The sequence below is a fragment of the Hyphomicrobium sp. genome (genome assembly GCF_009026145.1).
In the GTDB taxonomy this organism is placed as follows: Bacteria; Pseudomonadota; Alphaproteobacteria; order Rhizobiales; family Hyphomicrobiaceae; genus Hyphomicrobium_A.
Map to the genome: position 1 here is coordinate 229416 of NZ_WBUE01000002.1, position 54306 is coordinate 283721.

Below are 54306 nucleotides of genomic sequence, written 5' to 3' on the forward strand. Positions count from 1 at the left end.
GCGCACGGGCGACGTAAGTTCTTCGAGTTGGCCGAGCTAAAGAAGGCACCGATCGCCATCGAAGCCGTGAGGCGCATCGATGCTCTGTTCGCCATCGAGCGCGAGATCAACGGCAAACCGCCGGACGAGCGGCTGGCGGTGCGCCGCGAGCGATCGAAACCCTTGGTCGACGACCTCGAGCAATGGCTGAGAGAGGCGCGCAAGAGGCTTTCCTCCAAGAACCCACTGGCCAAGGCCATGGACTACACCCTGAAGCGTTGGGACGCCTTCACGCGCTTCCTGGACGACGGCCGCATCTGCATGAGCAACAACGCCGCGGAGCGGGCTGTGCGCGGCATCGCCGTTGGCCGGCGCAACTGGACCTTTTGCGGCTCGGATGCCGGAGGCCGTCGCGCCGCCGTCATGTACACGCTGATCGAGACCTGCAAGCTCAACGGCGTCGACCCGCGCGCCTGGCTCGCCGACGTCTTGGCTCGCATCGCCACCCACCCCGTGAGCCGCATCGGCGAGCTTATGCCGTGGGCTTGGACGGCGACGCACGCCCATCAGGCTCAAGCCGCCTGATCAGGCCGCTATACTCCCGGGCCTTGGCCGGATGCGTACGTCGCAGCTGGTGAGGACTATGCTCATCGCGCGCAAGAAATTCGTCGACCACATGCTGTCGATTGAGCTCACCATCCGAGGCTTGCTCAAGGTGCATGGGCTCAAGTTCGGCGCCCCGCATCGCAGCACGTTTGCGGCGAAAGTCGAGAAGCTTCTCGCCGACGCCCCCGAGCTGAGCGCGGCGATCGAGCCGTTGCTCGAAGCACGCAACGTCATGCGCAAGCAAAAGGTGATCCTCGACCGGCGACTGCATCAGATGGCGCGCAAGGACGAAGTCTGCAAGCGACTGATGACCGTACCCGGGATCGGGCCGATCATCAGCCTAGCCTACAAGGCGACCATCGACGACCCGAGCCGGTTCCAATCATCCAAGGCGGTCGCAGCGCATATCGGTCTGAGGCCGCGCATCTATCAATCGGTCGAGCTCGATCGATCGGGCAACATCAGTAAGTGCGGAGATAAGTTTTTGCGACACGCACTGTACGAAGCCGCCAACTCACACCTGCGCATCAGCCGGAAGCGCTCTGTTTTGAAAGCGTGGGGACTAAAGCTCGCCAAGCGGGTGGGCAACAAGAAGGCTCTCGTCGCGGTGGCGCGCAAGCTCGCGATCACAATGCACCGCATGTGGGTCACCGGCTCGGATTTTCAACATGGAGGGCCCGAGATCGAGGCCGCCGCGTAAGAATGTCCTCGTAGCGTACCCCGCTTTGCCGAGGACGTGGGTTAGGTCAGTCCGCTTTGATCCCTGTGCGACTTGAGAAATCTCAATCTCGGCACGTGCCGCCAGCTTGGACGACCTAAGCCTCGCCGAACCCCATCATGGAGCAGCGTCTGACTGACTCCGAACAGAAGCGCGGGCCAGGCAGAGCAAGAGTGCTATCGAGGTAAGTTGCGTTTCGCGCGGTATCTCTGCGCGAGGTGTTGGTCAGTCCGGTTCCGTCCCTGTGAAGGTCATGCGGCCTGTTACGCGCAGCCAGCTTGGACGACCGCCACAACGCGACGGTCGTTGGAGGTGACCCTGTGCTCGACACAGGCTCCCGCGGCAACGACCGTAACCCGGATGGGCCGAGACGCCGACTCTGCACGGCGGCTCGGTCGCGCGCCAACTTGGCGCGCGATAGGCCGTGACCTGACCGCAAGGGAGGGGACCGCCAAAGCTACCAATGTCAAGAAACAAGACTTGGGGCACCGATGCGTCCAAGTCGGACAAAGGGCTGGACCGAGAGAGAATGCAGTTACTCCAGACCACTGAGATAGGTTGCGACGGCTGAAATTTGTTGTGCGGTCAAGCTGTGAGCAATCGGTTGCATGATGGCGGAGGTGTCTGGATGTGCGGGATCCTGCCCCCGCTCTTTGTCCCAATTCGACAATACCTTTATGAGGTAAGGATAGACCTGACCTGCCAAACGAGGAAATGCCCCATTACCTTTGGCTTCCGGACCATGACAACTCGCGCAGGGAGGAACATTTGCCTCGGGAATTCCTTCTTCAAAGATCTTCTTTCCGGCTGGAACCAGATCCTTTGGCGCACCTCCTAGGGGTTTAGGATTGAGCCCATTAAAGTGCTCGGCCAAGGCCGAAAGCATCGCCGGATTGAGACTGTGGGCCACTTTGAACATGAACTTGTCCGTGCGCCGACGCTCGATAAAAGCCTTTAGCTGGTTCTCAAAGTACTCGGTCTGTTGTCCCGCGAGGCGCGGTATCGGTGAAGATCCCCGATACCCCTCGCCCGATGGCTGATGACAGGAGGTGCAATATTGGATCTTGGCCTGAAGCCCTCGCGGAGAACCTGTATTCTCGGCCGCCCGCACTAAGCCAGCGCAAGCCATGGTCAGGACCGCCGCAGACAACGCGAGTTGTAACCCTAAGCCCCTCATGACCAATCTCCGGTCGACATTGATGGCAATTCTACCCGTCTCGCGGATCACCTGGAATTCGAGAGTTGCGCAGCGTCTGACTTGCTTCGGCCCCAGTGAAGTGAGCACGTCAAGCGTGTAGCTCATCCTCGCGCCCAATCGAGAGTGACCTATGGAGTTGATACGCAAACCTCACCTCACTCGGCCGCGAGCCGGACGGTCTCGCCCTTCGCCAGCGGGCAAGCTTCCCACAGCTCACTCAGCGCATGGACAAGGTGGTCCATCTGCGCGTTCGTGTGCACCGGCGACGGGGTCAGCCGGATGCGCTCGGTGCCCCGCGGGACGGTCGGATAGTTAATCGGTTGCACGTAGATGGCATAACGGTCGAGCAGAGCATCGGTCACCGCCTTGCAGTGCACCGGATCGCCGACCGTCACCGGCACGATGTGGCTCGGGTTGCCGACGAGCGGCAGCCCGGCTTCCGACAGCCGGCGCTTCAAGGTCTGTGCGCGCTCGTGCAGCCGCGCCCGCTCGATGACACTCGTCTCCAGATGGCGGATGCTGGCGAGGGCGCCGGCGGCAAGCGCAGGCGCCAGCGAAGTGGTGAAGATGAAGCCCGACGCATAGGAGCGGATGGCGTCGCAGCAATCGCGGCTCGCGGCGATATAGCCGCCCATCACGCCGAACCCTTTGGCGAGCGTGCCATTGATGATGTCGACCCGGTCCATCACGCCATCACGCTCGGCGATGCCGCCGCCGCGCGGGCCGTAGAGGCCGACGGCGTGCACCTCATCGAGATAGGTGAGCGCGCCGTACTTCTCGGCGAGATCGCAGATCGGCGTGACGGGTGCGAAGTGGCCGTCCATCGAGTAGACGCTCTCGAACGCGATCAGCTTGGGCGTCGCGCGGTCATACTCCTTGAGCTTGGCCTCGAGGTCGGCAAGGTCGTTGTGGCGGAAGATGCGCTTTGGACCACCGCCGTGGCGTATGCCGGCGATCATGGAGGCGTGGTTCTTCTCGTCCGAGAAGATCACCAATCCGGGGAGGAGCTGCGTCAGCGTCGACAGCGTGGCGTCGTTGGCGACGTAAGCGGAGGTGAAAAGGAGCGCCGCCTCCTTGCCGTGCAGGTCGGCGAGCTCGGCCTCGAGCTCGACGTGATAGTGGCCGGTGCCGGAGATGTTGCGGGTGCCGCCGGAGCCGGCGCCAACGGAGTCGATCGCCTCGTGCATCGCAGCGATGACGGCAGGGTGCTGGCCCATACCGAGGTAGTCGTTGGAGCACCAGACGGTGATGGGGTGGTGCTGCTGGTCAGCCTTGAAGTGCTCGGCGGCAGGAAATGCGCCCCGGCGGCGCTTCAGGTCGGCGAAGATGCGGTAGCGGCCTTCGCGGTGGACCGCCTCCAGCGCGTCCCTGAATTTCTTTGCGTACTCCATCGAGCGTCCTTCGCTCCCCGCCACATCGCAACCATAGTTTTCGCAAGCAGGGCAAAGGCTCAGATGCACCCGACCGCACTTCCGCAGAACCGGGGTCACTTGACAAAACTCAGATACGAGGCGAGCGCCTCGATTTCGTCGTCAGAAAGTTTGCTCGCGATGCCCGGCATTGGGACCGCGGCTGCCGCGTGATAGCCCTCGCCCCATTGAGCGAGCTTCCTTCGCGAGTAGTAGTACGATTGGCCGGCCAAGCGAGGAATGGCTCTGATCCCCTCGGCATTGGGGCCGTGGCAGGCAACACAGGAGGGAATATTGGCGGCTACATTTCCGCCGCGATAAAGGGCCTCTCCGGCAGGCGCGAGACGGCTGTCGCCATCGCTTGCCGGCTCGGGACAAAGCGTCGAGTAATAGGCGGCCAAAGCGAGCGCCTCTCGTGCGTCCAGATTGACCGCGGCGGGCCACATATACTGCTGGGAAAAGGGGTTGTCGCGACCATGGACTTTGAAGCTCCAAAGCTGGCTCTCGATGTACTGACTCCTTTGCCCGGCCAGCTTGGGTGCGGTCGCGTAACCTTGCCCCGAGGGCCCATGGCACCACGCGCAGTTGCTGTCGGCGAGGGCCTTGCCGAAACGCAAAGTCTCCTCCTCAGCTGCCGATACACCCGCGGCGGAGCCCAGGAGGGAAAGGAGTGCTATCGTTGACTTCATCAGTTTCATGATCGGACCAAAACGGATGGGCCTAGTTCAGAGTGCTGAGATAGGCCGCCACGGCCTCCATTTCTGACCTGCTCAAGCTCTGTGCAATGGGCTGCATCACCTTTGAATGAGCTGCTCCGCCCCGCTCTCTATCCCAATTCGCCAGCGCCTCGATCGTGTAGGCATAGAGCTGGCCTGCCAGCCGCGGATTCGGGCCTTGCCCTTCGGCCTCTGGGCCGTGACAGACGGAGCAGGCAGGGACATTGGCATCGGGAATGCCTTCCTCGTAGATTTGCTTGCCCCGCTCCGCCAGCCGGCCGGGAGCCCTGCCATAGGGCCTTGGATTGAGGTCGGCGAAACGGTCGGCCAGCGCCGATCGCATCGCCGGGCCGATGCCGTGCACCCGAGACATGATCATGCCGGTATGACTTTGCCGGGTTCCTTCAAGGAACGCCCGCAACTGGTTCTCGATGTACTCCGGCGTTTGTCCCGCCAGCCGCGGCATGACATAAAATCCGCGATAACCCCGTCCCGACGACCCGTGGCAATCGGTGCAATATTCGAGCTTGGCCCTCAGCCCGCGCATGTAGTGGGCGGCGCCGGCGTCCGCGCGAACCACGCCTGGGCAGACAAGGCCCAGGAAAGCTAGAGGGAGCAGGACCGCAAACACGATGTGCTGCCGCGCCATGCCTTTTGCGCTAGGCCTTGCGGCCGCATCGCTCTGACGTCTTGGTCGCGTTGGCATGTTGCGAACCTAAAAGGCCGTCCACGAATAGAGCAGGACGGTGTTGTCGTCCCTGGCGTTGCGCCCCATGCCATCGTAGTTGGTACTCGCCCCGTTCAGCTTGTCGTAGTGCCAGTACTGCGCACCAAAGCGCGTATTGAGCCAAGGCCAGAAGCTGGGACCCCCATGGCTCCAGGGGGAGTAGCCGATGTCGATAACTTCCCCGCTTGTATTCGGCGAGCCGTTAGCCGTCTCGAAGTAGCTGAAAGGCATACCATCGGCGTCGAAACCTAAGTCCGTACTGCCGGTTGTGTTGAAGTATCCGAGCGTCACCGACCACCTGGCGTCATATGAATACGTTAGTGAGGCATTGAACTGTGCGAGGTGGTTCTTCAGATTTGCCGCCATTCCGTTGAAGACGCTCCCGTACAGTTTTTGCCATTCATAGATGTAGCTCACCCGTGCGGTGAAGAAATGCAGGTCACTGAGATACTGGAACTGCGCGTCCCACCCCACATCCGTGATCTGGTCGGCGGGAGACACCATCATGACGTCAGGGATGACATTGGCAGTGATGCCGAAGGTGCCGAGCATGAGCGAGTAAACGTCCCAGGTCTTCTCGACCGCCAGGCGCCAATAGGGGGCCGCCCCGTCGAAGGCGAACATGGGCGGACCTTCGCCGAGCGCCTGCAGCAGGTCTTTGTCGAGCGTGTTGTAAGCGCTCACGGCGGCGTAAAACATGTTGTTGGCGAAGACATAGCCCCCAGCTCCGGCCACCATGGCGTCCAGCATGTCAATCAACGGAGCTGGGGTTTCGGGAGCGAATGCGCTGGTGACTGAGCCCATTCCGGGAATGCGCCAGGCGGGTGTCGTATTCCACGGGTCCTCGAGCGTCGGGTTGTTGTTGACGTCAAGGCCGTAGATCAGGTCGATGCCGCCGACCTGGGTTCTATTGGCATAGCGAATATCTGCCATCTCCAGGGCAAAAACCTCCTCGGCTCGATCGTATGCCGCTTGAATCATCGCACCGAGCTGGCAGTAGATCTGGCCGTCGTAACCAACAATCCAGTCCTGCACCATCACATTGTTGTTGGTTTTCAAGCCGTTTGGCTCACCGTCCCGGTTCGTTGGCAACTCCGCCAGATCTTTTTGCGTGTGCGTGTAGGTCGGCACCAGCATGACCGAGATCGGGATCTGGGGCGTCGGGTCAGCCGCCACGCTGTCGCGGCACCGGGTGCCGCCGGCCGTATAGCCATTGAGCTTGAACTGCCGACCGTAGGGCGTCAGCTGCGGAAAGGCTCCATTATGGCAGGTCGCGCACGGTTGGCCGGTTTGGCGGGCAAAGCTCGGCACGGCCCAGGCTGGTCCTGCCCTCAGCGAAAGCCCTGCCGCCAGGGCCAAGGCACAAGCGGTCGCGCCGCCGAAGACGTATAGCGGGGAAAGATCAGTGCCGATGCCGCGATCTCCCCTACGCGTCATCCAAATGGTCCCCTCGAGCCCTACTCCCCTTCGCGAGAAGGCAATGCGTCAAACTAGCACGTGGTCTCAGCGGCCGTCCATTTGTGACTGAAATTTGTGCCGTTTCGGAATGGAGTTGTTGCGCAATCGCCACTCAAAGATACGTGTAAGGATGCTCGAGCCGGCAAACCTAAAAGCGAGCAGAGCCCAGGGCGCTCGCAATCAAGCTTGCCAGAATCTCTCAGGCGAGAGATGCGGTGAGGATCTCATCGCCACTGGGGCTCAGTTCTGTGCTGAGCCGAGGGTTTGAAGCGGTCAAGCCAATCAGTCGCCCGGTAATTAGATCAGTCCCCTGAAGCGGTCGCTATTCCATGCCGCTGTCGTGAGGCAAAAACTGATCATGAGCATAGGCCACAGCGCAGCGCCTGAAGAACTTGGCGTTGAGACAGAACTCCGGCAGCGCCTCGGGATGCTCTAGCCAGCTCCGACATTCTCTTTCATGACGACAGAAAATGCACTTGCTGCGGGCTGCGTACCAAGCCAGGCCGCCATCGACACGCTCGGCCATCTTCCAGTTCACGGCCATGCGGTCCATCATGCGCATCATCAGCTCCGGTGCCGGAGAGTTCTGATCAAGCAGGGACAACTGATCGCCAACGCTCATCATCTTCCCCTCCTGATTGTCTTCTGTGCCAGGACAGGTCTTCCATCGGATTTGGAACCTTCTATTTGAAGGATCTCCCTGTCGGCATAGCGCGCATTGATCTAGATCAGGCTCTGCCGCGGCTTATTAGCGCGAAAGCTCGTCCCGGGAACCTCCTGCTTGCACCTGAGCCAAGCTCTCGGGGCAGGCCGAATCCCGAGCGGTCAAGGCTTCACCGAGAATGCTTGCGGGGGCGTCACGCTCCCCTTCTTCGCCATCGAGATGCCCCTAGCCGCCGCTCGCGCGAACTCAAAGGGCGCCGTAGCGCACCCTTGTTGGTTGGCGACCGGGGTAGACAACGATACCCTGAGGTCGGCATCGCTGCTCCAGCTGTTCCGAAAATTCCATGATTTCTGAGCGGTCCATTGGCTCCTCCGCGATCACAGATCGGCCAATGAACCAGAGGCTTGTCAGGGCCGTGTGTCAGCGTGTCGAATTTTGTGTCGTGGACCCGAGCGCCTCTCGCGAACGTCGATAATCCTCTTGATCTCCTTGATCGGCGTTGCTCGCTTTGTACAGGTGCTCCATCCTCTCCAGTGCCAACGGCAAGCCCGCCTTTCGGCGGCGGACAGAAGGTCACAAAGAATATTTTCTTCTGCTGAACTCAGTCGTATCCTTCCACCGATGCTTTGGAGCTGCAGGAGAACTGCTATGCGCAAAATCGTCGTGTCCATTGCAGCCGTTGCTTGTCTAGCGAACGCGGCTAGTGCTCAAGATCGAGCCGAGGGTGAAAAGGTTTTTGCCACGTGCAAGGCATGCCACCAGATCGGTGAGGGCGCAAAAAACGCTATCGGGCCACAGCTTAATGGTATCGTCGGTCGAAAAGCGGGTTCGGTACCCGGATATAATTACTCGGACGCCAACAAGAACTCGGACATCATGTGGGATCAGTCCAGTTTGGCGGAGTACCTCAAGGATCCGAAGGCCAAAGTGCCGGGCACGAAGATGGTCTTCGCCGGCATCAAGGATGAGCAGAAAGTTCAGGATCTGATCGCGTTCTTAAGGCAGTTCGACGCCGCGGGAAAGAAGGCGCAATAAGGAACTCGAATGTGTACACATGGCAGGAACAACCGTGCAGAGCCACCCCGTAACGCCCTATCACTCGAGCTCATCGGCTCGATCGCCGCTTGAGGCCGATATGGCATTCACGCACGCGCGTGGGTGCTGAAGTATGCGCAAAAGGTCGTGTCCCGGATGTTGTAAGAGCGCCGGCCATGGCCCAAGCTCAAGGGCTCGGGCTCGTCCGCCAAATCTTTTTGCGTGTGCGTGTAGGTTGGCACCAGCATTGCCGAGTTCGGGATCTGTGGGGGCGGGGTCAGCCAGCAGCGGAGAGGCGGAAACGTTCGTCACCACGTGCTGCCGCTCATCCGATATTATCAATTCGACGGGCGCGAGGGCATGTACACCACCTTGCTCATGTCGACGGGACTGACCTTCGGTGTACCATCTCGGCACTGTTTGGACTGACGAACGGCATCATCGATCAGCAGCAGTACACGATCCTCGTCGCCGCCGTCATCGGTAGCGCCGTGGTGCCGACCCTCATCGCCCAGCAGTGGTTCATGCCGCAGCTGACGCCCGCCGAAGAAGGAGCACGCGCCGGGGAGCGGTCGGATGTTTAGGAAGATCCTCATCGCCAACGACGGTTCGGAAGGCGCCGGTCGGGCTCTTTCGGCCGCCATCAATCTCGCCAAGGAGCACGAAGCCGGGCTCCACATGATCTCGGTCGAAGAGATGCCGCGCTTTCCCGTGTCGGTCGACGAGGTGGTCGAGGAGCGGCTCGACGCCAATCATCGCTACGAACCGGTGATCGCGCGTGCGCAGGCGCAGGCGCAAGCGCAAGGCATCAAACTCAAGACCCATGTCGTTCCCGGTCACGCCGTACCGACCATTGTGGATTTCGTCGAGCGCCACGGTTTTGATATGCTGGTCGTCGGCTATATGGGCCACTCGGCACTTTATAATCGCCTTATCGCAGTACGACGGACCGCCTCGTCGAACATGCACCCTGTCATGTCCTAGTGGTGAAATAACGCCGCTGTCGTGCGCGGCGTGTCCTTTGAAGGCATTCCATGGGGGGTAGCTATGCAGATTCCCCGCGACGCGATGCTGCTGAGGATCTTTATCGGCGAGGACGACAAGGCGGGCCGGCTGCCCCTCTATGAAGCGATCGTGCTCAAGGCGCGCTAGATGCATCTGGCCGGCGCCACCATCTTGCGCGGCCCGTTAGGCTTCGGGCGGTCAAGCCGCCTGCACACAACGAAGATCCTGCGCCTTTCGGAAGACCTGCCCATCGTGGTGGAAATCGTCGATACCGAGGAGAAGATCGAAGGCTTCCTGCCGGAGCTCGACAAGCTGATGGGCAGCGGCTTGATCACGCTCGAGAAGGTCAAGGTGCTGCGCTACGGCGATGCTCCCGCGCATCCCTGATAGCGCACACCGAAGCAAGCGAACAGCGGACATATGGCGCAGGAGCGCGAGGGCCGCGACGACATTCCACTGCGTCTTGCGGCGACGCTCCGGGGCTGATCATGGGCCGGACATTTCTGATGCTGACGCAGAACCTGTAAGAACCATGCGCAGACCGTCACGCGCCAGCGTCATCAATGACATCGAGCGCATCCTCAAGAGCGGTGATCGCCTCGGCAAATACCGATGGGAAACGAACGGCGTTGAATGCACTCTCGACCGCCACACCTACTATGGCGCGTTGTACAGCTTCGACGTTGAGGTGTTGCGCGTGCGCGCGACCGCGCGACCAAAATGGCAGCTCTATCTCATCCCCGAATTCTGGCGCAATGAGGCTGGCGAGGCTGTGCGCATCAACAGCACATTCAATAACAGTTCTAGTTGCGCCTGCGATTTCTGATCGACATTTTTCAATGCACATCAACTGCGCCGAGGAACCCACTCCAGTTCGCGTCCAGCCGACACACTACTCGTTTGCTCCTCTGCGCCTTCCTTGGTCTCTACATCGACAATAAACTTGGCAGTAATCGTTACAGCCTGATACATCGCGCGCGCCAAGCTTTCGGGCGTGATCCACTCCGTTGTCTCTTGCCCCAGCGCCAGTCGCATCGCCTGGTCCATGGTCCAAGAGCTGACGTGTTGGCGATCGTCATTCGTGGCGCGTATGAGACGGATCTCATTGTGCCCTGACGTAAAGTCCCATCCGGGCAGCGGTTCGGCATCGAGACGTTGCGCCAGAGCCTGCAGTACCGCACGTTCAACCCGGCGTACCTCCTCGTTCCTTCGCGCACGTTCCGCAGCCAACGCTTCTCCAAGAGTCAGCATGGCTTCCTCCTCGGATGTAGCGAGATTTTTCCCGACCATCGCGTGTGCGGGCGGGAGCGCTCGGCGAGGTCGCGCTCGAGCAGGCGCCTCAACGCACGCTCGATGTCCGGCTTCGGGCCGGCGGGCGCGCGGTCCAGTTCGGTCTTGAGATGCTTACCAATCACGAAAGTGCATCCCTTTGTCGATCGGTTGGCATGCCGCTTCAAAACTAGCTTGGGAGTGTTCGTTGCGGACAGCCCGCCAAAAGTCGGAACGGCGCGTGTGGGCACCGCTATCGCCACGAGCGATCTGCCGGGAACCGATGGAGACACCCGGACGGCGGCAGCGGGGTACACCGTCGGCCGGGTGCCCAGGGCCAATCCGCCACCCCCCTCTGGCGGACAACGGCCTGCCGGCAGATTATCAAGGGTGCGGGCCTAAGCTGCGCGGAAGCTGCACGATGCCCAACGCGTGGCGGTGGGAGAAGGGCTGCTTCAGCGTGGAACAACCGGTTGTCAGGCGGCGCGCGTGGCTCCGAGCGAGGCTTGGCGCCGTCAGGAAGGGCGCCAAGTCGGACGCGCGTTCAAAGTCTGAGCCGATCACATGAGGAGTGCGGCGACTGCCGCGCCAAGCCCACAGAACAACAAGATCACGGCAAAAACCCAAGCAACGTTGAGCGCTGAGCGCTTCACATCCGTTGCGTTCATGCGAATCCTCGCAGGAATATCGCTAGCGCCTAAGCGCGGCTGGGCCTGCTACCCCGCGGCAGCAACGTACCGGATGCCCGGAAAACCGCGAACTCACGTTGCTTTGCGCCTTGTTAAACATCGGTCGTTCAAATTTGACCGCCCACGCATTCGACGATCTTCACCCCTCCCAATGCTGCGAAGTGCGACCGCTCGCGAGATCGAAACGCACCTGCGTGAGCTGCTGCGCAGCGAGCCCGTCTACGCCCGCCTGATCACGCTGCAGGTCGTGCCCTCGGACTGCATCGTCGGGGCTTGGCTCGCCAAAGTCGAGGTGAGGGATGTGACTGAGGATGACCGGCGCGTCATCGAGGCGGCTGTCACCCATCTGCGCAGATCCATTCCTTGTCTGCAGCGGCCACACAGCGATGCCTGACATACCGCCAGCAGTGGGAGTGGGCATGTGCGATATTCAGGGACCTTGCGAGCGAAGGTCTAGCTCATTGCGTCCCCGCTCCATCCCTCGCCGTGGGCCAGCAGCCGCACAGCTCTTCGGCGCAGCTCATCGGGATCGTCTAGCCGCTGGCCGAGAAGCATCACGATCCCAGCGAGCTTCGAGCGGAGGCGCTCGGCGTGGTGATCCGATGTTGCCCTCGATCGGGTTTCGACCCAGGCGTCCTCGAAGACCTGAGTGAGAGATGCCGTCATCTCGGGCGCGTAGCCGGCGTCTGCAATCATCCGGCGGACTTTGATGGGGCGAGCTATGAAGTCTGGTTCACCATGCGATCAACGCGGATCCAGAAACACGGCCAATGGCGGGTTAATCGCGGCGAACATGGTACCGGGCGGGCGGCTCTTAAGGCAGGGCTGACCCCGCTGCAGGCAAAGATCAGATCAGCCCCGGGTGCGCCCACCGGGAGCGGTGCCCGTCTCCTTGGCGCGCCGATCATCAGTGTACACGCAAATCGTCGGGCCGTCAGCTTAAGGAGTTGTCGGCGTAAATGTCAGAGCGCCACGACCAGCCAAAGCAGGCCAGCAAGAGTTACGGCGATGACGCCACCGATGAACGCGATCGTCATTGTGTCCATGGCTTCCCTTCCACTGAAGCCGGTCGACGGCCGCGCCGGGTTGTCGGCGTCGGCGAGATTGCACACCGGGCACGGGATGCCGGCGCCGCACTCGCAGCCCCGCGGCTTAGTGCGATCCCACGGACAATAGGGATGGTTCTCGCACACCCAGCCGACGTCGAAGCAGTTCCCGCATTTGGGTATGGGCGTGAAAGCCATGTTCACTCCGTTGCCCCGCCGATGCGCGGCTCGCCCAGCCGCCGATGAAGCCAAGATCGCGGGATGGCCACGGACGAAAAAGCCCGGACAGCGTGTGCGCACTATCCGGGCCGAAGAGGGAACCTCTGTCATGACGAACAGAGATTCGCACCGGCAAGAATATCAGCACGCAGACAAATGCAGGAGAAGGGGCGCGAAAAATTGGTGGCCGTGTGTCACCGTGGTATCAGCGCCATTAATAGACGTGATCACCGACGAGTAGACAATCAGGGCCCCCGCATTGATTTGGATCAATGCATCGTGCGCGTCACTTCAGCCCAGGTGACGGCGACGGGATCTCAGGGTGGCCGCGGTTGCCGATCTTCGACAACAACATCGCTTTCGAGCCCGACGAGACGGCGGTGATCTGGGGCCATGCCCCTCCCTCGCAGCGCTTCCGGCTGTGCGTCACCGAGACATTCCGTGCGATGGGCGAGCAACGTACCCGCCTTCGATGGCGGCAGGGGCTTCTTGCACACGTGCTGCCCAGCCTATTGCTTAGCCCAATAGCCGCGTTCGGGAACCGGTATGTTTGCCCGTCGGCAGGCCTTCGCAAGGCCATTCCCCGAGATCCCATAGCGAGCAGCGAGCTTGATCATCGGTTCGGACCAGACGAGCTCGTACAGCTCCTCTCGGGTAAAGCTGGTGCTACTCATCGCCGGGCGCCTGCTTGCTTGTCGTATCGCCCCTCAAAGCTGCAAGCCTGCTGGCCCGGCAGCTATCGCTTATGCTGAGACGCAGAAGGCACGCGACTGAGACACGGCTGAGACATGACCCAAGATCGCCACAATTGGGAGGTGCCATCAAAAGGTGAGACTGAGACACCAGTGAGACACGGGCCCTTTGGGCGACTGAGACACGGGGTGGCTAAGTCTCTGAGATGAATGGTCGGAGCGGGGAGATTTGAACTCCCGACCCCCAGTCCCCCAGACTGGTGCGCTAACCAGGCTGCGCTACGCTCCGAGGCGCCCCTTTTGCCAAGCGGCGCCATGCGGGTCAACGGCAAAGCCCACGCGACGTCAACTGATGAGCTTTTCGAGGCCCTTGGCGCTCGCCGGCAGCCACGCTACATCGGACGTCGGCGGCGCCCCGGCGAACACCGCGGCGGCATAGATATCCTGGCCGAGTTGCAGATCGCGAACGCTGGGCGCCTCGCCGCCCACAAACGCGGCCGCGACCGCAGCGCGATCGCCGGTGCCGGCCTCCTGGCTCGCCACGGCCTTGCCCGTGCCGAATATCCCGAGGCGCGTCAACAGGCGCCCGATGCCGCCGCCGTCGGCCTTGGCGTAGGCCTCGAGCCGCACCCATGCCTGCAGGAAGCGTGCGTCTTCCGCAGCCGGCAGCGGCGGTGCGGCAAGGGCTGCTCCCGCCGCCTCGATGCGCGCGCGCCGCTCCTCGCCGACATGCACCGTGCGCGAACGCTCGATATCGACCCCGATGCTGCCCTGGCGCGCCATGCCGATCAGCGCTAGCCCACGCGTGTGCGACAGGCTGAAGGCGAGCGGGGCAGCCTCGAGATGTGGTTTGCCGCGCTCGGAACGCGTAAACGAAACGCCGCGCCATTCAGGACCCGCGGCGCGCTCGATCAGCAGGCGCAGCGCGATATGGGTCGCCAGCCACTCGTGGCGCGCCGCTGCGTCGGAAAAGGCCGATCCTCGCGCTCGGTCGCCCGGGCACAGCCGCGGGACGCGCTGCTCGATGGCGTGCAGCGCCGGCGCCGCGGCGCGCAGATCCACACACCATAGCTCGGGTATCGCCAGCGTCGGCAAGCCGCTCACGCGCGGGCGGAGCGGCGCGCCTTGGCCGGAGCGCGACGCGCGGCGGCCTCCGGCGGCTTGCCGAGCAGGATGCCGCGGCAGGCCTCGAGCTCGGCTATGGCAGCGAGCAGGCGTTCGCGCACTTCACCCCGCGTCGGCCCACCCGCAGTCGCCGGCTGCCTTCCGGCGCGCGTGTTGCGCTTCCCTACGGGCGCCGGCGCCGCGGCAGCCGGAACCGCGGCGGCAGCGGTTTCCGCGCCGATGCGCTTCACCGTGTCGACACCCTGATCGCGCAGAATCTTCTGCACGCCCTTGATGGTGTAGCCTTCAGCATGCAGCAGGTGGCAGATGCCGCGCAGCAGCGCCATGTCCTCGGGCCGGTAATAGCGCCGTCCGCCGCCTCGCTTCATCGGCCGAATCTGCGGAAATCGGCCTTCCCAGAAGCGCAGGACGTGCTTGGGGACCTCGAGCTCTTCGGCAACTTCGCTAATGGTGCGAAAGGCCTCGGCCGTCTTGGTCAATTACGCCTCCACCGGCTGCGCCACCACGCCGCCGCCGGACGCCGTTCACTCGGCTGCCTTGCGGCGGATGAGGCCCTGGTTGATGCGCTCTTTCATAATGTTGCTGGGGCGAAAGACCAAGACCCGGCGCGGCGTGATCGGCACTTCGTCCCCGGTTTTGGGATTGCGCCCCATGCGCTCGCCCTTCTGGCGGATGCCGAAGGAGCCGAACGAGGAGAGCTTCACCGGCTCGCCTCGCGCCAAGCTGGCAGAGATTTCCCCCAGCACCAGTTCGACCAGATCCTGGCTCTCATTGCGCGGCAATCCGACCTTGCGCACCACCGCCTCGGCAAGGTCCGCACGCGTTAACGTCTTGCCTCCCATGGCATTTTGCCTCCCGCTCTCTCACCTTTTTAGAGATGCTACCGGGGGGCGAGCCGATCGTCAATCGCGAGAGCATTTCAACTAGCTGAAATCAAAGAAAGAAACTTGGCACGTTGTAGAAAGTTCCTCACCACACGTCACCAGCGGGCGAGCACCGCACCCCAGGTGAAGCCGCCGCCCATCGCTTCCATGAGCACCAGCGAGCCCTCCTTAACACGATGCTGTTCAAAGGCATGGTTAAGCGCCAGCGGGATGGACGCCGCCGAGGTGTTGCCGTGCTTGTCGAGCGTGACGACAATCTTTTCCGCTGGCACGCCGAGCTTCTTCAAGACGCCATCGAGGATGCGCTGGTTGGCTTGGTGCGGCACGTAGAGGTCGATCTCGTCGGGTGCATAGCCGGTCATGACGAGCGTCTCCTCAATGATGCCGGTGATCTTCTGCACGGCGTGGCGAAACACCTCGCGCCCGTTCATACGCAGATGGCCGACGGTCTTCGTCGAGCCCGGACCGCCATCGACATAGAGCAGGTCCTCGAAGCGGCCGTCCGAGCGAATGCGGGTGGCAAGAATGCCGCGATCCTCGCGCGTGCCGTGTTGCGGCTGTGCCTCGAGCACGACCGCTCCCGCGCCATCGCCGAACAGCACGCACGTGGTGCGGTCCTCCCAGTCCAGAATGCGCGAGAAGGTCTCCGCGCCGACGACGACGGCGCGCTTGAATTGCCCGGTCTTGAGGAAGTTGTCGGCGATGGTGAGGGCGTAAACAAAGCCCGAGCATACCGCCTGCACGTCGAATGCGGCCCCCTTGGTGACGCCAAGGCTCTGCTGGATCCTCACCGCGGTGGCAGGGAATGTGCGATCGGGCGTCGCCGTCGCGCACACCACAAGATCGATGTCAACGGGATCGATACCGGCGCGCACTAGCGCCTGATGGGCGGCAGCGGTGCCGAGATCCGACGTGAGCTCGTCATCGTCGGCGATGTGGCGCTCGCGGATGCCGGTGCGCTCGACGATCCACTCGTCGCTGGTGTCGACGATCTTCGTCAAATCGGCGTTGGTCATGACGCGCTTCGGAAGATGGGCACCGACGCCGCGGAAGACTGAACGGATGACTGCCACTGAGCTGCCTTGCTTCTTGTAGTTGAACCAGCCTCAACGGAAATCGGGCAGCAGAAAAAGGCCGATGCCCTACCGTGATGGCCCGCAGCGTCAGCCCGCGGCGGCTGCCTCGAGCTTGTGATGGAACGCTGTCAGGTCGGCGGCGAGCCGCGGAATGAGCCGGCTCTGGGCCATCTCGTACGCGAGATCGACGGCACTGGCAAAGCCCACGGCGTCCGTGCCTCCGTGACTCTTGACCGCTATGCCATTGAGGCCAAGGAACGTGCCGCCGTTGGCACGCCTTGGATCCATCTTCTCCTTGAGGACGCGAAAGCCGCCAGAAGCCAGAAAAGCCCCGAGCCTCGACATTAAAGTGCGCTGCATGGCGGCGCGCAGGTATTCGCTGATCTGCTTGGCTGTGCCTTCCGCCGTCTTCAATGCGATGTTGCCGGCGAAGCCCTCGACCACGACCACGTCGACGATGCCCTGCCCGATCTGGTCGCCCTCGATGAAACCACGATAGTCGAGCGGCAGCTCAGTGCTCTTTAACCATGCGTGTGCTTGCCGCACTTCCTCGACGCCTTTGATCTCCTCGACACCGACGTTCAAGAGCCCAACGGTGGGCCGCTCGATATGGAACAGCGCCCGCGCCATGGCGGCGCCCATCAGCGCGAAGTCGCACAACTCGCGGGCCGAAGCGCCGATATTGGCGCCGACGTCGAGCACGATACATTCGGCTCTGACGGTCGGCCAAAGGGCGGCAATTGCCGGCCGCTCGATGCCGGCCATCGGCCGCAGGATCAGCTTCGACATGGCCATGAAGGCGCCGGTATTGCCCGCCGACACGGCGACGTCCGCCTCGCCCGAGCGGACGGCATCTATGGCCAGCCACAGACTAGTGCCCTTGCCGCGGCGCAACGCCTGGCTCGGCTTGTCGCTCATGGCGACCACCATGTCGGTGTGAACGACGCGCGATTTGGCCGCCAGCACGGGAAGCTTGTCGAGCTCGGCGCGAATGCGCGCCTCATCGCCGTACATGATGAAGCTGAGCGCTGGATATCGCTCCAGCGAGAGGGCGGCGCCCGGAACCACGACGGCGGGACCGTGGTCGCCGCCCATGGCGTCGAGCGCTATGGTCCGCGGCTGAGACATGTCGCGGTTTGCCTCGCAATTATCCCCTGAAAGGAGGCCGCGTAGGATCGCGCCTGCCCACCCCTAAACCAGCGGACCATACTCTTTTGCAAGTGCGAAACAACTGGATTTTCACATCTATCGCGCGGCCTTGTGCGGCAGGTGCCAGCCGCGCGCCTCAGCCGTGATCCTTGAGCTTCTTCAGGGCGGCAAACGGTCCGGTTGCGGGCGCGCTGCTATCTTCAATCGCGTCCGATTGGAATTCGGCCCCGGGCTTGCGCGGGTACGGGTCGACGGATGCCGATAGGGTCTCGAATACGATTCTGCCGGCGTCGATCATCCCGTGCTCGATCGGCTCGATCTCGGCGGCGCTCAGCGCCTCGACCTCCTCCTCGCCCGGCCGCGGCATGCTCATCGGCGGCCAGAACTCGACGTCGAACGTTGCTTCGACGTGCTGCGCCACGGGGTCGAGCGTCACGACACAGCTCTGCGTCAGCTGCGCCTCGAGCTTTCCGGCCAGGCGGTAGCATCCTTGCCCGGTGGCGCGGATCGTGAAGTCGGCCATCAGCGCCTCACACGAAACCACCTCCAGTGCAGCCGCCACCGTCGCGCGCTCGGCGCTGGTGGCCGTGCGTCTCTCGCGAAATCCCGGCTCCGGGATCTCCGTGGTTCGGTAGGACCAATGCAGCGGCGCGCTCATGGTGCCTCCGCAGCAGTATCGCATACCTTCGGAAATCCGAGGCTCCCATCGAGGATCTGTACAGCCTCCATCGCCGCCAGCGAGCCGAGCGCTTCTCGCATGTATTGCGCCAGCGAGCGGGCTTGCGCGCTCTCGGCACCATCGTAGACGTGCGCGGCCAGCGCCTTGGCCAGATCACGCTCATTGCCCGTCTCCAGCGCCGCCCTGTAGGCCATGCTGCGCGCCAGGAGGCCGTCCGCGGCACGGCGCACCTTCTTCGGCACCGCGAGATCTCCGGTGCCGAGCTCGCGCAGGGAATCGTCCATGTCGGAGACGAACGCCTCGACGAGCAGGCGCGGGATTGGCGAACTCGGATCGGTAGCGGTGCGCAGCCGCTCGAGAACAAGGAAAAGGTGAAGAACCACCATCTCGTAACGGCCCGACGGTGTGTCGAGGACGCCCATTTCGGAGTAAAATTCCGGACAGCGGGCCCGTGTCACGATCACGCCATAAATCTCGCCTGCTTTACGGCGCATCTCGCTACGGGCAATGAGGGAATCCAGCATCAGTGCCGGGACCTTACGTGAAGGCGATCACAAATCGGGGGCGATGCCGCCTGAGTTGAGCTTGCGCCTGTTGCAATCGACAAGGGGTCGGGGTAAGCGCCAATTCGCCCTGCCTCGATCCAGTCTCGGGAAGACATAACATAATGCGCCGAGAGACCAACGCCCACCAGCGCCGCACACGCGCGCCAGTGATCCATGCGAAAGGCTGGCGCTTGATGGCCGGCCTCGCCGCCTGCCTCGCCCTCGCGGCGTGCGACTCGAACGTCATCAAGCACGGCATGCAATTCCACGAGGGCGACCTGCAGCAGATCCAGCCCGGGATGACCCAGGAGCAGGTGCGCATGAACCTCGGAACCCCATCGACCACCGCCGTGGTCGGCACCAGCCAAGCCTACTATTACATCTCGAGCACGGCGACGCAGACCGCCTTCATGCTGCCGACGGAGCAGGACCGCCAGGTCGTTGCCGTCTACTTCACGCCCGGCGGCACAGTCGAGCGCGTCGCCAACTACGGCATGAAGGACGGACGGGTGTTCGACTATGTCTCGCGCACGACGCCAGCTCCGGGCGGTAAGGACGTCGGCATCGTCCAGCAGCTGTTCCGCAACCTCGGAACCAAGCAGATCTTCGGCGACTAGGGTTTCTCAGCCGGCGCGGTCGTAGTCGATATCGGCGCGGTAAACGTCGTAGGCCCTGCCGTATTCCATCACGCGCGCGACCTCGGAGATGAACGCCTCGTCGTAGCCGGCGCGTCGCAGCAGATGGAAGCCGACCTCCATGCCCGACGCGATGCCGCCGCCGGTGATGATGCGGCCGCTGTCCACGACGCGTGCACGCGAGATGCGGCAGGCGGGTGCAATTTCCGCCAAGCGGTCGATCGGCACCTTGCCCATGCTCGACTGCTCGAGGCGATCTGGCTCTTTACGGTTCGTCGCCGCGCGTCCGTCGAGAAGCCCCATGCGGCCGTAGATCCACGAGCCCGTACAGACGGAAACGAGGAGCGTCTTCTCGGGCAGCGCGCGGATGAAAGCGTGCAGCCGTCCGTTGTTCATCTCCTGGCGCGTGCCGAATCCACCCGGAATGAGAAAGGCATCCATATCGGGTGTGTCGGTGAAGGCGTAGTTGGGGAGCACGGTGAAGCCGGCCTGCGCCTGCACCGGCCGCATGCTTTCGGCGATGAAGAAGGCATCGAGCTCGGGATCGAAGCGGCGGGCGACGGAGAACACCCCATAGGGCGCTGCGAAGTCGACGATCTCCAGATCCTTGCAGATGTAGACCCCGAGCCGGAACCCTGCCTTCTTGGCCATGACGCAACCTCCTATATAGACCTATCTGTCTATTCGTATAGACAGACTTGTCTGTCAATGGTAGAAACAGCGGATGGCGAAGACTGCGACAAAAGCCCTCCCGGCGCGGGAGCGCATTCTCGAGACGGCGCTGCGGCTGTTCTACGCGCATGGCACGCGGGTGGTCGGCGTCGACCGCATCATCGCCGAGTCCGGCGTTGCCAAGATGAGCTTCTATAACCACTTCCCGTCCAAGGCCGATCTCGTCGCTGCGTTTCTCGAGGAGCGGCATATGCGCTGGATGGCCTGGTTCCGCGCACGGCTCGAGGCGCGACATGCGAAGCGCGGCAACAACCTGGCAGCCATCGCCGACGTCCTGCGCGAGTGGTTCGCGGCGCCTGACTTTCACGGCTGCGCCTTCATCAACATCCTCGCCGAGACGGAGCGTACGTCGACGCGCGAGCGGGCCATCGCCAGGCGGCACAAGGACGAGCTCTTGGCCCTGCTGGTTGAACGCGCCAAGGACGATGGCGCGGCGCGGCCGACGGAGACCGGGCGGCTGGCGCTGATGATCGTCGAGGGCGCTATCGTGCGCGCCGAGATGACGGGCAATGGGGCGCGCGCCGCCGCCGATGCCAAGCTGCTCCTGGCGAGCATCGCCGCTGCGCATAGTGCCTGATGCAGAAAGACCCGACCTTGGGGGCCGGGCCTTTCGATTAGCTTCGCCTCAGGCGCCGTTTCAGTGCGCGGCGAGCACTGCGAGCAGCAGCAGGGCGACGATGTTGGTGATCTTGATCGCCGGATTCACCGCCGGGCCCGCCGTATCCTTATAGGGATCGCCGACCGTATCGCCCGTCACGGCCGCCTTGTGCGCGTCCGTGCCCTTGACGTGCTTGACGCCGTCCTTGTCGACGAAGCCGTCCTCGATGGCTTTCTTGGCGTTGTCCCAGGCGCCGCCGCCCGAGGTCATGGAGATGGCGACGAACAGGCCGTTGACGATGACACCGAGCAGCATGGCGCCGACGGCGGAGAATGCCGCGCTCTTACCGGCCTCGCCGCCGCCCGCGATCACGTAGATGGCGAAGAACAGCACGATCGGCGACAGCACCGGCAGCAGCGAGGGGACGATCATCTCTTTGATCGCCGCGCGCGTCAGCAGATCGACGGCCGCCGCGTAGTCGGGGCGATCCTTGCCCTGCATGATGCCGGGTTTGGCTTTGAACTGGCGGCGCACCTCCTGCACGATGGCGCTGCCGGCGCGGCCGACGGCTGTCATGGCGATGCCGCCGAACAGGTAGGGGATGAGGCCGCCGAGCAAGAGGCCGACGACGACGTAAGGATTGGACAGCGAGAAGTCCGGGCTAACGCCCTTGAAGTAGGAATACGCCGTCGCGCCCGCCTTGTTCGCCTCATCGATGAAGTGTTGCAGATCGTAGCTGTAGGCCGCAAACAGCACCAGTGCGCCGAGACCGGCAGAGCCGATGGCATAGCCCTTGGTGACCGCCTTGGTGGTGTTCCCGACCGCGTCCAGCGCGTCGGTCGAGCGGCGCACTTCCTTCGGCAGACCAGCCATCTCGGCGATGCCGCCGGCGTTATCGGTCACCGGTCCGAAGGCATCGAGTGCCACGACGACGCCGGCGAGGCCGAGCATCGTGGTGGTGGCAATGGCCGTGCCGTAGAGACCGGCGAGCGAATAGGTGAACAGGATGCCGGCGACGATGACGAGGGCCGGCAGCGCGGTTGCCTCGAGCGACACGGCAAGACCCTGGATGACGTTGGTGCCGTGACCGGTGACGGACGCCTGGCTGATCGACCGCACCGGGCGGAAGCCGATGCCAGTGTAGTACTCGGTGATCCAGATGATCAGGCCGGTCACGGCAAGGCCGGCCAGTCCGCAGATGAACAGGTTGAGGCCGTTGACCGTCGTGCCCGCCGCCGTGCCGACGTCGCCGAACCCGCCCAGCACGTAATAGGTCGCCAGCCACAGGCCGCCAATCGACAGGACGGCGGTGGCGATGAAGCCGCGATAGAGCGCCCCCATGATCGAGTTGTTGGTGCCGAGCTTGACGAAGAACGTGCCGATGATCGAGGTCACGACGCACGCCGCGCAAATGGCGAGCGGGTAGATCATCAGCTTCTCGAGACCCGGCTGGCCGACGAAGAAGATCGAGCCCAAGACCATCGTCGCCACCACGGTGACAGCGTAAGTCTCGAACAGGTCGGCGGCCATGCCGGCGCAGTCGCCGACGTTATCACCCACATTGTCGGCGATGGTCGCTGGGTTGCGCGGGTCGTCCTCCGGAATGCCGGCCTCCACCTTGCCCACGAGGTCGCCGCCGACGTCGGCGCCCTTGGTGAAGATGCCGCCGCCGAGACGAGCGAAGATGGAGATGAGCGAGGCGCCGAAGCCGAGAGCGACCAGCGCATCGGTCACGACGCGGTCATCGGCGGCGTAGCCGAGGCCACCGGTAAGGAAGAGGAAGTATACCGAGACGCCGAGCAGCGCCATGCCGGCAACCAGCATGCCGGTCACCGCGCCGGATTTGAATGCGATGTCGAGGCCACGCGCCAGGGAGTGCGTTGCTGCCTGCGCGGTGCGCACGTTGGCGCGCACCGAGACGTTCATGCCGATGTACCCCGCCGTACCCGACAGCGCAGCGCCGATAAGGTAGCCGAAGGCCACGAGCGGGCCGAGCAGTACCCAGGCGAGGATGAAGACGACGGCACCGACGACGGCGATGGTGCGATACTGGCGATTCAGGTACGCCTGGGCACCTTCGCGGATTGCACTGGCGATCTCCTGCATGCGCGCGGTGCCAGCATCCGCACTCATCACGGATCGGATCGTGTACGCCGAATAGACGAGCGCCAGCACGCCGCAAGCGACGATCCCCCATAGTACTTCCGTCATTTTCGTGATCCCCTTTGGCGCCTTGAAGAATGCTGTTGACCGGCGACAGGCGTAGCCGGCGCCCGCTCTCGTGGCGATTCGCGGGCGGACCATGCCAAATGTGTGGACGAGTTGCAACACAGGGGGGCGGGTGCCGCCTGGGGCTTAATTATCCGCAGCCGCGATAAAAAACGGCGCCCGCGGCGACGCCCCCCGGCAGCTCCGACTAATTTCCTAGCAGCGCGGCGCCAGGGTCGTTGTACGCGGCAGTCGCCGTGCCGGTCCGCGCCGCTGCTACGACGCCGCTCGCCGGTCCGGCCACTGAGGAGCGACTGGAGCAATGTCGCACAGGCGCCATCGAATTTCGTGATTTTCTCCTGAGTTCAGTATGCTAGGGACTGAGCGAGGCTGGAGGCACCCGATCTTGCGTCGGGCCAGGCACCTCATATTTGGAGGTCAACGCCATGCGACTTCTTGTGGTCGAATACAAAGTGCGCCTGTGACGCTGGTCGCCAACCCTCGCAATCGCGGCCCCATCTGGGGCGAGTTCACGCGCGCCCAAAACCGGCAGGCCATCAGCAATCTGGCGCGCGCGTTCCATCTGCCGCGCCCGCAGGCCAAAGCGGCCATACTCGTCATGCTCGGGGCGCTTACCCAATGTTTCGACGAGCAGACCCTAACGCGCGCGACGTTGGCGCGACTGATCGAGCTACTCGGCAAGAACGACTACGAGCAGGTTCTGGAGACGCCGACGCTGATGGGGGCGACATCAACCCAGGTGATCGGCAATGACGCCCTCACCACCCTGGCCGGCCGTGACGCGAGCAGCCGCATCACCAGCCGCGCCGCCGCCGCGGCAGGCATCAGCGAAATGATCGCCGAATACCTTTTGCCTGTCGTCGCCGCGATGTTCATGGGCGCACTGTCGGCGAAAACGCGAGCCAATCTGCTGGCGCTGGCGCGCAACGAGGCGGCCCCGGACGCCAATGCCCCACCGGCCGAGAGCAGCGCCGCTGCAATTCAACTGCCTGTCGGCCGCGGCAGCAGCGGCTTCTTCAGCGGCTCCACGGGGATTGCATCGGGCCTCGTCGACCCCGCGCGCGAAAGCCTATACCGCGAGCTTGCCGATCGCATTCGCGACAGCGGAAGAATGCCGGACGGGCGTGATCCGCTCAACGCTGCGCGGCAGATCATGGCCGACGGTCTGGGCGTGCGGGCGCGCCACGCGCCGTGGCTCGCCCGTCTGCAACGATGGGGGGCCGGCGCGCTCCAGAGCGCCAGCGCGCAAACGCAAGAACGGCTGCGCAATCTGCGCAACCGTCAGCGCGACAAGACTTGAGCGTCGCCTATCGGCAGGGGCGCCCTTCGGCGTCGCAGGTCCAGCCTGCGGCCGAGCGCGAGCAGCCCATCCTCCTGCTCGCCGCCCGGCTGAAGCGCGCCCACGAGCTGCCGTACTCAAGGTCGGTGAAATCCTGCCATGAGCGGATGGCGGCACGCTGCGCGGCAGCTTTCGTCGATTGCGCTCCGCTGCTGCCGTAGTGCCAATGGTCCGACATGCACAGGCGACCGCCCTCGCGGCGCAGCGCGTGCATCGCCGCCAGCCCCGTCTCCGCCGCCATGCCCGCGGGCACGGCCAACGTGGTCGCCGTCACCGCGGCAACTGCTAACGCCAACATTGATTTGGGCAACATCTCCACCCCCCAGTGCGTGAATTTTGCCATTGGCAGGGCGTGACAGTGCCAGATTCCGCTCAGGCTCTCGATAGCTGCGCGTGTGGCGTACGAGAAAAAGCGCACCGTGAGCGGCAAACAGGTCACAGCACGTCCTATTTGGCCGATCAGAGCAGCGGTTCTTCATAGACGCGCTTGCCTTCCGACATCAGGCCCTTGATTGCGGCCGTGCCGCCGTCGTCGACGGCAATCAGCGCCGAGATCTTCTTGTCGCCGACCATCTTTTCAAGCTCGCGCCCGGTGCCCTCGGGGACGAAGAAGCTCTCGATACCGTAGTGCAGGCCGACTACCATCGGCTCCTGCGGCTGATCCGGTGCCGGCCTGGCGACGTATTCGACGCGTCCCTTGATCACGACCTCGTCGGGCTTGACCTCTGCGGGCGGTTCGCTCGCCCCGGCGACAGCCTGCCAGTTGTCGCCCTCCGACTTGCGCAACGTGACATAGAAGGGCTCGTTCCGCTTCGGCGGCGTGGCGCCGGGCGGCAGTTTGAAGCGCGAGATGTCGTAACCGAGAATGACGTAGTCGCCGCGGAAGAGTGAGCGCGGATCGACGGGGATCACCTCGAGCACGACTTCGCGTCCGTTGGCCAGCAGCGAGGTGCGGTCCCAGATCATCCAGCCCAACACGGCCGCCTGCCCAAGGGCGACCACGGCGATCGCCAGCCACAGATTGCGTCGTTCTGACATCATGGCGCGGGCTCCATACTCGGTTGCACGCGCGCGTGCAGGCGATAGGCGACGACCGAGAGCAGGATGACGAGGACGCCCGCCGAAAGGAAGAACAGGGACGAGCCGAGCAGCGTGCCGACGGTCTTGAAGTAGAGACCCAGCACCTCGATGGAGAAGCCGGCGTAACCGAGCCATAGCAGCGCCGGGCTGCCCATCTTGAGGCCGAGGCCGACGCCGCCGAGAACGAGCGCGAGCGCGAGAAGCGCCAGGAGAATGAAATAGTCGAGCGGCATCGACTTGATGAACTGCAGCGCGAACAGCCCGGCGAAGGCAATGGTCATGCCGTAGGCGATGGCTGGCGTCGACCAGCCGGAGAGCCGCTCATCGGCGATCGGCGCCGCCACCCCCGCCGCGGCGATGAGGAGGCCGATGCCGACGACCACGCCATGGCCGTCCCCATCGAACAGGAAATACCCAAGGCTGATGATCCACAGCGCCATGGCGACGGCGGCAAGGTGCAGGCCTCCCAACCAGCGCTGCCAGGCAATGGCGACGGTCACGGCGCCCCAGCCAAGCAGGAATGCCCAGTGCACCTCGCCAGAGTCGCTCATCTCCCAGCCGGTCCACAGGCCGACGAGCAGCATTGCGAGCGCGAGCGCCGGATTGGATTTGAGGATGACGCCGGCGGCGAGCGCGCCCAGCGCCCAGGTGAGCACGGCGTCGGGGGCGTGCCCCTCGATATGGAACATCTGCGCGATGAGCATGATGCCGGCACCGAACAGCGCCACTCCGGCGAGGATGGCGGCATGCGCGAAGGTCGGGTGCTTGCGCTCGAAGAGGACGCCGGCGATGCCATAGGCGGCAAACAGGCCGCCGAAAATCAGCGCCAGGCGGAACAAGCGCGGCATCTCGCTCCAATGCGCGGCGACGAAGCTCATGGCGCCGAAGCCAATGAGCACGGCCCCGAGGATGCCGAGCGCCGAAGCAAGATCGAGCTTGCTGCCTTGTCCGGTGGCGATATCGCGGCGGATGGCGGCTTCGCCGTCGGCGCCGATCCAGCCGGCTTCACGCCAGCGCACGAGGTCGCGGTCGAGGCGCTTGGCATAGCGTGACATGGCGGTATCCCGGCGGCTTTTGGCGCTGCGGACGATATCCGGGGGCGGGGCGCAAAACAATGTCGGGAATGCGGCTGCGCTGTGCGCCCGGCATTAAGGTTGCCCGCGTTGAGGGAAGCGTTGCTTTCCTTTAGCCTGCGCCCCCATGCAAGAGATGAAGCCAATTCATGTCGTGGGCGGCGGCCTCGCCGGCTCGGAGGCGGCGTGGCAGATCGCGACTGCCGGCGTGCCCGTCGTGCTGCACGAGATGCGCCCGCAGCGCATGACCGACGCGCACAAGGGCGACCGGCTGGCCGAGCTCGTATGCTCCAACTCGTTCCGCTCCGACGACTGGGAGACGAACGCCGTCGGCCTCTTGCACGAGGAGATGCGCCGTGCCGGCTCGCTGATCCTCGCCGCGGGCGATCGCCACAAGCTGCCGGCAGGCGGGGCGCTCGCCGTCGACCGCGATGGCTTTGCGGCCGAGGTGACGGATCGCCTCGCGACGCATCCGCTCGTCGCCGTCGAACGGTCGGAAATCGCGGACCTGCCGCCGAAGGAGTGGGACAGCATCATCATAGCCACCGGCCCCCTCACCTCGCCAGAGCTCAGCGAGGCCATCCGCAAGCTGACCGGCGAGCGCGACCTCGCTTTCTTCGACGCCATCGCCCCCGTCGTGCATCGCGAGTCGATCGACACTTCCATTGCCTGGTTCCAGTCGCGCTACGGCAAGACAGGCCCCGCCGGCACCGGCGCCGACTATCTCAACTGCCCGATGACGCGCGAGGAGTACAACGCGTTCGTAGATGCCCTGCTCGCCGGCGAGAAGACGAGCTTCAAGGAGTGGGAGGCCTCGACGCCCTACTTCGACGGCTGCCTGCCCATCGAGGTGATGGCCGAGCGCGGGCGCGACACGCTGCGCTTCGGGCCGATGAAGCCGGTGGGACTCGACGATCCGCGCACCGGCCGCTGGCCCTACGCCGTCGTGCAGCTGCGCCAGGACAATGCGCTCGGCACACTGTGGAACATGGTCGGCTTCCAGACCAAGCTGAAACACGCCGAGCAGGTGCGCATCTTTCGCATGATCCCCGGACTGGGCGAAGCCGAGTTCGCGCGCCTCGGCGGCCTGCACCGCAACACCTTCCTCAACAGCCCGAAGCTGCTCGATGCTTCTCTGCGCCTCAAAGCGATGCCGCGCTTGCGTTTCGCCGGGCAGATCACCGGCGTCGAGGGCTATGTCGAGAGCGCAGCCATCGGTCTGTTGACCGGGCGCTTCGCCGCCGCCGAGCGTCTGGGGCATGCCTGCGCGCCACCGCCGCCGACGACGGCCCTCGGTGCCCTCATAGGGCATATCACCGGCGGTCACCTCTCCGCCGACGATGGCCGCGCATCATCGTTCCAGCCGATGAACATCAACTATGGGCTGCTGCCGGAGATCGAGCCGCCGGCGCAAGACGCCGATGGCAAGCGCCTCAGGGCCAAGGAGCGCGGCCGCGCCAAGAAGCGTTTGATGAGCCTGCGCGCGCTGGCCGACATTGACCGCTGGCTGGCCGGGAACGCGCTACCGGCCGCAGCGGAGTAAGCGAGCTCACTGCAGCCCGATGGAGCTCGACGGCGCAGCGATGCCCGCCGCCGGCAACGGCTGCTCCGGCCCCTGGCCATATTTCGCCAATACGCCGCGTGCCTTGTGCACGACGGCATCGGCGATAGCCGCCTGCCCCTCCGCCGTGGGATGGAAGGCGCCCGAGTACGTCGCCGCGAGCACCAGCTGGAACCAGGAGAAAGCGTCGAGCTTCAGCACCTTCTGCAAGAGCGAGGCGGCGACGTGGAAGTTGCCGGTCATGAAGGCATCGTTGGGCGTGCGGAACCAGCGCTGGCGCGATGCATAGGCTTTGAAGTCGGCTGGGTTATACGGCCGCCAGCCCTCCGCCGTCTTGCGCGGCAGGCGCAGGTCGTCGGCGATGTTGGCACCGTCGTAGGTCGTGCCAGCGCAGATGCCGCGGCCGATAAACTCGCGCCGATGTCCATCGACGAATGTCCACTGATAGTGCTCGGCGGCTTCCTTCATGGCGTTGTTGAGCTTGTCGGCGATCCATGTGCCGACGCGCACCTTCGCCTCGCTGAGGGCGAAGTCGGGGAGCACATCCATACCGGCGACACCATCAGGGCAGGTGCTGGTGCCATCGCCCTGCAGGGCAAGGCCCGGGTACGCCGTAAGCAGCACGCGGTCGGACTGCTCCCACGGGATGTGCAGCAAATAATGGATGGCGCGGTTGAGCGACTTGTAGCGCAGGATCAGCGCCTCGAGGCCGAGGCTCGCGTCATCGAGATCGTGCACCTGTCCGAACCAGCCGCCGAGCTTGCGCAGCGTCGATTCGTCGGACAGCACCGAGTTGGCGAGCAGGCGCGAGAAGCCGACATCGTTGCCGCCGACCGATACGAGCATGAGGTCGATCTTGCGCGCATTGATCGGGTCGCACTTGCGCAGCACCAGGCCGCCCTTCAGCTCCGGGATCGTACCGTCCATGTGATAGGCCTCGGGCAGATCCTGCATCGGCGCCTCGTGCTCGTCGCATTGGGCGGAAGCGATGGCGGAGATTTGCGACATGTCGGTCGGGTTGGGCACCCATTCGTTGCCGGCGTAGCGCAGGAAGAGGCCGTAAGTCACCTCCGAGCCTGAGCAGGCGACGCCGACATAGGTGACGGCGCGGTGATCGTCCTCGAGGCCGAGCTGCAGCGCCACCCGCAGCTGATGCGAATAGAGCGAGCGGTGACAGCCCTGATCGGTCCAGCGGGCGTTCTCCTGGATGAATGCCTTGTCGCCGATTTGCTTCCAAGGGCCGACGCGCGCCGGATAGCCGGTGAGATCGACGCCGCCCGAGCGCTCGCCGTAGTCGGCGGTGCGATCGCGCGAGAAGCGCACCGGCACGTCCGGATTGCCTTCGCCGGAGGCGAAGCTGTCACCCATGCCGACGACGAGGAGATCGCGTACGCGCACCTCCTCGCTAGCCACCTCGCGGCCGCCGATCTCGACGCTCACCGCGGCGCCATCCGGGTAGGGGATTTCGAAGTGCACCTCCTCGCTGCAGGCCTGCGTGACGACATCGCCGCGCAGCGCGCCACCATGGGGGGCGGTGAGCCACGTGCAGCTCAACCCCGCCGCCTCGTCGACCTTGTTGATCTTGAGGGCGACACGGTGCGACTTCGGATTGATGTAGCTGCGGCCGTCCTTGCACACGAAGCGGTTGGTGCGTGCGTTCCAGCACGTGTCGCGAAACATTGTCTCGGCCCAACCGTCCTCGTGGCGCGCGCTCAACGCCTGCTCGGAAGCGAGGATGGGCCGCTGCAGCTGGTCTTCGGGCGGCAAGGCGAGAAATGTCGCGCGGTGCACCTCGGTGTCGGCCGCGTCAGAAAAGAAGCGGAACGAATTCTCGACGTGCCAGGTGATCGTTGGAACGGGCAGCGGGGCGACCTGCGCCAGGCTCGACGAGCCCGGCACAACGACCGACACGAGCAGCGCCATGCATAGGGCTGCCGTTCGCGACATTAGCGACCCTCTCCTCGTCGCCTGCTGTTGCAGGCCTAGAAGCGACCCCGCCATCGCGCTTGGAGGATCCGCCACACGCGCGACAGGGGCGAGATCGTTGCTTGCTCACAGGCGATATTGGGACCCAAGCCTTCCAAAGCCGCCAAATAGGGCTCCACGAGGGCAGCCGGCAGCACGGCCGGCATGGTTGCCGGCGCAAGTGCCATCGAGCGCCGCGCTTGGGTGAGGCAGGCTCTCGTGTCGGCGAGCAGCGGCCCGAGGGTTGCGTCCCAGTCAACCGTGGCACCATCCGACAACGGATTGCGGCCCTTGCTCAGGAGCGGCGGCAGAGCGCGCAGTAGTTGCACGCGCCCATAGGCGCGGGCGGCAGCTGCGATCAGGGCAGCGGAGGCGGGCGTTTCGGCGTTGCCCAAAGGTCGTGCAGCCAGGCGAAACGCCGCACCCTGGCTCGCGTCGGCAAAAGCATCGACGGCGCCGGCATCGTGCAGAGCGCCCGGGTGCAGCAACTGAGCATAAGCATCGATGATCGACGCCAGCTCTTGCTCGGGTAGTAGCCCGGCGGCGATGGCGCGGCGCAGCCAGTCGGCGAGCGGAGCGCCCGTCGCCTCCTGCGCCGACCGGTCGGCGAGTGCCTCGCGCCACCACTGCAGGCGAATCTCCACCATCACCGGCTCACGCACGGTGACGGGGATGCGTGCGATCTCGCCGTGAAACGCGGCGATAGCCATGAGAGCGTTGCGCGCCGACTGGGGCGCGAGTAGCGCCGCGAGGTAGCGATCATAGTCGAGGTCGCGCGCCGCCGCGCGCACGGCGGCTTCCTCGTCTCGCAGCTTGGCGTCGTCCACTGTCATCGGCGCCCTTTCGCGGACGAGGCCCTCAATCGACGGCGATGAGGCCGGCGCCGAAGTCGCGCCCTTCCGCCAGCAGCACATTATACGTGCGCGCGGCAGCGCCGGTGCTCATCGGCTCAAGGCCGAGGCCGGCGTCGGCGAACAGCCTGGCGATGGGGGCGGGCGGCATGCGGTGCTCGCGTCCCGTCCCTAAGAGCACGAAGGCCGGGCGCGCCAGCTCCGCGATGAACCTCGCACAGTGCTCCGGCGTCAGGTCGTCGAGTTCGGCGACGTCCCAGCCGTAGATGCCGCTCGGCAGGATGAGCAGCGAGCCGCGGTGGCTCATGCCGGCGAAACGGAAGCCGCCGTTGCCATAGGCATCGATGGGGGCGCGGCCGGGAAAGTGGGCTGGGACCGATGGCATCGGGGGCCCCGCCAGCCGAGCGTCAACGGCGCGGGCTGACGGCCTTCTTGGCAGGAGCCGGCCTCGCCGCGGCGGCGCCGGCCGCGCTCGCCGGCGCGATAGCAGCCGGTGCGGCGTCCTTCGCCTTGGGCGCCGTACCTACCGTCTCGCGCTTCAAGCCCAGATATCCCAACAGCGGCGCGGCGATGAACATCGACGAGTAGGTGCCGATCAGGATGCCGAACAGCATGGCGAACGAGAAATTGCGGATCACCTCGCCACCGAAGATGAGCAGCGCGAGAATGCCGGCGATAGCCGTCATGCCGGTCAGGATAGTGCGCGACAGCGTCTCGTTGATCGAGATGTTGAGCAGCTCGTCAAGCTCCATGCGCTTGAACTTACGCAAGTTCTCACGGATGCGGTCGGACACGACGACGGTGTCGTTCACCGAGTAGCCGAGAATGGTGAGTAGCGCGGCGACGATCGACAGATCGAACTCCAGCTGCAGCAGCGAGAACACGCCGACGGTCACCAAGACGTCGTGCGCCAGGGCGACCACGGCGCCGGCGGCGAACTGCCATTCGAACCGGAACCAGACATAAACGATGATGGCGAGAATGGAGCACAACACCGCGATCATGCCGGTGCGACGCAGTTCGCTGGATACCGCTGGTCCAACCACCTCGATGCGCCGCTGCGTGTAGTCGGCACCCAGCGTATCGATGACCTTCTTCATGGCCGCCTGCTGCTCGGCCTCGCCGCCCGGCTGCTGCTCGACGCGGATCAGCACATCGGTGTCGTTACCGAAGCTCTGGATCTGCACGTCGCCCAGGCCGAGGCTGCTTAGCTTCGAGCGTATATCGGCGAGATCGGCGGGGCCGTTCTTGTGCTGCACCTCGATGAGCGAGCCGCCGATGAAGTCGACGCCGTAGTTCAGCCCGCGCGTGAAGAAGAGCGCCAGCGACAGTGCCATGAACACGAGCGACAGCGTGAAGCAGATGCCCTTTAAGCGCATGAAGGGCAGCCGCGTGTTGTGCGGGAAGAAGTCGAAGCCCTTGAAGTCGGGAATGGGGAAGAACATCGCTTGCCTCTCTAGACCGGCACTTCGAGGATGCGGCCCTTGCTCTTGGCGCTCTTCAACCAGAGCGATATCAGCAGGCGCGTCACGGTAACGGCGGCGAATATCGACGTCAGAATACCGATGGTCAGTGTCACGGCGAAGCCGCGGATCGGGCCCGAGCCGAGCCAGAACATGATCACCGCGGCAGCGAGCGTCGTCAGCTGGCTGTCGAGAATCGTGATCCAGGCGCGCTGGAAGCCCTGATCGATGGCGGCGATTGGCGACTTGCCGCCACGCAGCTCCTCGCGGATGCGCTCGTAAATGAGCACGTTGGCGTCGACCGCCATGCCGATGGTCAGCACGAAGCCGGCGATGCCGGGGAGCGTCAGCGTGGTGCCCAGCACGGTCATCAACGCGACGATGAGGAAGCCGTGCACGATGAGGCCGGCGACCGCGAAGACGCCGAAGGTGCCGTAGGCGACGATGGTGAGGATGGCGGTGGAGAGACAGCCGACGAGGCCGGCCAGCTTGCCGGCCTCGATGGAGTCGGCGCCGAGCGAGGGGCCGACCGTGCGCTCCTCGACGATGGTCAACTTGGTCGGCAGCGCGCCCGAGCGCAGCTGCACGGCGAGGGTGTTGGCGCTATCGACGGTGAAGTTGCCGGAGATCTGTCCCGAGCCGCCGAGAATAGGCTCGCGGATGACCGGCGCCGACAACACCTTGTTGTCGAGCACGATGGCGAATGGCGAGCCGACATTGTCCTTGGTGAAGCTGCCGAACTTGCGGGCGCCCGACTGATTGAAGCGGAAGGAGATGATCGGCTCGTTGGTGCGCGAGTCGAACCCAGGCTGCGCGTCGACCAGATCCTCACCCGAGACGACGGGGGTTTCCTGCAAGAGGTAGCTGCGCTCCCCCTCGCCTTCCGCCGACGGATACACCTTGTAGCCGACCGGCGTGCGCGTCTGCTTGGCCTCCTCCGCCGAGATGTCGGGATGCACGGCGTGGAAGGTCAGCTTGGCCGTCTGGCCGATGAGATCCTTGAGCTGCTTGGTGTCCTGCAGGCCGGGGAACTGCACCAGGATGCGGTCGGAGCCCTGGCGGACGACGGTGGATTCGGCCGTGCCCATCGCGTTGACGCGCCGGTTGACCGTTTCAATCGCTGCGCTCGCCGCATTCGACACGCGCTGGCGCATGCCCTGCTCCGTCGGCGCCAACGTAATCGTGTCGCCCGTAGCGGTGACGGTGAGGTCGTTGCCGCCCGAGCCGAGGATGGCGTTGCCGATCGGCTGGATGAGCTTGTTGAGCGCCGTCGTGGCTTTCTCCATGTCCTCGGGCTTGTTGATCTTCACCTGCACCGCGTTGCCGACGACGCCGAGACCGGTGAAGCCGACCTTGGCCTCGCGCAGCTGCTTGCGCGTGTCATCGCGCAGCGTATGGAGCCAGTCCTTCTCCAGCTCCTTGGTGTCCATGGCCAACAGCAGGTGCGCACCGCCTTGCAGATCGAGTCCGAGAGGGAGCTGCCTGTGCGGCATCCAGCTTGGCCAGCTGTCGACCGTCTCCTTCGAGAAGAAGTTCGGCAGCGCGAAGATGACGCCCGCCAGACAGGTCAGGACGATGGCGATGATCTTCCAGCGTTCGAAGTGCAGCATCTGTCAACCGATCCCGTTTGCGGTTTGCCGTAAGAGGCCGGAGTGCCTCATGTCGTCTCTTTCACCGCTTCGCCCTTGCCGCGCACATCCATAAGGGTCGACTTCAAGACCCGCACGCGCATCGTATCGGAAAGCTCGACCTCCACCTCGTCGGAGGTGTCGGAGGCCTTCGTCACCTTGCCGATGAATCCGCCCGAAGTAATGACGGTGTCGCCGCGGCGCACCTGATTGACCATCTCGCGGTGCGCCTTGGAGCGCTGCTGCTGCGGGCGGATGACCAGAAAATAGAAGATCACGATCATGACCAGCATGGGGATGAGCAGCCCGGTAAACGGGTCGCTGCCGCCCGGAGCCTGGGCAAATGCTGGCGTGATGAACATGCTTCCGTCCCCTTGCGGATGTTGGGCAACAGCGGGCTAGGTCTGCGCGAGCGCAGCCATGCGCGTCGGCTCTGCTTGAAAAGTGCCGTGACTATAGTGTTCGGCGGCGCCTTTGCAACAGATAGGCCGATGGTGCGATGCCACACAATTGGGGTGACTTCGCGCTAGTGTCCTGATCGCGAAATTCGTCACCTTATGCCGCAGATGTAGAACGAATTTCGCGATCTGAAGGACACTAGCCTAAACTATTAGCTAGTGTGATTCAGATCGAGAAGTTCGCTTCTCGACCCAGCCGCAGATGGTGTGGCGAACTTCTCGATCATCACACTAGCCGGCGCTATAGAAGCAGCCGCCCTGCTACGGCAAGCAAAAAGCGCCGTGCAGCCATGGTACATGAACCGAATGATGAACGACGAAGCCGCCCTGACGCAGCGCCTGGAGCGCCTCGCCGCCGCCCTCGAGCGGCTGGCTCCGCGGCCGCCGTCTCCGGCAGACTTCGAGGCGGCCGAAGCGTTCGTCTGGCACGCCGACGAAGAGCGCTTCGAGCCGGTGACCCAGGTCAACCGCGTGCCGTTGAGACTGCTCAAAGGCCTTGCCGGCGTCGTCCCACAGCTTACCGAGAACACCAAGCAGTTCGCCAGCCGGCTGCCGGCCAACAACGCCCTCCTGTGGGGGGCCCGCGGCATGGGCAAGTCATCGCTCGTCAAGGCCGTGCATGCCGACGTGCGCGCCCGCCTCGCCAAGGAGCTGCGCGCCACCGGCGCCGACCTGAAGCTGGTCGAGATCCACCGCGAGGACATCGCCTCGCTGCCCCGCTGTCTGGCGGCGATGCGCACGAGCCCGCATCGCTTCATCGTCTTCTGCGACGACCTTTCCTTCGACAAGGACGACACGAGCTACAAATCGCTGAAGGCGGTCCTGGAGGGCGGCATCGAGGGGCGGCCGGAGAACGTCATCTTCTATGCCACCTCCAACCGGCGCCACCTGATGCCGCGGGAGATGGTCGAGAACGAACGCTCGACCGCCATCAACCCATCCGAGGCGGTGGAGGAGAAGGTGTCCCTGTCTGACCGCTTCGGCCTATGGCTCGGCTTTCACAACTGCAGCCAGGACGACTACCTCGACATGGTGCGTGGCTATGCGGCGCACTACAAGCTCAAGGTCGGCGACGATCAGCTCGTGCGTGAGGCGCTGGAGTGGAGCATCACCCGCGGCGCGCGCTCGGGGCGCGTCGCCTGGCAGTTCACGCAGCACCTGGCGGGCAAGCTCGGTAAGCGCCTCGAGACGTAGCGCAGCAAGTCTCGTCCGCTCTCCAACAGAGGTGCGCTTGACAGGCTCCGTCGTAAGGGCTTGCGTGACCTCCAACTAGAATGGGGAGAATTTTCTAATGCGCACGCCATTCACTCGCGCCGCGGCTGTCTTGATCCTTGCACTTGTCGGCGCCGGGACGGCACGCGCCGATGATCCACCCTTCGTCGGCACGTGGTCGCTCGATCCCGCCCACTGCGGCGCCGGTCAGGAGAGCGAGAACGCGCCGCTTGTCGTCACGAAGGAGCGTTACGACCAGCACGAAAGCCACTGCAGCTTCAAGTCGGTCGAGGAGAGGGACGGCGACTGGAAGATCGCCTCCGAGTGCACGGTCGAAGGCAGCGCCATGCCTTACGACTTCCTGCTGACGGTATCGGGCGACACGCTCACCTTCACCGATAGCGGCGGTCCGCGCGACTTTCTGCGCTGCAAGTGACCGGCGGCCGCTCTCCTCGCCTCCTTTGACTCCGGCGCCGCCAGGTATTTGCGCTAAATGCGCATAACGCGGCTTACGGCGTCTTTTCATTCCTCTGCTTGTGTCGGCCTGCGCCAGCAGCCGAGGTACACCATGCCGCAGAAATCAGAGAAGTGGTCGAAAGAGGTCACGGAGCACGACCATCCGTTCGCGCTCCCACCGGGCATCTTCAAGTCGGCGGACCCGGACGTCATCGCCGCCGCCCTGCAGCATTCGGCCGAGGATCCCAAGCGGGGCTCGGACGATCCCTATCGCACCGCCATGTCGATGCTCGATTTCTACATCAACCGCGCCGGCCAGAACCTGTCCGACAGCGACCGTGCGGCGCTCGACAAGGCCAAGACGGCGTTGCGCAAGCGCTTCGGCAAGAGCGCCAGCTGACGTCCACAGCACTCTTCGATGCTCACGACCTGACCGCCACGTTGACGGTCTGCGCCGCGCCAGAGGTGGCGCCGGCGCGATCGGCGACGACGACGGCGAAGCTCGCCCGCGGCTCGTCGGTGCCGTCGTGGCGGAACAGCACCGTGCCCTGCTCGAGGTCGGCCTGCGTGAAGGCGTCGACAGGGCGCGCGGGATCGGTGGCCAGCGTGACGAAGCCGTTCCTCACCTGCGAGACCGTGAACGTGAGTTGCTCGGCGGCATCGTCGGGGTCGAGAGCGGAAAGATCCTGCAGCGTGATGCGCACCGCCTTCCCCTTGTCGACCGCTAGATCGAGGTCGCCGGAGATCGACGGGGGAACGTTGCGCATCTCGGCGGTGAGCATGCCGCCCATCTCCATGGCGAGCTTGCCGTACTTGACGTTGCCGGTGACTTCGCCGGTGCCGCGGATGCTGATCAGCTGACGCACGAAGATGTCGCCCTGCAGCGTGCCGCGAACGTCGGCGCTTTCCACCTTCACCTTGCCGAAGCAGCGTCCGCCCGGCTGCACGATGAGCTGATCGCCAGCGATATCGCCCTCGACGTAGCCGAACACCTCGATGCGTCCGCCATTGCGGATCTCACCTTTGAGGAAGGTATCTTCTCTGATGATAAGAACGCGAGACTTGTCTTCCACTGGCCGACCCATGTCCAAGCGAATGCGCCGCTACTGGTGCCCACGAATAAGCCAGCACGGTGACAGATCCGAGTGCGAACGATCCACGAGGTAAATGGGGCAAGATCAGCCGTTTCGCGCCCGCAACAATGTGGACACACCTGGCGCATAATCCACAGGACGCGGAGCTTCGATGCCTTGAGAATGACCACCACTGGGCGCAGCCTACGGCCGCTATCCAAGTTTCCTGCAGGGGGTTCCAATGTCCAAACTGGTGCGATCCGGAATTTCGGTGGCCGCCGTCGCCGCTCTCGTTGCCCTGGTCTCATCCGCCGCCTCGGCCGCGGAGCCCAAGGATTGCCGCAGCTTCAGAGCCGTCGGAAGCGGCCTCAATGAGAGCATCGCCTCGCTGATGGCGACGCAAGGCGCCGTCAATCTGGCGGAAAACCGCGGCTATACTGTGCAGGGCGAGGCCAAGCTCGTCTCGTGCACCTCGGCCGGCATTTTCGGCACCGAGTGCGCCGCGACCTCGTACGCCTGCAAGTTGCCTCACTGAGGCGCCTACCTGCACTTGAGCATGCGTCGCGCCCCACGAAGGCGCGGCGCCTTTTTGTGCGCGCTATCGTATTTCCAACCAGCATGCCACTTCGCGAATCACAGCTTTGCGCGTTGTCTAGTGCCGAATAACTATTGCCAACAAAAAACCTCTTGATTGTTGCAATGTCGCCACATACTCTTCTTGCGTAAGTATCGAGCACCGCCGCCGCCATGCTCACGCTTTTGGATCCCCCGAGTTTAAAGTCGCGTACCAGCTCCGCGGACGTCGTGACGGACGCCGGCTACCGCCGGCTGGTCGCGGGCGAGTTTCTGTTTCGCGAGGGCGATCAGCGCAGCCACGTGTACCGCGTCGAGAAGGGCTCCATCTGCCTTTTCAAGGAGCGCCTCGACGGCTCTCGGGACGTCATCGAGTTCGCCTTTCCGGGCGACCTCGTTGGTCTCGGATATCTCGACAGCCACGTTTCCAGCGCCCAGGCAACCATGGAGACAGCGCTCAGCTGCTTGCCGCACTCGGCGCTCGAGCCGGTGTTGGACAAGAGCCCGGGCAGCAAGTCGCGCCTTTCGGCGGCGATCGAGCGCGAGGTCGCCTTTCTCAAGGAGGCGCAGGTCCACACCGGCCAGTCGAAGGCGCTCGAGCGCATTGCCGCCCTGCTCGTCACGCTCGCGCGTTGCAACGCCTACGAAGGTCGCGATCCAGCGATCATCGCCGATTCGCTGAGCTGCGGTGTCGTAGCCGGCTACCTCAACATGAGCATCGATGAGCTCGCAGGCGCCCTGAAGGAGCTCGAGTCGCGCGACCTCGTGGAAGCCTCGACGAAGGGCCTGCGGCTCAAGAACCTCGATATGCTCGAGCACCTGGCTGACGCTGGCGGACGCAACGCCACCGGCGCGTTATAGTCGGAGCATCGGCTTCGACGGACGCGCATTTCATGGACCCAACGCAGGACAACGCGGCGCGACTGCCGCCCGGGCGCATCGGCCGTGCGACGTCGACGGTGAGTGAGGCGCAGACGGCGCCGCGGCTCGGCAGCGGCCGGGCACCGGTATACGGCACCCCAGCCATGATCGCGCTCATCGAGGCGGCGGCCGTCGCCTGCGTCGAAAGCGAGCTCGCCAAGGGGCAGGAAACGCTCGGCGTGCATGTCGATGTTGAGCATATCGCCGCCACCCCTGTCGGCCTCACGGTCACGGCGACGGCAGAGCTGATCGAGCGCAACGGGCGCAAACTCCTGTTCAGTGTCGTCGTGCACGATGAGCGCGAGGTCATTGGACGCGGCCGTCACACGCGCATCATCGTCGACAGCGCGCGCTTTCGTGCCAAGGCCGAAGCCAAGCGCAACGGCTGAGCAGCAAGCCGCGCCCACCACACCCGCCGCGAAATCGGCTTCGCCGCACGCAAAACATCCTGCAAACACCTTGCACGGAGCACGCAAATCTCCGCACAATGACGGGGAATCAAGCAATAAGCCTGCGAGGCAACCTCGGGGAGGTTTCGATGCGCACGATTCTGACCAAGACCCTCATCGCCACCGCGGCGCTCTGCAGCCCACTCGCGCTCCACGTCGCCCAGGCGCAGCAAATGGGGCCGACGCCCGGCGGGGCACCGCAGCCGCAGTTGGAGGCCGCTCCCGCCCCGTCACCGCAGATGGGACCGGAGGCGCCGGCGGCGAAGCAGACCGAGTGTCCCGGTAATCCAAATCCGCTCGGCGTATCGCGCGTCGTGGAAATCGACACGACTGGCGGGCCCGGTTTCGGATTCCAGCACTACAAGTCGTACGACTTCCTCAATCCGAAAGAGGTGGTGCTGACGTTCGACGATGGGCCGCTGCCCAACCGCACGACGGCAGTGCTCGCGGCGCTCAACGCCGAATGCACGAAGGCGATCTTCTTCTCGGTCGGCAAAGTCGCCGCTGGCTATCCGGAAATCCTGCGCGACGTCGCGAAGGCCGGTCACACGGTCGGTGCGCACACGATGCTGCACAAGGACCTCTCCAAGATGCCGTTCGAGGAGGCCAAGAGCGAGATCGAGAAATCGTTCAGCGTCATACACCGCGCCGTCGGTGGACCCTCCGCTCCGTTCTTCCGCTTCCCGTTCCTGCGCCATTCGCCCGAGACCTTGAAGTATCTCGCCGATCGCAACGTCGCGGTGTTCTCCACCGACATCGACAGCTTCGACTTCAAGGGCGGCAAACCGGCCGCGCTCGTGAAGCGCATCATGGCGTCGCTGCAAAAGCATGGTAAAGGCATCATCCTGATGCACGATATCCAGCCGCATACCGCAGCGGCGCTGCCCGAGCTGCTGAAGCAGCTTAAGGCTGGCGGCTACAAAGTGGTGCAGATGACGGCGAAAGCGCCTATCCAGACGCTGCCCGAGTACGACGAGCTAGTTCAGAAGGACATGCAGGGCATGCCGACGGCATTGTCCGACCGTCCGATGAATTCCGTCGTCAAGACGATCAGCGGTCAATAATTAGCCACACCGCTTTGGTCGATCGCGCTCGGCGGCCCCGGCGTTATCCGGGATCTGCGCAACCGCGATAGGCTACAGCGCTCATGAGATCGATCCCGTCGGGCCTGGTGGCCACCGCAGTCTTTATCCTCGCGCAGAGTGCCGCACACGCGGCAACCTGCACGGCGGATGACTTCGCAGCAGCCGTCGACAAGTCGGGAGCGGCGCTGCGCGCCTTCAACGCCGAGGCACTGCCGAAGCTGCAGGACAAGCTCAAGCAGCTAAAGGAGAAGCGCGGCTGGGCCGGCGCCGATGACGAGGAAAAGGCGCTGGCCGCCGTGCGCGATGAGCGCACCGCGAAGCTCGATACCGACGCCGAAGACCTGATCATCAAGATCGATACCCTTGGACGCCCACCGGAGAAGGGCCCGCCAGACTGCAGCAAGCTCGCCGAGCTCGAGGCCGCAGGCCTGGAGTTGCTGGCGGTGATGAAGGCCAAGTCGAACCACACCCTGGCGAAGCTCGACGCAGCCATTGCCGGTGGCAGCAAGCAGGCGAAGGCGGAGGAAACCAGGCCCACCGCGGCACCTGCGTCGAACCCTAACGTGACGCCGCCCAAGCCGGTGGCCAAGTCGACCGCGCAAAAGTGGGCGACGCAGACGACGCCGCATCCGGGGGCGCGCGTCGAAGCCGACATGCCCACTCTGGAGCCAGGGCCGTCCGTTGCCATGCTCGAGCCACTGCCGCCCGAGCAGGTCGGCTACACCATCGATGAGATCCGCGAAATCTCACGCGGCTTCTTCGGCACCATCTCGACCGAGCTTGGCAGCGTCATTGAGTACGCCTTCTCGAGTGCGGGGCGCCCGGATGGCTACGTGCTCGGCACGGAAGGCGGTGGCGCCTTCCTCGCGGGCCTGCGCTATGGCAGCGGTACGCTCTACCTGCGCTCTGGCGGAAGCGGAAAGATCTACTGGCACGGGCCGTCGATCGGCACCGATTTGGGCGCTTCCGGCTCGCGCACGATGTTCCTCATCTACCGGCTGCGCGAGCCGGAGGCGCTCTATCGCCAGTTCACGGGGGTCGATGGCTCCGCCTATTTCATCGGCGGCGTCGGCATCACCTTCTTGAAGGGCGGCCAAGTGCTCATGGCGCCGATCCGAACCGGCATCGGGCTGCGGCTCGGCGCCAACATCGGCTACATCCGCTTCACGCCGCGCCCGACGTGGAACCCGTTCTGACGGCGCTTCGCAGCGGCGGCACACCAAGCGTCCTACCGGAGGCGCGCTCCAGGATTCCTGCCGAAGGCAGGCAAACTACCAAGCATTATAAGCGCCGCTGTACTGCTTCTTCTTGGCTCGCTTCACCTTCGGCTGATAGGCCGACTGACTGTAGCCGAACATGCCGCCCCAGGGCTGGACAACCGGCTTGGCGTAGCGACGACGACGCTCCTCGGCGACCACCGGCGAATACGGCGGCTTGCCGCGCACGGTGACGCGGGTGAGCTGCATGCCGTGCTTCTGCACCAGGTTGTAGAAGACTTTCGCGTTTTTCGGATGGGCACGGACGCAGCCATGAGACGCTGGTCGGCCCAGCTGGCCGGTCGCGTTGGTGCCGTGCACGGCGACGCCCTCGTTGAAGAACACCGAGTAAGGCATCGGCGACCAATGATACTGCTTGGAGTAGTGCATGCGCGCCGTGTAGTGCGGCGTGTACGTGCCCGTCGGCGTCCTGTAGCCGCCGCGCGCCGACGAGATTTTCCAGCTCGCGATCACACCGTTCTCGTCGGAGACGGTCATCGTCTGCGTGCTGAGATCGATGACGGCGAATAGGGTCGGCTCAGGCGGATCGAGCGGTGCCGCCTGCTCCGCCTCGGCCGGGACGATGACGGCCGCCGGCGGCAACGCGGCGTCGGAGGCTTGCGGACTGGAGAGCGACGGGGCCTCGGCCGCCGGGTCGGCGGCGGCGAGCACCACCGGGGCCTCGGCAGAGGCCGATGAGGCAAAAGCAACTGCGGCGAGGGCCGCACACACCGCCACTACTGAACGCATCGCTAGCAACCTCCCCCTCAACGTTGGGTTCTAAGCCTCCACACTAGATGGTGAACGATGCGGAAAGCTTAACGGCAGTACCGTGTTAGCTAGGCGCGCGACGGCGCCGTGGCAACTCGTCGACAACTTCCCATCCCCGCGGCCCCTCCCGCAATAATGTTGCTGGGCCAGCACGGCGCGAAGGCGCATTTCTCGCCCGGCGTGTAGCGCCCGGGCAGCACCGCCGTGTCAGTTGAAGAGGAGCTGGAAGATGGTTTTCGGCTTCCGCCGGCGCGGACGGCGCTCTTCCTGATACGAGGAGTCGAGCTGACCCCATGGCGACCAGCCGCCTTGCTCGGTGCTGGTATACCGGCGCGGGTCGGCGCCTCCCCGCCCGGCGCGCAGGATGAACTCGTCGGTCGCGCCGTCAACGCTCGCCACCACGACGCGATCGTCCTGCCAGGTCCAGGTGGCGACCTTCTTGCCCTCGCGGTGGGGCTCGATCCCGACCACCGAATTGTTGTCGAGGTCGAGGATCGCGATCTGCTCGATCTCCTCCGGCCCCATGGCACCGGGGATGACACCGCCGGCGAAGCGCAGCGTGGCGATGCCGCGCAGGGGAGGCTCCTTTACCTGCCACTCGAGCAGTCGCGGCTGGCCCTCGCCGGCCATCTCCAGCGGAATGCGCAGGCGACGGAACTGATCGCTGACGGCGTAGTAGTGGCTCCCTTGTTGGACCACACGCCAGCCTTCGATACCGGCGCCGGCAATCTCACGATCCTCGGCATTGGCGGCGTCGCCGGCTAGACGCTGCAGGCCATCGGCAGCGAGCTTCAAGCGCGGCTGCAGCGCGACGGCCTTCTTGTAGTCGGCGATCGCCTGATCCACACGCCCCTGCGCTTCCTCGATCTCGCCCTTGGCCCACAACACCTCGGGGCCATCGGGATCGAGCTTCTCGGCCGTTTCGGCGTCCTTCACGCCGACGTCGGTTTGCCCGCTCATCTTGTATACGACCGCGCGATAGGCGAAGCCGGTGCCGGAGCGCGGATCGAGCTCAATGGCGCGGTTGAGATCGGCAAATGCCTCCTCCCAGACCTGGGCAATGCCATTGGCCAGGCCGCGCGCCGCAAACCCACGTGCCGAGCGCGGATCGAGCGTCGTCACGTACGTGAAGTCCTTCAGCGCGGCAGCGACGTTGTCCGATGCGAGGTAGGCTTGCCCGCGCAGCAGGTAAAGCTCTGGATTGCTGGCATCGAAGGCAATGGCGCGCGACAGATCCTCGATCGCGTCCTGCACGCGCATGATGTCGAGCTTGGCCTCGGCGCGGCTGCGATAGGCGGTGGCAAAGCGCGGGTCGGCGGTCACCGCGCGCGAAAAATCCCGGATAGCGGCGTGCGGCCGTCCGGCCGCGAGGTGCACGCGGCCACGCCCGGCGAGCGGGGCTGCCGACTGCGGCATGAGACGCACAGCGGACGTATAATCGCGGATGGCCTGATCGTTGTGGCCGACCTTGGCATAAGCGCCGGCGCGGTTCGACAGCGCGGCGGCATAGCCGGGCGCCAACACGATGGCACGGTTGAAATCCTTGATCGCCTCATCCGGGTAGCCGAGCGCGAGCAGCAGGTTGCCGCGGTTGTTGTAGATCGCCGCGTATTCGGGGAATAGCTGCGCGGCGCGATTGAAATCGTCGATGGCAAGCTTGGTCTGGCCGAGGCGCGCATAGGCGACGGCGCGGTCATTGAGGATGGTGGCACGCCGATCATTGGGCAGCGCCGGGTCCTTGAGCGCCTCGGTATATCCGGTCACTGCCTGACCTGCATCGCCGCGCACGAGCGCCGTGGCGGCGTCCTGCGCTTTCAGACCCGCATCGGCGGGAGCGGCAAGAGCCCCCACGCTAGGCAGCGGAATGAGCGCCATGGCTAGAAGAGCCGGTCGAAGCATGCGACATCTCATGCGGGGTTGCTTTGACAGCGGCAGCAGCCACCACCGTCCCGAATCCAGCATACGGCATTAGCCCCCGATTGTGGCGCCCAATCGTTACCTCTCGGGATGTTGGCTAGGCTGTCCGAGGAGGGCGCGCAAGACCGCCGGCAGGCTCTCCGGCAGGTCCTCGGCAATGAGGCCGGGGCCGAAGGCGCTGGCAGCGGCCCCGTGCAACCAAACGGCGGCGCACGCGGCCTCGAACGCTGCCATCCGCTGCGCCAGCAGACCCGCCACGAAGCCGCCGAGCACATCGCCGGCGCCGGCCGTTGCCAGCCAGGGCGGCGCGTTCTCGTTGATCGTCGCACGACCATCAGTGCCGGCGATGACCGTATCCGGTCCTTTGAGGACGACGGTAGCGCTCGAGCGCAGCGCCGCGGCGCGGGCGCGCGTGAGCTTGCATTCGCTGCCGAGGTCGGAGAACAGGCGCTGGAACTCACCGTCATGCGGGGTGAGCACGACGGGGCGCCCGGCGATAGCCGTGATGGCACGGAAAAGATCGTCGGGGTTGTCGGCGAATGAGGTAAGCGCATCCGCGTCGAGCACCGTCGCCGCTCCAGACGCGAGGGCGGCGTGGACGAGCTGCCGCGTCGCCTCGCCGACGCCCAGCGCCGGCCCGAGCAGCACGGCGTTCTTGCGCTTATCTTCGAGAATGCGGGCAAGGCCCGCCGCGCGATCGAACGGCAGCAGCATGATGGCGGTGAGCTGCGCGGCGTTGATGGCGACCGCATCCTCGGGGCTGGCGACGGTGACGAGCCCGGTCCCGATACGCAAAGCGCCACGCGCGCCAAGACGCGCCGCCCCCGTATGTGCCACCGGACCCGACACCACGACCGCATGGCCGCGGCTGTATTTGTGGCCATCGAGTCTCGGCCACGGAAAGCGTGCGCCCCACAGCGCCGGCGCATTCGCCCAGGTGCTGACACCGATCTCGGCGAGCACGCTGTCGGGGATGCCGATGTCATCAACGATCACGGGGCCGCACAACTGGCGCCCGGGCATGAGCAGATGCCCAGGCTTACGGCGAAAGAACGTGACCGTACGGGTTGCTTCGACGACGGGGCCGGTTGGCTGTCCCGTGCTACCGTCGAGACCGCTCGGCACATCTACGGCCAGCACCGGCAGCGTCGCGGCGTTGATGGCGGCAATCGCGTCGGCGGCCACCCCCGCGATCGGCCGCGCCAATCCCGCGCCGAACAAAGCATCGACGACGACGTCGGCTCCATCGGCGACGCGCCCCGACAATGGGCGGATCGCACCGCCCCAGCGCTGCGCCATGACGGCGGCGTCACCCTTCAGCGCGCCGACCTCTCCCAGCAGAGCCACATCCACTTCGGCCCCGCCCTCGCTGAGGTAGCGCGCGGCAACGAACCCGTCGCCGCCATTGTTCCCAGGCCCGCACAGAACCGCGACCCGCCGGCCGGCCCCGAGCATCGCGCGCGCCTCGCGCGCCACGCCGCGGCCGGCGTTCTCCATCAGGGTCAGGCTCGGCGTTCCATGCACCGCCGCCAGCCGGTCGGCACGGCCCATCTCATCGGTCGTCAGCAGCTCGAGCTCGGCTGCCGAGTTGCCAATCGAATAAGCGGACTGTTTGACCATTCGGGCGCCTGCCGATTGCACATGCTGTATTTCTATGCAAATTGCCCGACTCTTGGGCAAAAGCGATGCCTAATTCACCGCGGCGACGCTCCAACTTGCAGATAACGCTCTGTATTTCCAGGAGCTTATTTGCGCCCAGGAGTTGGCATGGGCCATGCTAACTTCTGGCCGTTCGCGCAAGCCGCCCTTGCAGAAACCAGATAAGCTCGGAGGGGCCAGGGGTCATGAAGAAAATCGAAGCCATCATCAAGCCATTCAAGCTCGATGAAGTGAAGGAAGCCCTGCAGGAGATCGGTCTCCAGGGTATCACCGTGCTCGAGGCGAAGGGCTTCGGTCGTCAGAAAGGACACACCGAGCTCTACCGCGGCGCCGAGTACGTCGTGGATTTCCTGCCCAAGGTGAAGATCGAAGTGGTTCTCCCCGACGAGATGCTGGACAAGGCCGTGGACGCCATCCAGAAGGCTGCCAAGACTGGCCGTATCGGCGACGGCAAGATATTCATTTCTGCCATTGACAACGCTATCCGCATCCGCACCGGTGAAACCGGCGCCGACGCTATCTAAGAAAAGCTATAAGAGGGGCCGCGAACGGCCCCTTTTTCCGGGGAAACGCCGCGTTAGGCTATCAACAGGGGAGTCTCATGAAGAGCGCCAGCGATGTCCTGAAAGCGATCAAGGACAAGGACGTCAAGTTCGTCGATTTCCGCTTCACCGATACCAAGGGCAAGATGCAGCACGTGACGGCGCATGCGAGCACCGTCGGCGAGGACACGTTTGCGGACGGCTACGCCTTCGACGGCTCCTCGATCGCGGGTTGGAAGGGCATCGAATCCTCCGACATGCTGTTGATGCCCGACGCGTCCTCGGCCCACCTCGATCCGTTCTTCGCCCAGTCGACGATCGCCCTCTTCTGCGACGTCCGCGAGCCCACCACCGGCCAGTACTACGAGCGCGACCCGCGCGGCATCGCCAAGAAGGCCGAAGCCTACATGAAGTCGACGGGCGTGGGCGACACCATCTTCATGGGCCCCGAGGCCGAGTTCTTCATTTTCGACGACGTGCGCTTCTCGGCTGATCCTTACAACACCGGCTTCCGCGTCGACTCCACCGAGCTGCCGACCAACACCGGCACCGAGTACGAGATGGGCAACCTCGGTCACCGTCCGCGCACCAAGGGCGGCTACTTCCCGGTGCCGCCGATCGACAGCTGCCAGGACATCCGCTCGGAGATGATCTCGGTCATGGCCGAGATGGGCGTCACGGTCGAGAAGCACCATCACGAAGTCGCTGCCGCGCAGCATGAGCTCGGCATCAAGTTCGCGCCCATGGTCACCATGGGAGACCATCTGCAAATCTATAAGTACGTCATCCACATGGTCGCCCAGGCCTACGGCAAGACGGCGTGCTTCATGCCCAAGCCGATCTTCGGCGACAACGGCTCCGGCATGCACGTCCACCAGTCGATCTGGAAGGGCGGCAGCCCGACGTTTGCCGGCAACAAGTATGCCGACCTCTCGGAGACAGCGCTCTCCTACATCGCCGGCGTCTTGAAGCACGCCAAGGCGATCAACGCCTTCACCAACCCGACCACCAACTCCTATAAGCGCCTGGTGCCGGGCTACGAGGCCCCCGTGCTGCTCGCCTACTCGGCCCGCAACCGCTCCGCCTCGTGCCGCATCCCGCACGTGTCGAGCCCCAAGGCCAAGCGCTTCGAGGTCCGCTTCCCCGACCCGGCCGCCAACCCCTATCTCGGGTTCACGGCCATGCTCATGGCGGGTCTCGACGGCATCCTCAACAAGCTCAATCCTGGCGATCCGATCGACAAGAACCTGTACGACCTGCCGCCGGCGGAGCTGGCCAGCATCCCGACGGTCTGCGGATCCTTGCGCGAGGCGCTCGACAGCCTCGACAAGGACCGCGGCTTCCTCAAGATGGGCGGCGTCATGACCGACGACATGATCGACGCCTACATCGAGCTGAAGATGGCGGAGAACATGCGCTACGAGATGGCCCCGCATCCGATCGAGTACGAGATGTACTACTCGGTCTAAGCGGCCGGCACGACCACGGCGAGGTCCGGGAGCGATCCCGGGCCTTTTGCTTTTCGCCGCCGGCTCAGAAGTAGAAGAGCACCGCGATGAATACCGCCGCCCAGCCGACGAGCCACAGCCGCCGCGCCTGGCCGGCGGTCCAGTCGCCGAGGCGGCGCGCGACCTGCGACCAGGAGATCTGCGCGATCAGCGCGATGAAGAGGCCGATGCCGAGCCCGGCGATGACCGAGCGATAGTCGAGCGTCGGGCTGCCCAGCTCGAAGCCGGCAATGGTGGTGGTGCCCGTGCCGGCCGGCGCCACCACGATCCCGGCGGCGATCATCAGCCCGAGGGCGAGCATCGAGAAGAAGCTGAGAACGGAGCGCATATGGCACCAGCGCGAGCCAATATCCGTGCAAGCTACACGCGCGATTTCAACAAGCCCTTAACCATGCGCGGCTTGGTTGACATGGCGCCGAGGGGGCACAGGGTTGTATCGCCCCTTAACGGCAAAGGAGGTCTAGGAAAATGTCGCCGCCCGGCCAGCCGCAGCCGCTTTTCGCGACGCCTTGGAGGGTGTCGCGGCGAGTGGCCGATCCGAAAACCAGATGACGAGAGCGGTGTGTGCGGCGGGTTGCCGCCGGCCCTTGCGGCGCCGACCCACCGCGATACCAAGTATCAGCCCGCGAGCTGGGCAGGGCTTGCATATGGAGCAGAAGTTGCAGCCGCAAGGGCGCAGCCGCTCGAATCGCACATCAGCCCGAAGAGCCCGGATGGTCATCTGTTCCGGGCTCGTCTTTGACCAGGTCTCTACAGCCGTCGAAGCACAACCGTTCATCCCCCGAGAATATTTGTAGAAAATTCACCATGAGCGTGTCAGGTTCGAAGCGTGGCATGATTAGTTTTTGAGCGTATTTCAAGTGCCTGTGCTTGCCGCCTAAGGCGCCGTGCCATTTGGCGAGTGCAATGCTGCCATATCGCTGCATGAAGGGTCGACGACCGTATGTCGGCGATGGCTCGCGATAGCGGCACACGAAGGGGAACCGCGCTATGCGCGCCGTAACGTCCGAGCTCGACAGCGGCAGCCCGACGGAAAGCTTCCTGCGGGTCCTCGATCAGTTCGCCGCGCTGCGCACCTATTCGAGCGCTTCTCCGACGGTCGGTGGCTATCGCGTGCTGGCGCCGCGCCGCGCCGCATCGCGTAAGCCGAGGCGCTCCTATGTTCCGCCGCCATCGACGGTCGCAGCACTGGCCGGCGCCCGCATGCGGCTCACCGGCTTCCTCTCCGTTCTGTTCATCGGTGGCCTCGGTCTCGCCGTGCTCGCCGGCCCCGCCAGTTGTCCATGCTCGACCACCTCTGCCGTAGCCGAGCGTTCTTCGCTATCGCGTCTCGGCTACGTGCAGAATGCGCGCCTGGTGAGTGCGCGCGAGATCGCCATGCACGAGCCCGAGCCGGCTGTACTGTCGAATGCCGCGTTACTCGAGCCCGACGCGATCGCGAGCGGGGTTTCGCCGATCACCACTTCAGCGCTCGAGTCTTCGCGCGACATCCCCTCCTTCACCGATGACCTCGCCGCGATCAAGGTCGGGAGGTTGCCTGGGAAGATCGAGCAGCTGGTCGAGGCCGGTCCGCCGCCGACGATCAGGCTTGCCGCTGCCCCCAGCGCCGAAAGCGACGTGCCGCCGCCGCTGCCGGCCATCGAGGTCGCGACGCCCCCCATGACCGAGGTGACGGCGACCGACGCTGAGCGCGTGGCCGCACCTAGACTGCGGTCGCCGCGCAAGCGGATGTCGACGCGGGCCTACCGCACACCGAACCGCCAAGCGCCGCTGGCGAAGAAGGCTGCTGATGCACAGCTTGCCCAGCGGGCGCCCAAATGGGCGCAACAGATGTTCATGACGCCCTGGCAGTCGCAGGCCTTTTCTTACACGCAGTAGCGCCACGACAGCGCCCGCCATCGCCGCGACACAGACGCTCGGCAGCCTCGCAGGATGACTCGCGATCTCCTGTCTTTTGTTGGCGTGCTATGGCTCGTTGCAGCGTCGACGCCGACGACCGCCGCGGCCACTCCCGGCTATGCTTGGCAACATGCGCAGGTGAGCGAAACGCTCGCCCAGCGCATCCCTCCCCCACCCGGGTACACACGCCTTCCCGCCGCCGAGGGAAGCTGGGCCGCCTGGCTGCGCGGGCTGCCGATGAAGCCAGCCCACGCGCCGGTGCTGATCTACACCGGCGCGCCAAAGTGGCGGCAGGACGTGCACGCCGCCGTCGTCGACATCGACGTCGGCAAGCGCGACCTGCAGCAGTGCGCCGACGCCATCATGCGCCTGCGCGGCGAATGGCTGTTCGCCTCCGACCGCAAGGAATCCATTCGCTTCAACGATACGCACGGCAAGCGCCTGCGGTTCTCCGCACGCCGCGACGATGGCTACGCGTCGTTCCGCAAGTACATGGACTACGTGTTCGCCTATGCCGGCACCTACTCGCTCGAGCGCGAGCTAAAACCGGTGCCGCTCGCTGACATCGAGATCGGCGACGTGTTCATCAAGGGCGGCTTTCCCGGCCACGCCGTGCTCGTCGCCGACATGGTCGAGAACACGCAGACGGGCGAGAAGCGCTTCCTGCTGCTGCAGAGCTACATGCCGGCGCAGGAAATGCACGTGCTCAAGAGCCCCGCCGCCGGCGACAGCACGCCGTGGTACCCAGCATCCTTCGACGGCGATCTCATCACGCCCGAATGGACATTTCCAGCCGGCTCACTGCGCCGCTGGCCTTGAACGGGGCTGCTGCGCGCTAGCGGACGATCGCCAGCGACGCGAGGCAGACGAGAACGTAGGCGGCCAGTCCGGCGACAGCTTTGAGGGCCATGTCGGGATCGGCCTGCGTCATCATCTGAGCCAGGGCAAGGCCAAGGCCGACGAGGCCGATGGTGAACAGAACGAGGCCGACGAGCACTCCGAAAGTCCCACGCATGGAGCTCCTCCCTGTGATGCCGACGGTATCGCCCGTCTATTGTTTGTCTCGAACGCGCGGATGCTCCGCGAGACGCGGCGCTTATGTGAGCCCGCCGCACACGGAGCCGTCAATCAGTTTTGCGTGGTGCGCTGCGGCTAGGGCTGCGCGGGCGGCGGCGCCTCCGGCACGATGTCCGCGGCCGGCGGTTGGGGGCCCGCGTCGCCGAGCGGGCGCACGGCGACGTAGAAGGCCGTCGACGCAAGCAGCATGACGATGACCGACACGATGACGATGGTCCTGCGCTTGGTGGCCATGACCCACGCCGGGTTGATGAGGCCGAGCACCAGGTACAGCACGACGAGGACGAAGATGAGCTGGAACGACCAGGAGGAATAATCGAGAAGCGCGTCGGACATGGAATGACTCACCGCGAGGAATGGCGATGCCATCTTTGCGGGCGACAGCTTAAGGGAATGCCAACCGCCGCCTCGTGTTGTCGTGACATCCCGGCCAGCCCGTTTTACCGGAGCACTTAGCGTGCCGAGGCGAGGGCCAGCGGCAATGCGTCGGCAAGTACGGCGAGATCCTCGTCGCGGCCGCAACTGATGCGAAGGCAGCGGTCGAGCGGCGCCACGCCCGGCATGCGCGCGAACACATCCTGGGCCAGCAGCCCGTCGAGCACACGACGGGCAAGGTCGCCGTCGCCCCCACAATCGATGGTGACGAAGTTGGCGGCCGAGGGTAGCGGCCTGAGGCCATTGTCGCGCGCGATGGCGCCGATGAGGTCGCGTGCGAGTGCGATGCGCGCCACCGCATCGGCAAGGAAATCCTGATCCTCGAGCGCCGCGAGCGCCCCCATCTGGCCGACGCGATTGATGCCGTAGTGATTGCGAATCTTCTCGAAGGTGCGGATCAGCCTCGCCTCCCCGAGGCAATAGCCGATGCGCGCGCCGGCCAGGCCGTACGCCTTGGAGAAGGTGCGCAGGCGGAGCACCTGCGCGTTGCCGACGTCGATGGGCAGCAGCTCGGATGCCGGTGCGGTGTCGCAATAGGCTTCGTCGAGGCACAGCAGCACGCCATCGGGCAGCTGCGCGATGAGCTCGCGCAGCGCTTCGGCGCCCCAGAAAGCGCCCATCGGGTTGTCGGGATTGCAGACGTAAAGGATGCGCGCATCCTCGCGTCGTGTTGCATCGATGAGCGCGGCGAGGTCCTGACGGTCGTCGCGGTAGGGAACGCGGACAAGGCGTCCGCCGCCGGCGGCGACGTGAAAATTGAAAGTGGGATAGGTGCCGTCGGAGGTGACGACGGCAGAGCCCGGCTCGACGGCGAGCTTGACGCTCAAGCCCAAGAGGCCGTCGATGCCCTCGCCGATGACGACGTTATCCATGCCAACGTTGTGGAACTGCGCCAGGGCGGCGCGCAGATCGTGGCTTTCCGGATCGGAGTACATCCAGTTTCCGTGCGCCGCCGCGCGCATGGCGTCGATTGCCCGCGGCGACGGTCCGAACAGGCTTTCGTTGGCGCCGAGGCGGGCGCGGAAGGGGCGCCCGCGCGCTCGCTCCAGCGCCTCTGGACCGATGAACGGCACCAAGGCGGGAAGGCTTTCGACGAGGGAGGTGAGGCGCGGACGCGGCATGCGCATGGGTCTGGCACCCCGTGCAGCCCGGCGTCAACAGAGGCGTACTTGTCATCCCGGCACTTGTTGCCGGGATGACAAGCGCAGCCTGGGTGTCCCGAACCCAAAGCCAAATGGGAGCGGACACGGGAGGGGACAGTTCCATGGGTTCACGATAACCTTGATGTACAGCCGAGGACGCTCCATGCAGAGGCCACCGTCCGGACACTTCATAGATCCTGAGCCATTTAGGGCGTACTGCAGGGAAGCCGCCTTCGCGCCCGGCGCGGTTTTGAGGACGAAAGGTCTTCTTTCCATCGATATGTACCTGCTGACGGACGGCGAAGTCGAAGTCAGCGTAGAGCGGAACGGACAGCCAGGCGCCATCGCCACCGCCCAGCGCGGGGCGCCCATCGGCGAAATCGGGTTTCTGACGGGAGTGCCGGCGACCGCGACGGTGACGGCCAAGACAGAGTCGCGCGCGCTCTATATCGACGACCCGACGTGGCGCGAGATCGAACGCAGTGAGCCCGCCTTGGCCGTCGAGCTGTATCGCACGCTCGCGGAAGTCGCCGAAGGAAGGCAAAGTTACAATCTGCGTTTTCTTGCTGCCGGCGAGGCTCCACAGCCGGACATCACGAGCAAGGTCGTGCTGTGCCGCACGCCAGAGCAATTATTGGAGGCGCAACGGATCCGCTACGAAGTCTACTGCGAGGAGTTGGGGCGAACATCTCCGTTTGCCGATCCCGAGAAGAGGGTCATCGCCGATGACCTCGACGAGACCGGCCATGTGCTGCTGGCGCTGGAAAACGAAGCACCGATTGCGACGTTGCGCATGAATATGGCACGCCACGGTCCCCTTGGATTGCTCACGGAGTTGTACGGTATGGCGCAATCTCCGCACCATCCGGAGGACACGGCGATAGTCACCAAGTTCATCGTCAGGAAGGACCACCGCGTCGGACAGAGTTCGTTCCGCTTGATGACAACCGCCCTAGAGATGGCGCAGCGTTACGGCATTAGGCAGTGCTTCATGGATTGCGTGCCGGAACTGCAGCCATTCTTCACGTCGTTGGGCTTCACGCAGTCCGGGCCCCCGTTTCTGCATCGCGAGAACGGCCGTTCCTACCCGCTCGTGCTCGACATCGAACGGCACGCCAAAAAGGTCGGCCGCTTGGCCGCTCTCGTGCTTCGCTGAAGTCCTATCATCAGTCCGCACGCTCGCGCAGATGGCGCATCGGTCGCTGCTCCAGCACGACGCGGTGGAACAGCCTCTCGTAATCGGTCCATTCCGTAGCGAACAGCCTGTCAAAGAACCGCGTCGCGAGACCGTAATTGTGCGTATATCGGGCGTGATGGAGGGAATGGTATGTCGTGCTCGTCATCACCTTGCCCAAGAACGAATTGTAGTCGCCCGGCCGGAACTCGAAGTTGGCGTGACCGAACGAGTTCATCACCAGATAGCCGACGTACCAGAAGACGATGCCATGAAAGTTCAGCGGCACGACGACATCGATAATGGCCAGCACGCCGAGGTAGCCGAGATCGAAGATCAACTTCTCTGAAAACGAGAACGAGATGGCCGTGAACGGGCCGTTCACGTGACTCTTGTGATGCTCCGCGTGGATCCAGTGCAAAGCCTTCAGGTGCATGGCGCGGTGCGAGACATAGTGCCAGAGCTCAGCCCACACGAATGCCAGGGCAAGTGTCGCAAAGAAACTCGTCCCGCTCCGGCTGGGGAAAAATCCGACGTAAAGAAATCCCGCGAGGATCACGGCGTGCATTGGGGTCCAGATAGAATTCTTCAGCTCCCGGCGCATCTGCTTGCCCTGGATCGAAGCATCGTAGATTTTGCGGTCGCAGATCGACCAAT

The 54306-nt window shown here is 64.5% G+C and carries 58 protein-coding genes, 1 tRNA gene and 2 pseudogenes (2 of these 61 running past the window's edge); 23 read left to right on the forward strand and 38 right to left on the reverse strand.

The window, feature by feature from the left end:
• Positions 1–564, forward strand: a pseudogene (locus F9K20_RS02965) (IS66 family transposase); it begins 1015 nt to the left of the window's first position.
• Between the two features lie 31 nt (positions 565–595).
• Positions 596–1285 carry an IS110 family transposase gene (locus tag F9K20_RS02970; protein WP_290997327.1) on the forward strand — a complete coding sequence of 230 codons (690 nt, stop codon included), beginning with the start codon at positions 596–598 and terminating at the stop codon, positions 1283–1285.
• A gap of 553 nt (positions 1286–1838) precedes the next feature.
• On the opposite strand, the gene F9K20_RS02975 is transcribed toward F9K20_RS02970, so the two are convergent.
• From F9K20_RS02975 to F9K20_RS03000, 6 genes are all read right to left on the reverse strand, one after another.
• Positions 1839–2606 (reverse strand): c-type cytochrome, encoded by a 768-nt coding sequence (locus tag F9K20_RS02975; RefSeq protein WP_290997328.1) that lies wholly within the window; start codon positions 2604–2606, stop codon positions 1839–1841.
• 50 nt (positions 2607–2656) lie between these two features.
• Positions 2657–3892: a 5-aminolevulinate synthase gene (gene hemA, locus F9K20_RS02980; protein ID WP_290997329.1), complete on the reverse strand. Its 1236-nt coding sequence runs from the start codon at positions 3890–3892 to the stop codon at positions 2657–2659.
• A gap of 95 nt (positions 3893–3987) precedes the next feature.
• Positions 3988–4608 carry a c-type cytochrome gene (locus F9K20_RS02985; protein WP_290997330.1) on the reverse strand — a complete coding sequence of 207 codons (621 nt, stop codon included), beginning with the start codon at positions 4606–4608 and terminating at the stop codon, positions 3988–3990.
• A 22-nt stretch (positions 4609–4630) separates the two neighbouring features.
• Entirely contained in the window at positions 4631–5275 is a 645-nt protein-coding gene (locus tag F9K20_RS02990) for a c-type cytochrome (RefSeq protein ID WP_290997331.1), read from the reverse strand.
• 66 nt (positions 5276–5341) lie between these two features.
• Positions 5342–6790: a hypothetical protein gene (locus tag F9K20_RS02995; protein WP_290997332.1), complete on the reverse strand. Its 1449-nt coding sequence runs from the start codon at positions 6788–6790 to the stop codon at positions 5342–5344.
• Between the two features lie 343 nt (positions 6791–7133).
• Positions 7134–7436, reverse strand: a complete 303-nt coding sequence (locus F9K20_RS03000) for a DUF6455 family protein (RefSeq protein WP_290997333.1) — start codon at positions 7434–7436, stop codon at positions 7134–7136.
• Positions 7437–8123: 687 nt separating this feature from the next.
• On the opposite strand from F9K20_RS03000, the gene F9K20_RS03005 reads away from it, so the two are divergent.
• The 3 genes and pseudogenes from F9K20_RS03005 to F9K20_RS03015 all read left to right on the forward strand — a co-directional run bounded on the left by F9K20_RS03005 (position 8124) and on the right by F9K20_RS03015 (position 9902).
• Complete coding sequence (locus F9K20_RS03005; protein ID WP_290997334.1) at positions 8124–8510, forward strand: cytochrome c family protein; 387 nt, start codon at positions 8124–8126, stop codon at positions 8508–8510.
• Positions 8511–9086: 576 nt separating this feature from the next.
• Positions 9087–9494, forward strand: a complete 408-nt coding sequence (locus F9K20_RS03010) for a universal stress protein (RefSeq protein ID WP_290997335.1) — start codon at positions 9087–9089, stop codon at positions 9492–9494.
• A gap of 63 nt (positions 9495–9557) precedes the next feature.
• Positions 9558–9902, forward strand: a pseudogene (locus tag F9K20_RS03015) (DUF190 domain-containing protein).
• Positions 9903–10059: 157 nt separating this feature from the next.
• On the opposite strand, the gene F9K20_RS03020 reads toward F9K20_RS03015, so the two are convergent.
• Complete coding sequence (locus tag F9K20_RS03020) at positions 10060–10362, reverse strand: hypothetical protein (RefSeq protein WP_290997336.1); 303 nt, start codon at positions 10360–10362, stop codon at positions 10060–10062.
• The gene (locus F9K20_RS03025; protein ID WP_290997337.1) at positions 10362–10766 is read right to left on the reverse strand and encodes a hypothetical protein; all 405 of its coding nucleotides are present in this window, start codon (positions 10764–10766) and stop codon (positions 10362–10364) included. The genes F9K20_RS03020 and F9K20_RS03025 overlap by 1 nt, the downstream gene beginning before the upstream one ends.
• Before the next feature lie 858 nt (positions 10767–11624).
• Between F9K20_RS03025 and F9K20_RS03030 the strand changes: the two genes are divergently transcribed.
• Positions 11625–11867 (forward strand): hypothetical protein, encoded by a 243-nt coding sequence (locus F9K20_RS03030; protein ID WP_290997338.1) that lies wholly within the window; start codon positions 11625–11627, stop codon positions 11865–11867.
• Between the two features lie 59 nt (positions 11868–11926).
• Here the strand turns inward: F9K20_RS03030 and F9K20_RS03035 are convergent, their stop codons facing one another.
• From F9K20_RS03035 to F9K20_RS03080, 10 genes are all read right to left on the reverse strand, one after another.
• Positions 11927–12169, reverse strand: coding sequence for a hypothetical protein (locus F9K20_RS03035; RefSeq protein ID WP_290997339.1), 243 nt, complete (start codon positions 12167–12169; stop codon positions 11927–11929).
• 266 nt (positions 12170–12435) lie between these two features.
• A complete protein-coding gene (locus tag F9K20_RS03040; protein ID WP_290997340.1) occupies positions 12436–12717 on the reverse strand; it encodes a hypothetical protein in 282 nt (93 codons plus the stop codon).
• 924 nt (positions 12718–13641) lie between these two features.
• A tRNA-Pro gene (locus F9K20_RS03045) sits at positions 13642–13719 on the reverse strand.
• Positions 13720–13775: 56 nt separating this feature from the next.
• Positions 13776–14492: a hypothetical protein gene (locus F9K20_RS03050; RefSeq protein WP_290997341.1), complete on the reverse strand. Its 717-nt coding sequence runs from the start codon at positions 14490–14492 to the stop codon at positions 13776–13778.
• A gap of 38 nt (positions 14493–14530) precedes the next feature.
• Positions 14531–15034: a MerR family transcriptional regulator gene (locus F9K20_RS03055; protein WP_290997342.1), complete on the reverse strand. Its 504-nt coding sequence runs from the start codon at positions 15032–15034 to the stop codon at positions 14531–14533.
• A gap of 45 nt (positions 15035–15079) precedes the next feature.
• Positions 15080–15397 carry an integration host factor subunit alpha gene (locus tag F9K20_RS03060; RefSeq protein ID WP_290997343.1) on the reverse strand — a complete coding sequence of 106 codons (318 nt, stop codon included), beginning with the start codon at positions 15395–15397 and terminating at the stop codon, positions 15080–15082.
• A gap of 137 nt (positions 15398–15534) precedes the next feature.
• Positions 15535–16512 (reverse strand): beta-ketoacyl-ACP synthase III, encoded by a 978-nt coding sequence (locus tag F9K20_RS03065; protein WP_290997344.1) that lies wholly within the window; start codon positions 16510–16512, stop codon positions 15535–15537.
• 90 nt (positions 16513–16602) lie between these two features.
• A complete protein-coding gene (plsX, locus tag F9K20_RS03070; RefSeq protein ID WP_290997345.1) occupies positions 16603–17643 on the reverse strand; it encodes a phosphate acyltransferase PlsX in 1041 nt (346 codons plus the stop codon).
• 157 nt (positions 17644–17800) lie between these two features.
• Complete coding sequence (locus tag F9K20_RS03075) at positions 17801–18322, reverse strand: DUF177 domain-containing protein (protein ID WP_290997346.1); 522 nt, start codon at positions 18320–18322, stop codon at positions 17801–17803.
• Positions 18319–18867: a ubiquinol-cytochrome C chaperone family protein gene (locus F9K20_RS03080; protein ID WP_290997347.1), complete on the reverse strand. Its 549-nt coding sequence runs from the start codon at positions 18865–18867 to the stop codon at positions 18319–18321. The genes F9K20_RS03075 and F9K20_RS03080 overlap by 4 nt, the downstream gene beginning before the upstream one ends.
• A gap of 143 nt (positions 18868–19010) precedes the next feature.
• On the opposite strand from F9K20_RS03080, the gene F9K20_RS03085 reads away from it, so the two are divergent.
• Positions 19011–19505, forward strand: coding sequence for an outer membrane protein assembly factor BamE (locus F9K20_RS03085; protein ID WP_290997348.1), 495 nt, complete (start codon positions 19011–19013; stop codon positions 19503–19505).
• A gap of 6 nt (positions 19506–19511) precedes the next feature.
• Here F9K20_RS03085 and F9K20_RS03090 read toward each other — a convergent pair whose 3' ends face one another.
• Positions 19512–20174, reverse strand: coding sequence for a DJ-1/PfpI family protein (locus F9K20_RS03090; RefSeq protein WP_290997349.1), 663 nt, complete (start codon positions 20172–20174; stop codon positions 19512–19514).
• Positions 20175–20247: 73 nt separating this feature from the next.
• On the opposite strand from F9K20_RS03090, the gene F9K20_RS03095 reads away from it, so the two are divergent.
• Positions 20248–20832 (forward strand): TetR/AcrR family transcriptional regulator, encoded by a 585-nt coding sequence (locus tag F9K20_RS03095; protein WP_290997350.1) that lies wholly within the window; start codon positions 20248–20250, stop codon positions 20830–20832.
• 60 nt (positions 20833–20892) lie between these two features.
• On the opposite strand, the gene F9K20_RS03100 is transcribed toward F9K20_RS03095, so the two are convergent.
• Entirely contained in the window at positions 20893–23064 is a 2172-nt protein-coding gene (locus tag F9K20_RS03100) for a sodium-translocating pyrophosphatase (RefSeq protein ID WP_290997351.1), read from the reverse strand.
• Positions 23065–23542: 478 nt separating this feature from the next.
• On the opposite strand from F9K20_RS03100, the gene F9K20_RS03105 reads away from it, so the two are divergent.
• The gene (locus F9K20_RS03105; protein ID WP_290997352.1) at positions 23543–24382 is read left to right on the forward strand and encodes a DUF937 domain-containing protein; all 840 of its coding nucleotides are present in this window, start codon (positions 23543–23545) and stop codon (positions 24380–24382) included.
• A 7-nt stretch (positions 24383–24389) separates the two neighbouring features.
• Here the strand turns inward: F9K20_RS03105 and F9K20_RS03110 are convergent, their stop codons facing one another.
• The 3 genes from F9K20_RS03110 to F9K20_RS03120 form a co-directional block, all read right to left on the reverse strand.
• On the reverse strand, positions 24390–24734 hold the full coding sequence (locus F9K20_RS03110; RefSeq protein ID WP_290997353.1) for a hypothetical protein: 345 nt from the start codon (positions 24732–24734) through the stop codon (positions 24390–24392).
• A 146-nt stretch (positions 24735–24880) separates the two neighbouring features.
• Positions 24881–25462, reverse strand: a complete 582-nt coding sequence (locus tag F9K20_RS03115) for a GDYXXLXY domain-containing protein (protein ID WP_290997354.1) — start codon at positions 25460–25462, stop codon at positions 24881–24883.
• Complete coding sequence (locus F9K20_RS03120; protein WP_290997355.1) at positions 25459–26556, reverse strand: DUF2157 domain-containing protein; 1098 nt, start codon at positions 26554–26556, stop codon at positions 25459–25461. The genes F9K20_RS03115 and F9K20_RS03120 overlap by 4 nt, the downstream gene beginning before the upstream one ends.
• 145 nt (positions 26557–26701) lie before the next feature.
• Here F9K20_RS03120 and trmFO point away from each other — a divergent pair, with 145 nt between their 5' ends.
• Positions 26702–28117 (forward strand): methylenetetrahydrofolate--tRNA-(uracil(54)-C(5))-methyltransferase (FADH(2)-oxidizing) TrmFO, encoded by a 1416-nt coding sequence (gene trmFO / locus F9K20_RS03125; RefSeq protein WP_290997356.1) that lies wholly within the window; start codon positions 26702–26704, stop codon positions 28115–28117.
• A 6-nt stretch (positions 28118–28123) separates the two neighbouring features.
• On the opposite strand, the gene F9K20_RS03130 is transcribed toward trmFO, so the two are convergent.
• Genes F9K20_RS03130 through yajC form a run of 6 tightly spaced genes read right to left on the reverse strand, consistent with a single transcriptional unit; the run spans position 28124 to position 34404 of the window.
• A complete protein-coding gene (locus F9K20_RS03130) occupies positions 28124–30082 on the reverse strand; it encodes a hypothetical protein (RefSeq protein ID WP_290997357.1) in 1959 nt (652 codons plus the stop codon).
• A gap of 35 nt (positions 30083–30117) precedes the next feature.
• Positions 30118–30933: a squalene/phytoene synthase family protein gene (locus F9K20_RS03135; protein WP_290997358.1), complete on the reverse strand. Its 816-nt coding sequence runs from the start codon at positions 30931–30933 to the stop codon at positions 30118–30120.
• 25 nt (positions 30934–30958) lie between these two features.
• A complete protein-coding gene (locus F9K20_RS03140; RefSeq protein WP_290997359.1) occupies positions 30959–31336 on the reverse strand; it encodes an Mth938-like domain-containing protein in 378 nt (125 codons plus the stop codon).
• A gap of 22 nt (positions 31337–31358) precedes the next feature.
• Positions 31359–32396 carry a protein translocase subunit SecF gene (gene secF, locus F9K20_RS03145; RefSeq protein WP_290997360.1) on the reverse strand — a complete coding sequence of 346 codons (1038 nt, stop codon included), beginning with the start codon at positions 32394–32396 and terminating at the stop codon, positions 31359–31361.
• Positions 32397–32407: 11 nt separating this feature from the next.
• Positions 32408–34024 (reverse strand): protein translocase subunit SecD, encoded by a 1617-nt coding sequence (secD, locus tag F9K20_RS03150; RefSeq protein ID WP_290997361.1) that lies wholly within the window; start codon positions 34022–34024, stop codon positions 32408–32410.
• Between the two features lie 47 nt (positions 34025–34071).
• Positions 34072–34404: a preprotein translocase subunit YajC gene (yajC, locus tag F9K20_RS03155; RefSeq protein ID WP_290997362.1), complete on the reverse strand. Its 333-nt coding sequence runs from the start codon at positions 34402–34404 to the stop codon at positions 34072–34074.
• A 405-nt stretch (positions 34405–34809) separates the two neighbouring features.
• Here yajC and F9K20_RS03160 point away from each other — a divergent pair, with 405 nt between their 5' ends.
• From F9K20_RS03160 to F9K20_RS03170, 3 genes are all read left to right on the forward strand, one after another.
• Positions 34810–35694, forward strand: coding sequence for an ATP-binding protein (locus F9K20_RS03160; RefSeq protein WP_290997363.1), 885 nt, complete (start codon positions 34810–34812; stop codon positions 35692–35694).
• Between the two features lie 97 nt (positions 35695–35791).
• On the forward strand, positions 35792–36148 hold the full coding sequence (locus F9K20_RS03165) for a hypothetical protein (protein WP_290997364.1): 357 nt from the start codon (positions 35792–35794) through the stop codon (positions 36146–36148).
• A 132-nt stretch (positions 36149–36280) separates the two neighbouring features.
• The gene (locus tag F9K20_RS03170) at positions 36281–36568 is read left to right on the forward strand and encodes a DUF3175 domain-containing protein (RefSeq protein WP_290997365.1); all 288 of its coding nucleotides are present in this window, start codon (positions 36281–36283) and stop codon (positions 36566–36568) included.
• A gap of 22 nt (positions 36569–36590) precedes the next feature.
• Here F9K20_RS03170 and F9K20_RS03175 read toward each other — a convergent pair whose 3' ends face one another.
• On the reverse strand, positions 36591–37241 hold the full coding sequence (locus tag F9K20_RS03175; protein ID WP_290997366.1) for a polymer-forming cytoskeletal protein: 651 nt from the start codon (positions 37239–37241) through the stop codon (positions 36591–36593).
• Positions 37242–37482: 241 nt separating this feature from the next.
• On the opposite strand from F9K20_RS03175, the gene F9K20_RS03180 reads away from it, so the two are divergent.
• From F9K20_RS03180 to F9K20_RS03200, 5 genes are all read left to right on the forward strand, one after another.
• Positions 37483–37776 (forward strand): hypothetical protein, encoded by a 294-nt coding sequence (locus F9K20_RS03180; RefSeq protein WP_290997367.1) that lies wholly within the window; start codon positions 37483–37485, stop codon positions 37774–37776.
• Between the two features lie 212 nt (positions 37777–37988).
• A complete protein-coding gene (locus tag F9K20_RS03185; RefSeq protein WP_290997368.1) occupies positions 37989–38675 on the forward strand; it encodes a Crp/Fnr family transcriptional regulator in 687 nt (228 codons plus the stop codon).
• 32 nt (positions 38676–38707) lie between these two features.
• Positions 38708–39124, forward strand: a complete 417-nt coding sequence (locus tag F9K20_RS03190) for a thioesterase family protein (protein WP_290997369.1) — start codon at positions 38708–38710, stop codon at positions 39122–39124.
• 149 nt (positions 39125–39273) lie between these two features.
• Positions 39274–40248 carry a polysaccharide deacetylase family protein gene (locus F9K20_RS03195; protein WP_290997370.1) on the forward strand — a complete coding sequence of 325 codons (975 nt, stop codon included), beginning with the start codon at positions 39274–39276 and terminating at the stop codon, positions 40246–40248.
• An 83-nt stretch (positions 40249–40331) separates the two neighbouring features.
• A complete protein-coding gene (locus F9K20_RS03200; RefSeq protein WP_290997371.1) occupies positions 40332–41465 on the forward strand; it encodes an EipA family protein in 1134 nt (377 codons plus the stop codon).
• 75 nt (positions 41466–41540) lie between these two features.
• Here the strand turns inward: F9K20_RS03200 and F9K20_RS03205 are convergent, their stop codons facing one another.
• The 3 genes from F9K20_RS03205 to F9K20_RS03215 all read right to left on the reverse strand — a co-directional run bounded on the left by F9K20_RS03205 (position 41541) and on the right by F9K20_RS03215 (position 45833).
• On the reverse strand, positions 41541–42275 hold the full coding sequence (locus tag F9K20_RS03205; protein WP_290997372.1) for a L,D-transpeptidase: 735 nt from the start codon (positions 42273–42275) through the stop codon (positions 41541–41543).
• Between the two features lie 228 nt (positions 42276–42503).
• A complete protein-coding gene (locus F9K20_RS03210; RefSeq protein WP_290997373.1) occupies positions 42504–44195 on the reverse strand; it encodes a tetratricopeptide repeat protein in 1692 nt (563 codons plus the stop codon).
• A gap of 96 nt (positions 44196–44291) precedes the next feature.
• Complete coding sequence (locus tag F9K20_RS03215; RefSeq protein ID WP_290997374.1) at positions 44292–45833, reverse strand: NAD(P)H-hydrate dehydratase; 1542 nt, start codon at positions 45831–45833, stop codon at positions 44292–44294.
• 224 nt (positions 45834–46057) lie between these two features.
• Between F9K20_RS03215 and F9K20_RS03220 the strand changes: the two genes are divergently transcribed.
• On the forward strand, positions 46058–46396 hold the full coding sequence (locus F9K20_RS03220; protein ID WP_290997375.1) for a P-II family nitrogen regulator: 339 nt from the start codon (positions 46058–46060) through the stop codon (positions 46394–46396).
• Between the two features lie 77 nt (positions 46397–46473).
• Positions 46474–47883, forward strand: coding sequence for a type I glutamate--ammonia ligase (glnA, locus tag F9K20_RS03225; RefSeq protein ID WP_290997376.1), 1410 nt, complete (start codon positions 46474–46476; stop codon positions 47881–47883).
• 64 nt (positions 47884–47947) lie between these two features.
• Here the strand turns inward: glnA and F9K20_RS03230 are convergent, their stop codons facing one another.
• Complete coding sequence (locus F9K20_RS03230; RefSeq protein WP_290997377.1) at positions 47948–48250, reverse strand: hypothetical protein; 303 nt, start codon at positions 48248–48250, stop codon at positions 47948–47950.
• Positions 48251–48912: 662 nt separating this feature from the next.
• On the opposite strand from F9K20_RS03230, the gene F9K20_RS03235 reads away from it, so the two are divergent.
• Together F9K20_RS03235 and F9K20_RS03240 are read left to right on the forward strand one after the other, a co-directional pair.
• Positions 48913–49800, forward strand: coding sequence for a hypothetical protein (locus F9K20_RS03235; protein WP_290997378.1), 888 nt, complete (start codon positions 48913–48915; stop codon positions 49798–49800).
• A 54-nt stretch (positions 49801–49854) separates the two neighbouring features.
• A complete protein-coding gene (locus tag F9K20_RS03240; RefSeq protein ID WP_290997379.1) occupies positions 49855–50640 on the forward strand; it encodes a DUF4846 domain-containing protein in 786 nt (261 codons plus the stop codon).
• 16 nt (positions 50641–50656) lie between these two features.
• On the opposite strand, the gene F9K20_RS03245 is transcribed toward F9K20_RS03240, so the two are convergent.
• From F9K20_RS03245 to F9K20_RS03255, 3 genes are all read right to left on the reverse strand, one after another.
• On the reverse strand, positions 50657–50836 hold the full coding sequence (locus F9K20_RS03245; RefSeq protein WP_290997380.1) for a hypothetical protein: 180 nt from the start codon (positions 50834–50836) through the stop codon (positions 50657–50659).
• Between the two features lie 137 nt (positions 50837–50973).
• Positions 50974–51234: a hypothetical protein gene (locus F9K20_RS03250; RefSeq protein ID WP_290997381.1), complete on the reverse strand. Its 261-nt coding sequence runs from the start codon at positions 51232–51234 to the stop codon at positions 50974–50976.
• 116 nt (positions 51235–51350) lie between these two features.
• The gene (locus F9K20_RS03255; protein WP_290997382.1) at positions 51351–52460 is read right to left on the reverse strand and encodes a pyridoxal phosphate-dependent aminotransferase; all 1110 of its coding nucleotides are present in this window, start codon (positions 52458–52460) and stop codon (positions 51351–51353) included.
• Between the two features lie 178 nt (positions 52461–52638).
• On the opposite strand from F9K20_RS03255, the gene F9K20_RS03260 reads away from it, so the two are divergent.
• A complete protein-coding gene (locus tag F9K20_RS03260; protein WP_290997413.1) occupies positions 52639–53631 on the forward strand; it encodes a GNAT family N-acetyltransferase in 993 nt (330 codons plus the stop codon).
• Positions 53632–53641: 10 nt separating this feature from the next.
• On the opposite strand, the gene F9K20_RS03265 is transcribed toward F9K20_RS03260, so the two are convergent.
• On the reverse strand, positions 53642–54306 hold the 3' portion of the coding sequence (locus F9K20_RS03265; RefSeq protein ID WP_290997383.1) for a sterol desaturase family protein. Its footprint extends 88 nt past the window's final position; 665 of the gene's 753 nt are visible here — the last part of the coding sequence; its start codon lies off the right edge, out of view; its stop codon occupies positions 53642–53644.

What these genes read in the sequence shown, in the direction of transcription:
- F9K20_RS03235 (WP_290997378.1), top strand. Translation starts at nt 48,913, where the DNA reads ATGCGCGCCGTAACGTCCGAGCTCGACAGCGGCAGCCCGACGGAAAGC.
- F9K20_RS03020 (WP_290997336.1), bottom strand. Translation starts at nt 10,362, where the DNA reads ATGTGCATTGAAAAATGTCGATCAGAAATCGCAGGCGCAACTAGAACT.
- F9K20_RS03040 (WP_290997340.1), bottom strand. Translation starts at nt 12,717, where the DNA reads ATGGCTTTCACGCCCATACCCAAATGCGGGAACTGCTTCGACGTCGGC.
- F9K20_RS03010 (WP_290997335.1), top strand. Translation starts at nt 9,087, where the DNA reads ATGTTTAGGAAGATCCTCATCGCCAACGACGGTTCGGAAGGCGCCGGT.
- F9K20_RS03100 (WP_290997351.1), bottom strand. Translation starts at nt 23,064, where the DNA reads ATGACGGAAGTACTATGGGGGATCGTCGCTTGCGGCGTGCTGGCGCTC.
- secF (WP_290997360.1), bottom strand. Translation starts at nt 32,396, where the DNA reads ATGTTCTTCCCCATTCCCGACTTCAAGGGCTTCGACTTCTTCCCGCAC.
- F9K20_RS02990 (WP_290997331.1), bottom strand. Translation starts at nt 5,275, where the DNA reads ATGGCGCGGCAGCACATCGTGTTTGCGGTCCTGCTCCCTCTAGCTTTC.
- F9K20_RS03165 (WP_290997364.1), top strand. Translation starts at nt 35,792, where the DNA reads ATGCGCACGCCATTCACTCGCGCCGCGGCTGTCTTGATCCTTGCACTT.
- F9K20_RS03035 (WP_290997339.1), bottom strand. Translation starts at nt 12,169, where the DNA reads ATGATTGCAGACGCCGGCTACGCGCCCGAGATGACGGCATCTCTCACT.
- F9K20_RS03090 (WP_290997349.1), bottom strand. Translation starts at nt 20,174, where the DNA reads ATGGCCAAGAAGGCAGGGTTCCGGCTCGGGGTCTACATCTGCAAGGAT.
- F9K20_RS03120 (WP_290997355.1), bottom strand. Translation starts at nt 26,556, where the DNA reads ATGTCACGCTATGCCAAGCGCCTCGACCGCGACCTCGTGCGCTGGCGT.
- F9K20_RS03255 (WP_290997382.1), bottom strand. Translation starts at nt 52,460, where the DNA reads ATGCGCATGCCGCGTCCGCGCCTCACCTCCCTCGTCGAAAGCCTTCCC.
- F9K20_RS02970 (WP_290997327.1), top strand. Translation starts at nt 596, where the DNA reads ATGCGTACGTCGCAGCTGGTGAGGACTATGCTCATCGCGCGCAAGAAA.
- F9K20_RS03080 (WP_290997347.1), bottom strand. Translation starts at nt 18,867, where the DNA reads ATGCTGGATTCCCTCATTGCCCGTAGCGAGATGCGCCGTAAAGCAGGC.
- F9K20_RS03030 (WP_290997338.1), top strand. Translation starts at nt 11,625, where the DNA reads ATGCTGCGAAGTGCGACCGCTCGCGAGATCGAAACGCACCTGCGTGAG.
- F9K20_RS02975 (WP_290997328.1), bottom strand. Translation starts at nt 2,606, where the DNA reads ATGAGCTACACGCTTGACGTGCTCACTTCACTGGGGCCGAAGCAAGTC.
- F9K20_RS03170 (WP_290997365.1), top strand. Translation starts at nt 36,281, where the DNA reads ATGCCGCAGAAATCAGAGAAGTGGTCGAAAGAGGTCACGGAGCACGAC.
- F9K20_RS03000 (WP_290997333.1), bottom strand. Translation starts at nt 7,436, where the DNA reads ATGATGAGCGTTGGCGATCAGTTGTCCCTGCTTGATCAGAACTCTCCG.
- F9K20_RS03115 (WP_290997354.1), bottom strand. Translation starts at nt 25,462, where the DNA reads ATGATGTCAGAACGACGCAATCTGTGGCTGGCGATCGCCGTGGTCGCC.
- F9K20_RS03005 (WP_290997334.1), top strand. Translation starts at nt 8,124, where the DNA reads ATGCGCAAAATCGTCGTGTCCATTGCAGCCGTTGCTTGTCTAGCGAAC.
- F9K20_RS03215 (WP_290997374.1), bottom strand. Translation starts at nt 45,833, where the DNA reads ATGGTCAAACAGTCCGCTTATTCGATTGGCAACTCGGCAGCCGAGCTC.
- F9K20_RS03025 (WP_290997337.1), bottom strand. Translation starts at nt 10,766, where the DNA reads ATGCTGACTCTTGGAGAAGCGTTGGCTGCGGAACGTGCGCGAAGGAAC.
- glnA (WP_290997376.1), top strand. Translation starts at nt 46,474, where the DNA reads ATGAAGAGCGCCAGCGATGTCCTGAAAGCGATCAAGGACAAGGACGTC.
- F9K20_RS03250 (WP_290997381.1), bottom strand. Translation starts at nt 51,234, where the DNA reads ATGTCCGACGCGCTTCTCGATTATTCCTCCTGGTCGTTCCAGCTCATC.
- F9K20_RS03210 (WP_290997373.1), bottom strand. Translation starts at nt 44,195, where the DNA reads ATGCTTCGACCGGCTCTTCTAGCCATGGCGCTCATTCCGCTGCCTAGC.
- F9K20_RS03110 (WP_290997353.1), bottom strand. Translation starts at nt 24,734, where the DNA reads ATGTTGCCCAAATCAATGTTGGCGTTAGCAGTTGCCGCGGTGACGGCG.
- yajC (WP_290997362.1), bottom strand. Translation starts at nt 34,404, where the DNA reads ATGTTCATCACGCCAGCATTTGCCCAGGCTCCGGGCGGCAGCGACCCG.
- F9K20_RS03180 (WP_290997367.1), top strand. Translation starts at nt 37,483, where the DNA reads ATGTCCAAACTGGTGCGATCCGGAATTTCGGTGGCCGCCGTCGCCGCT.
- F9K20_RS03075 (WP_290997346.1), bottom strand. Translation starts at nt 18,322, where the DNA reads ATGAGCGCGCCGCTGCATTGGTCCTACCGAACCACGGAGATCCCGGAG.
- F9K20_RS03195 (WP_290997370.1), top strand. Translation starts at nt 39,274, where the DNA reads ATGCGCACGATTCTGACCAAGACCCTCATCGCCACCGCGGCGCTCTGC.
- F9K20_RS03140 (WP_290997359.1), bottom strand. Translation starts at nt 31,336, where the DNA reads ATGCCATCGGTCCCAGCCCACTTTCCCGGCCGCGCCCCCATCGATGCC.
- F9K20_RS03160 (WP_290997363.1), top strand. Translation starts at nt 34,810, where the DNA reads ATGAACGACGAAGCCGCCCTGACGCAGCGCCTGGAGCGCCTCGCCGCC.
- F9K20_RS02995 (WP_290997332.1), bottom strand. Translation starts at nt 6,790, where the DNA reads ATGACGCGTAGGGGAGATCGCGGCATCGGCACTGATCTTTCCCCGCTA.
- F9K20_RS03200 (WP_290997371.1), top strand. Translation starts at nt 40,332, where the DNA reads ATGAGATCGATCCCGTCGGGCCTGGTGGCCACCGCAGTCTTTATCCTC.
- F9K20_RS03085 (WP_290997348.1), top strand. Translation starts at nt 19,011, where the DNA reads ATGCGCCGAGAGACCAACGCCCACCAGCGCCGCACACGCGCGCCAGTG.
- F9K20_RS03230 (WP_290997377.1), bottom strand. Translation starts at nt 48,250, where the DNA reads ATGCGCTCCGTTCTCAGCTTCTTCTCGATGCTCGCCCTCGGGCTGATG.
- F9K20_RS03240 (WP_290997379.1), top strand. Translation starts at nt 49,855, where the DNA reads ATGACTCGCGATCTCCTGTCTTTTGTTGGCGTGCTATGGCTCGTTGCA.
- trmFO (WP_290997356.1), top strand. Translation starts at nt 26,702, where the DNA reads ATGCAAGAGATGAAGCCAATTCATGTCGTGGGCGGCGGCCTCGCCGGC.
- F9K20_RS03135 (WP_290997358.1), bottom strand. Translation starts at nt 30,933, where the DNA reads ATGACAGTGGACGACGCCAAGCTGCGAGACGAGGAAGCCGCCGTGCGC.
- F9K20_RS03245 (WP_290997380.1), bottom strand. Translation starts at nt 50,836, where the DNA reads ATGCGTGGGACTTTCGGAGTGCTCGTCGGCCTCGTTCTGTTCACCATC.
- F9K20_RS03130 (WP_290997357.1), bottom strand. Translation starts at nt 30,082, where the DNA reads ATGTCGCGAACGGCAGCCCTATGCATGGCGCTGCTCGTGTCGGTCGTT.
- F9K20_RS03185 (WP_290997368.1), top strand. Translation starts at nt 37,989, where the DNA reads ATGCTCACGCTTTTGGATCCCCCGAGTTTAAAGTCGCGTACCAGCTCC.
- F9K20_RS03190 (WP_290997369.1), top strand. Translation starts at nt 38,708, where the DNA reads ATGGACCCAACGCAGGACAACGCGGCGCGACTGCCGCCCGGGCGCATC.
- F9K20_RS03095 (WP_290997350.1), top strand. Translation starts at nt 20,248, where the DNA reads ATGGCGAAGACTGCGACAAAAGCCCTCCCGGCGCGGGAGCGCATTCTC.
- F9K20_RS03205 (WP_290997372.1), bottom strand. Translation starts at nt 42,275, where the DNA reads ATGCGTTCAGTAGTGGCGGTGTGTGCGGCCCTCGCCGCAGTTGCTTTT.
- hemA (WP_290997329.1), bottom strand. Translation starts at nt 3,892, where the DNA reads ATGGAGTACGCAAAGAAATTCAGGGACGCGCTGGAGGCGGTCCACCGC.
- F9K20_RS03220 (WP_290997375.1), top strand. Translation starts at nt 46,058, where the DNA reads ATGAAGAAAATCGAAGCCATCATCAAGCCATTCAAGCTCGATGAAGTG.
- F9K20_RS03060 (WP_290997343.1), bottom strand. Translation starts at nt 15,397, where the DNA reads ATGGGAGGCAAGACGTTAACGCGTGCGGACCTTGCCGAGGCGGTGGTG.
- plsX (WP_290997345.1), bottom strand. Translation starts at nt 17,643, where the DNA reads ATGTCTCAGCCGCGGACCATAGCGCTCGACGCCATGGGCGGCGACCAC.
- F9K20_RS02985 (WP_290997330.1), bottom strand. Translation starts at nt 4,608, where the DNA reads ATGAAACTGATGAAGTCAACGATAGCACTCCTTTCCCTCCTGGGCTCC.
- F9K20_RS03260 (WP_290997413.1), top strand. Translation starts at nt 52,639, where the DNA reads ATGCAGAGGCCACCGTCCGGACACTTCATAGATCCTGAGCCATTTAGG.
- secD (WP_290997361.1), bottom strand. Translation starts at nt 34,024, where the DNA reads ATGCTGCACTTCGAACGCTGGAAGATCATCGCCATCGTCCTGACCTGT.